Raw genomic sequence first — 54560 nt, 5'->3', positions numbered from 1 at the left:
GAGGTCGCCCAGCTCGTCCTGAAGACCGGCCCAATCGCGCCGGGCGATGGCATCCGCGACTTCGTAGCCTTCTTCGACGGTGTAGGGCGCGATGCTGTCGAAGTCTTGCTCCTGGTCCCAGGGGCAGCCGTCCGGCGCGCGGAGACGCGCCATGATGCCCAATAGCCGGAGGAGGGCCGGGCCGGGGCCGCTATCGTCGCTCAAACGCTCACCCTCCAGTCGCAGAATGAAGATTATGTAAACGGATGCTGGACGAGATCAGGCCCGAACCAGCATGCCGTCATGCGCTGCCTCGACGCCCGCCGGCAAGTTCGCGGCGAGCCATCCCCAGTCCAGGTCGGTTCCCATATGCGTTAGGATCGTCCGCGGTTGCCCCAGGCGTTCCCGCCATGCCAGGACGGCGTCCAGGTGCGCGTGCACCGGATGAGGTGACCGCGCGAAGCAGCCCACAATCCAGGTCCGCACGCCGGCCAGCGCCTTGAAGCCCTCCTCGGGCATCTGCCAGACATCCGTGGAATAGCCGAACCCGCCGATCCGCAGGCCCAGCGTGTCCATCACCCGATGGTCCTGCCGGAAGATCCGGACGGCCATCCCCGCGATCTCCGCCGTCTCGCCGGGCCGGACCTCCAGCGGCACCAGCGCCGGCCGCGGAAAGCCGCGGACCATGGGCCGGAAGGCGTAATCGAAGCGGGCGCGGACCGTCTCGAGCGTCGGCGCATCGGCATAGAGCGGCAGCGTTGCGCCGACGATCCGGTTCACCTGGCGCAGCTCGTCCAGCCCCATGATGTGGTCGGCATGCGCGTGGGTCAGCAGCACCGCGTCCAGCCGGCCGACGCCGGAGGAAATCATCTGCTCCCGCAGGTCGGGCCCTGCATCCACCAGCATCCGCTCGCCGCTGGGCGCCTGGACCAGGATGCTAGAACGCCGGCGCCGGTTCCGCGGCTCGGCCGGGTCGCAGGCACCCCACTCGCCACGCCCATCCGGGCCGCCGAGCAGCGGCACGCCACCCGAGCTTCCACAACCTAGGACCGTAACCGTCAAGTACGACAAAGACTTAGCGCGCTTTCCTGAAGAGACGCTCGAAGTTCTGGCTGGTCACCTCCACGGTCCGCGCCACCTCCCATCCGCGCAGCCCGGCCAGCACCGCCGCCGTATGGGCCACGTAGGCTGGCTCGTTCCGCTTCCCGCGAACAGGGACCGGCGCCAGGTAGGGCGCGTCCGTCTCAACCAAGAGCCGGTCCTCCGGCAGGTCACGGGCGATGAGGCGAATCTCCTCGCTCTTTGGGAAGGTCAGGATGCCGGACAAGGACACGTAGCCGCCCGCCGCCACGACCCGCTCCGCCAGCCGCCGGCCGGAGGAAAAGCAGTGGAGCAGGTGGTCGAAGGGCCCGCCCGCCTCCCGCTCCTGCTCCAGGATCGTTGCGATGTCCTCGTCAGCATCCCGCGCGTGGATGATGAGCGGCAGCCCGGCCTCGCGCGCCGCGCGGATGTGCCGCCGGAAGCTCTCGGCTTGCAGGTCCCGCGGCGCCTTGTCGTAGAAGTAGTCGAGGCCGGACTCCCCGATCCCGATCACCTTCGGATGGTCGGCCAGCGCAACCAGGTCTGCGACCTCCGGCGGCGGGCCCTCACCCGCATTGTGCGGATGGATTCCGACCGTTCCCCAGACCTCCGGAAATCGGTCGGCCAGTGACTTCACCGCTTCCGCCTGCGCCATCCGGACGCCGATCGTCACCATCCGCCCGACCCCCGCCGCCTTCGCGCGGGCGACGACAGCGTCCGCCTCCTCCCCCTCAAAGTAGTCGAGGTGGCAGTGGCTGTCCGTCAGCGTCGCGGTCACGCCGCGGTCTCCTCCACCTTGCGGAAGAGCGGCGCCGGCGCCGGGAGGGCCGTCCCCTCGGGCAACGGGGATGCCAGGGCCGACAGGCTCCGTGCCCCCTCGCCCACCCCCAGCTGGTCCAGCATCGCCGCCATCGTCCCGGGCATCACGGGCTGCAGCACCGTCGCGAGCGTCCGCAGCGCCGTGTGCAGATTCCGTAGCACCGCGGCCATGCGCACCGGGTCGGACTTCCGCAAGGCCCAGGGCTTCTGCGAGTCGATCCAGGAATTGCCCAGGCGCACGACCGCCCAGACCCTCTCCAGCGCCTCGTGGAAGGCTTGGCGGTCCAGCGCCTCGGCGACTTGCCCCGGCAGCGCCTCGACAGGACCGAGCAGTTCGCGGTCTGCTTCCGCGGTCTCTCCCACGGCGGGCAGCCGCCCCTCGCAGTTCTTCGCGATGAGCGACAGGACGCGGTTTGCCAGGTTGCCGAAGTCGTTTGCCAGCTCGCTGTTCAGCCGCCCGATCAGCGCGCGGCGGGAGAAGTCGCCGTCATTCCCAAAGGGCACCTCCCGCAGCAGGAAGTAGCGAAGCGGGTCCAACCCGAACTCCTCGGCCAGCACCACAGGGCTGATGGCGTTGCCGAGCGACTTCGACATCTTCTCGCCCTCAACCGTCCACCAGCCATGCGCGAAGACGCGGCGCGGCGTGGGCAGCCCGGCCGCCATCAGGAAGGCCGGCCAGTAGATCGTATGGAAGCGCAGGATGTCCTTCCCGACGAGGTGCACGTCCGCCGGCCAGAAATGCCAGCGCGGATCATGCGTGTCGGGGTAGCCGAGCGCCGTGATGTAGTTCGTCAGTGCGTCGAGCCAGACATACATGACGTGCGCGTCGTCCCGCGGCACCGGGACGCCCCAGCGGAACGACGTGCGGCTGATCGACAGGTCCTGCAAGCCGGAGCGCACGAAGGACAGCACCTCGTTCCGGCGCGTCGCCGGCGCGATGAAGTCCGGGTTCGCCTCGTAGAAGGCGAGCAGCCGGTCACCCCAGGCGGAGAGGCGGAAGAACCAGGACGGCTCCCTCACCCACTCCACCGGCGCCCCGCTCGGCGCGTACTTCACGCCGCTCCGCTCGACGAGCTCGTCCGGGCCGTAGAAGGCTTCGTCGCGCACCGCATACCAGCCCTCGTAATGGCCGAGGTAGATGTCGCCGGCTTCCGCCAGCCTCTCCCACAAGGCGGCGCAGGCCTGCTTGTGCCGCGGCTCCGTCGTGCGGATGAAGTCGTCGTTCGTGACGGTCATCTGCCGCGTCAGCTCGCGGAAGTGGCGGGAGACGTCGTCTGTGAAGGCCTGCGGGTCCATCCCCGCCGCCTCGGCCGCCTTCTGCACCTTTTGCCCGTGCTCGTCCGTACCGGTGAGAAAGAAGACCTCCCTTCCCTCCAGCCGCTTCCAGCGCGCGAGCACGTCCGCCGCCACCATCGTGTACGCGTGGCCGAGATGCGGCCGGTCGTTCACGTAGTAGATCGGCGTGGTGACATAGTAGCGACCGGAACCGGCCGCGGTCGGCGCGTCGCCGCTCATGCTGCTCTCTCGCGTGGGGCCGGCAGGCCTAGCCCGTTTCGCGCCGGCTGTCGCCGGCACCGGCGGGGTTGGCCCGCAGGATCGAACCCGTTTCCGCGCGCGGCCTACCCGCCGGCGCGACGCTTGGGTCTATCAGGGCGCGACGAGGCGGGACAACCCCGTGAGCACCGCGCCCTTCCGGTCGAGGTTGAGCGCCTCCGTCTCGTCCGCGAGGCGCCCCAGGCTCTCCCAGACGCCAGCCCAGTCGGAAAGGCCCCGGCAGGAGAGCCAGGCAGGCCCCCCTGCCCTCTCCCGGCGGAGCGCAGCGCCCGGGCCAGCGCATCGCGAAGCAGTTCGAAGAAGGTCAGCAGCGCCGCGCCGTCCCGCCGGCCGGCGATCCGGTCGGCGAGGGCGTGCAGGTCCCGCGGCTCGGGACGCGGCAGGGAAGCGAGGAAGGCGCCGACGTCCCGGGCCAGTTCCAGCCCGTCCCCATCGGCGAGCGCCAGCGCCCGGCCCGGCGCTCCGCCCGAGATCGTCGCGAGGGAGGACCGGTCCACCGCGGCCATCTCGGGCAGCCAGCGGGCGAGCAGCGGATCCATGGCAGCGTCGTCCAGCGGGAACAGGTCGAGGCGCCGCACCCGGCTGCGGATCGTCGGCAGCAGCCGGTCGGGCGCCGCGGTCGTCAGCAGCAGGACCGCTCGCGCCGGCGGCTCCTCCAGCGTCTTCAGCAGAGCGTTCTGCGCCGGCTCGTTCATGCCGTCCGCGTCTTCGACGACGACGACGCGCCAGCCACCCTCGGCCGGGGTCATCGAGAGGAAGCGCGGCACTTCCCGGACGTCCTCGACCCGGATGATGACCTTCTTGCCCTTGTCGCCGGCCTCGGGCGAAAGCCCGCGCACGTCGGCATGCGCCCCTGCCGCGACGCGGCGAAACACCGGCGCCTCGGGTGGCACGAACAGCGGCGTCCCCGCTCCCTCCGGCGTCCCGGCCATGACCCAGCGCGCGTAGCGCCAGGCCAGCGTCGCCTTGCCGACGCCAGTCGGCCCCGCGATGAGCCAGCCGTGGTGCAGGCGGCCGCCGCGCGAGGCGTCGCGCAATGCGCGGCCGCCGCGTCGTGCCCGACGAGGTCCGGATTCGCGATGGGCTCCGGCGGCAGGCTCACGGCGCGCTGAGCCGGTCCGAGACCGCCCGACGCGCCGCATCCAGGACCGCCCCCGGCGCCGCGGCTGCGTCCAGCACGGCGCAGCGCCCCGGCTCCGCTGCCGCGATCGCGAGGAACGCGTCCCGCACCCGCGTGTGGAAGTCGGATCCCTGCCGCTCGTAGCGGTTGGCGTCCCCACGGCCCAGGGCGCGCTCCATCCCCCGATCGGGCGGGAGGTCGAGGACCAGCGTGAGGTCGGGCGCGACGCCGTCCAGCGCCAGGCCGGCCAGCCTGTCCCACGCGTCCCGCGGCAGCCCCTGTCCGCCGCCCTGGTAGGCCCAGGTGCTATCGGCGAAGCGGTCGCAGACCACCCAGATGCCGGCCTCCAGCGCCGGTGTGATCGTGCGGACCAGATGCTCCCGTCGCGCCGCGAAGTGCAGCATGGCTTCCGCGATGGGGTCCCAGGGCCCCTGTTCCAGCAGAACCGACCGGATGGCCTCGGCGCCCGGTGCGCCTCCTGGCTCACGCGTCCGCAGGACCGGAACGCCCTGCTGCGCCAGCCACGCCGCGAGGGAGCGGGAGAGCGTCGTCTTCCCTGCCCCCTCCCCGCCCTCCAACGTGATGAAGCGGCCCCTCCCGTCCGTGGCGGTCAGGTGCGCGACACCCAGCGGCCGATCACCGCGGGGATGCGCGACACCAGCCCGAGCCGGGCCACGTCGGCGCCCGCGATCAACGGCAGCGTCATCGCCGGCACGCCCTGGCCGGACACTTCCAGGCGCCCGACCTCCTGCCCCTTCGCGACGGGCGCCGGGATCGGCCCGTCGTAGCGCACCTTGACCTGCAGGTTCCGCCGCCACTGCCGCGGCAGCGTCAGGATCAGGTCGCGCCCGCCCACGAGAGGTACCGTCGGCTTGTCACCGAGGTAGACCGGCGCCTCCTCCACCGTGTCGGAGGCGCGGAAGAGCGAGACGTTCTCGAACTCCCGGAAGCCCCATTCCATCAGGCGCTCCGTCTCCTCCCGCCGCTCGGCCATGGAGCGCAGGCCGTTGACGACGAGGATCAGCCGCCGGTCGCCGCGCTTCGCGCTGCCGGTCAGGCCGTAGCCTGCCTCCTCCGTATGGCCGGTCTTCAGCCCGTCCGCGCCGGGCACGCGGCCCAGCAGCGGATTGCGGTTCTCCTGGTTGATGTCGTTGAAACGGAACGAACGCTCCGAATAGAACCGATAATAGTCGGGGTAGTCGTTGATGATGTGCCGCGCGAGGACCGTGAGGTCGCGGCAGGTCATCCGGTGCTCCGGGTCCGGCCAGCCCGTCGCATTCCGGAAGTTGCTGTTCCGCAGGCCGATTCGGCGGCCATATTCGTTCAACAGTTCCGCGAATTGCTGCTCGCTGCCGGAAATGCCTTCGGCCAGCACGACGCAGGCGTCGTTCCCCGACTGGATGATGACGCCGCGGATCAGGTCCTCGACCTTCACGCTGTTGCCGATCTGGACGAACATCTTGCTGCCGCCCATCCGCCAGGCCCGCTCGCTGACGGGCATGGTCTGGTCCATCGTCAGCCGGCCCTGCCGCAGCAGGTCGAAGACGACGTACATCGTCATCAGCTTGGACATGGAGGATGGCGGCATCCGCTCATCCCCGTTCTTCTCCAACAGCGTCGCACCCGTATCCGCGTCGATGATGATCGCCTGGCGCGCCTGGGTATCCACCGGGCCCAGCGGGCTGTTGGCAGGCGTGGACGGCGGGGCTGCCGGCGCGTTGCGCGACGGGCGCCCGCCCCCTGCGGCCGGCCCTGGGCCGCGGCGTCGCGCACGAGGCCCGGCGCGGAGAGTCCCGCCGCGGCCGTCGCCCCGAGCAGAAGGCGGCGTTCGGTCATGTGTCTGTCCCCCACCTCGCCGCCCACCCCTGGCTATTCGACGAGGATCCGCGCCTCCGATACGCCGGCGCGGAGGGCTTGCTCAAGCGTCCTGTCGGCTTCCGACACCGTATCGAACGGCCCGGCCCGGACGCGCCACTCAGCCCGCCGGCCGGAACCGACCGGTTCCGCGCGCGCCCGCGCCCCGATCCGCACGGCCTGGCGCGACGCGGCGTCGCGACCGGCAAACGTGCTTCCCGCGACGAAGAGGCGGCCTGGCGAGGGCGTGCCCTGCACCGCCCGGTCCGGCAGTTCGACGGGCGTGGCGGGCGCGACCGGGTCCGCCACGGCCGCGGATGCCGTGCCGGCCGGGCGGGAGCCCGCCGCCCGCGCGCCGGGTGGGGGTTCGAGCGACTCGCGCTCGACCGGCGCGGTCGCGATCGCCTCGACCCGAGGTCCCCGCGCGTCGGAGGAGGGCAGCCCGGCCGTCGCGGCACCGGACAGGTTGCCGTCCACGGCCACGCGCACCTGCGCCGGCCGGTCAGGGGAGACGCCCAGCAATACCGCCGCGCGTCGCGACAGTTCGACCACGCGGCCCGGGTTGCCCGGCCCCCGGTCGTTCACCCGGACCAGCACCTCCCGCCCGTTCTCAAGGTTGGTCACGCGCAGGACCGCCGGCAGCTGCAGCGTGCGGTGGGCCGCCACCAGGGCGCCCGGGTCGTGGATGTCGCCATTCGCGGTCCGGCGCCCCGGCCGGGTATCCGCGGCCACGGAGGCCAGCCCCGTTTCGGTCAGCGACAGGTCCTCGCGCGGGTAGAACCAGAGGCCGCCGAGCTGATAGGGCTCGCCGACGACGTAGCGCGCCTGCGGGGTGGGCGGCGGCGGATCGGTGCAGGCGATGAGGGCGAGGAGGGCGCCGAGGACGGCCCGCCTCACGCCACCCGGTCCGACAGCATCCCGACGGCGAGGGCGTAGAAGTTGGGCGAGTTGTAGCGGCGGATCACGTTGAAGTTGTGATACACAACAAAGGCCTGGAGGCTGCCGGTTTCCGACCCAGGCACCAGCACGGCCCCCGGGACGTCGCTCGCCGGCAGCGGGGAGCCGTCCATCTGCACGACGCCCATCCGCGCCCATTCCCGCAGCGGCCGGATGTTGTCGCGGTTGGCGGAGCGAGTGTCGAAGCCCGCGGGGATCAGGACCTCCCTCCCCCAACGTTCCTCCTCCCGCCAGCCGTTGCGGGCGAGGTAGTTGCCGATGGAGCCCAGCGCGTCGGCGCGGCTGTCCCAGATGTCCTTGCGCCCGTCGCCGTCGGCGTCCACCGCCAGACGCTCGAAGGAGGTCGGCATGAATTGCGGCTGGCCCATCGCGCCGGCCCAGGAGCCGCGCATGCGCTCGGGCGCGATATGCCCGGCCTCGAGGATGCGAAGCGCCGAGATCAGTTCGCCCCGGAAGTAACTGGACCGCCGGCCGTCATAGGCCAGCGTCGCGAGCGCTTCGACAACGCCGAAGCCGCCCGTGTTCTGGCCGTAATTCGACTCCATGCCCCAGATGGCGAGCATCACCCGACCCGGGACGCGGAACCGCGCCTCCAGCGACTGCAGCAGGGGACGGTTCTCCATCGCCATGCGACGGCCATTGTCGATGCGGGTCTGGCTGACGATGCGGTCGCGGTAGGTCTCCCAGGCCATCGTGCCTTCCGGCTGGCGCCGGTCGAGCTCGATGATGCGGTCGTTGTGGCGGATGTTGGTCAGCGCGCGTTGCAGCGTCGCGTTGGAGACGCCGGCGCGCCGGGCCTCGCCCCTCACGCCTTCCAGGAACGACGCGAAGCCTGCGTCCTGTGCCCGTGCGGGCAGGGCCGCCAGGAGCGGAAGCGCGAGGAGGGATCGGCGGGCCAGGCGCGACATGGCGGCTACGTCGCACGACGCCCGCCGCGCCGCAACGGAACCTCGACTGGTGAGGCGCATGTCCCGCATCGTACCGCCTTGGGAACGGCCCGACCTCGGCCGCCGCTGCGGTGGTCGCTTGCTCCCTTCGCGCCACCAGCCCGGTTCCCGCGCGCCCACGCACCGCTATAACTCCCGTGCCCGGCCCGACGCAGCCTTGGGGACAGGTGGCCGAGCGGTTTAAGGCACCGGTCTTGAAAACCGGCGTGGGGGCAACCCCACCGTGGGTTCGAATCCCACCCTGTCCGCCAGCCTCGGCAGCCTGGGACTCCGCGCGGCGTTTCCCAGTGATGCCGCACGCCTCCCTGTCCGCACCCCAGCCGCGCCCGAGCCCCGATTCGACCAGCCTGGCCAAGGAACCCTTCGACTTCGACGAGGCCTTCCTGCGCCTGCGCGCCGCCCTGGCCGGCCTGCCCAAGGCTGCGATGTTCGAGCTTCGCGACCGCGGCTACGGCAGCCTCTTCGAGCAGCTGATCTCCAGCCTCATCTCCGCCCGCACCCGGGACGAGACGACCATCCCCGTCTCGCTCCGCCTCTTCGACGCCGCACGGACGCCCGAGGCGATGGCGGCGCTCGACGAAGGTGCCCTCATTCGCCTCCTCCACGGCGCGACCTTCCCGGAGCCGAAGGCGCGCGACATCCTCGCGCTCTCCCGCGCCATCCGGGACGATCACGGGGGCCGGGTGCCCGAAACGCCGGAAGCGCTGATGACCTTCCACGGCGTCGGGCCGAAGATCGCGTCGCTCGCGCTCGGCGTCGCACTGGGACGGCCCGTGATCGCCGTGGACATCCACGTCCACCGCATCACCAACCGCTGGGGTATCGTCGCGACAGCCGCGCCCGAGCGCACCCAGGCCGCGCTCGAGGCCATCCTGCCCGAGCGGTACCGCGTCGAGATCAACGAGCGCCTGGTGCCTTTCGGCAAGTTCGTCTGCACGGGGGAGCGGCCGCATTGCTCCTCCTGCACCCTTCTCTCGATGTGCCGGCAGATCGGGGTGGGCGCGCGGCGTTGAGCGCCTTGCCCGTCACTCCGCCGTCCCCGACACTTCGCGCCATGGACGACGACCTCTCAACAAGCTGGAAGCGCGCGGATTTCAGCCAGCAGATGCCCCAGGCGCTGCAGCGCCTGGAGGAGTTCCGCGCGGGGCAGCGCGTCCCCGTCTTCGACAGCTTCGTCCAGGCAATGCGGACCTACGTGCCGAGCGGCGCGTCGCTCAGTTTCCTCGATTGTGCGTGCACCGCCGGCTACTATCTGGACGTGGCGAAGGCGAGCCTGCCGCACCGGCTGGACTGGATGGGGACGGACATCGCCGAAGCCGCCCTGCGTCAGGCCCTGTCGCGGCATCCAGGCGGCCGGTGGGCCGCGGCCAGCCTCACCGCCCTGCCCTTCGCCGAGGCCTCCTTCGACGTTGTCATGGCATCCGGCGTCCTGGAGCATGTTCCGGCCTGGGAGGCCGGCCTGCTGGAGGTCGGGCGGGTCGCCCGGCGCTTCGTCATCCTTCATCGCCTGCCCGTTTCGCGGGACGGACGATTCCGCCCCGGCACGATGACGATGTACGGCGTCCCGACCACGCGTCACGCCATGCCGTTCCACGCCGTCAACGCCCTTCTCGCGGCGCGCGGCTTCCTGCTGGTCGGCAGCCTCGACACCTATGGCGAGGACGCCCGCGGCCCCGCGCAGCTGCGGCTGCAGGAGCAGACCGCCGTGTACCGGCGCTTCGCGCTGGCCTGACGATGTCGGGGCGGGATAGGGTGGCACGGTGAACGTCCTCGCACCGCCCCGCTTCCGGCTGACCATGGAAGTGGTCTTCGACTTGGTCTGCCCCTGGTGCTTCCTCGGCACGCGGCGCCTTCGGCGGACGCTGCGATCCAGGCCGGACGTGGCCGCCGACCTCATCTGGCGGCCCTTCCTGCTCAACCCTGATGCGCCGGGCGATGCCGGGTTCCGGAAATCCGGGGCGGCCGACCGCACGCGGCGGCTGCAGGCTACGCTGACCGACCTCGGACGCTCGGAGGGCGTACCGTTCCGCTTCGACCTGATCGCGCGAATTCCCTCCTCGGTCGATGCGCACCGGCTCGTCCGCTTCGCGGCGCGGCGCGGCGCGGCGGGCGAAGTCGTGGACCGTCTGTTTCTCGCGCATTTCGCAGAGGGGCTGGACATCGGGGACCACGCAACCCTCGCCAGTATCGGCGCCGAGGCGGGGTTGGAACGACTGACGCTGCGCCGGTTCCTCGCCGCCGACGCCGAGATGGAAGCGGTCCACGCGGAGAACCTCCGCGCCCACCGGCTCGGCATCAACGGCGTACCGTGCTTCGTCGTCGCGGGCCGTCACGCCATCGCCGGCGCGCAGGAGCCGGAGGTGCTTCAGCGTCTCCTCGACGTGGCGATAGCCGAGACGGCCTGAAACAGCGCAACCGGCGCGCATCGCTGGCGTCGCCCAGCGCCCGTGCGACTTTCCGGAGCGGTCTCGCGCCGCGCCGACTCCACCCGCCGCGGCTCAGGCCGCGACGGCCTGCTCCGCTACTCCGGTCAGCGCGACGAGCATGTCCTTCGCCACGCGCACGCGCTGCGGCAGGTCCATCTCCTGCACCCGCGCCAGTTTCCCGTCGGGGCGCAGTTTCACCGCGCCCTTCTGCGCCTGCACCCAGGCGACCAGCCCGCCGGGATTGCGGAAGCGGTTCTTGCGGAAAGTCAGGACGACACCCTTCGGCCCCGCATCCACCTTCTCGACCCCCGCCCGCTTGCAGAGCAGTTTCAGGCCGACGACGTCCAGCAGGTTCGAGACCTCCTGCGGAAGGTCTCCGAAGCGGTCGGTGAGTTCCGCCGCCATCGCCTCGATCTCCGCATCCGCCGTCAGCCCGCCGATGCGGCGGTACAGGCCGAGGCGGACCGGCAGGTCGCGGACGTAGTCCTCCGGGATCAGCACGGGCAGGCCGAGGTTGATGTTCGGCGTCCAGTCGTGGTCCTCCACGACGACGCGTTCGCCGGCCTTGCGGCGTTCCCGGTTGCGGATGGAAGCGACGGCCTCCTCCAGCATCTGCTGGTAGAGTTCGATGCCGACTTCCCGCACCTGCCCCGACTGCTCCTCGCCCAGCAGGTTGCCGGCGCCGCGGATGTCGAGGTCGTGCGAGGCGAGCGTGAAGCCCGCGCCGAGCGTGTCGAGGGTCTGCATCACCTCCAGCCGCTTTTCCGCCGCGGCGGAGAGCCGGTGCATCTGCGGCCAGGTCAGGTAGGCGTAACCCCGCTGCTTCCCGCGCCCGACGCGCCCGCGCAGCTGGTAGAGCTGCGCCAGCCCGAACATGTCGGCGCGATGGATCACCAGCGTGTTCACGGCGGGCATGTCCAGGCCGCTCTCCACGATGTTCGTCGCCAGCAGCACGTCGAACTTCTGGTCGCCGAACTCCGTCATCACCCGTTCCAGCTCCGTCGCGGAAAGCTGGCCGTGTGCCTGCACGACGCGGACGTCGGGCACGATCTCGGCCAGCCGCTCGGCAACCTTCGGCATGTCCTCCAGGCGCGGGACGACGCAGAATACCTGGCCGCCACGGAAGCGTTCGCGCTGGATCGCCTCCCGGATCACCACGCTGTCCCACGGCATGATGAAGGTCCGCACCGCAAGGCGGTCTACCGGGGGCGTCGCGATGACCGACATCTCCCGCACGCCGGACAGAGCCAGCTGCAGCGTGCGGGGAATGGGCGTTGCCGTCAGCGTGAGAACGTGCACGTCGGCCTTCAGCGCCTTCAGCCGTTCCTTGTGCGCGACTCCGAAGTGCTGCTCCTCATCCACGATGACCAGGCCGAGATCCGCGAACTCGACGCTCTTGGCGAGCAGCGCGTGGGTGCCAACGACGATGTTGATCGTGCCGTCCTTCAGCCCCTCCCGGACCTTCGCCGCGTCCTTCGGTGTCGCGAGCCGAGACAGTTGCGCCACCTTGATCGGGAAGCCCGCGAAGCGCGTCGTGAACGTCCGGAAATGCTGGCGGGAGAGCAGCGTCGTCGGCACGACCACCGCGACCTGAACCCCTGTCATGGCGACGATGAAGGCGGCGCGCAGCGCGATCTCGGTCTTGCCGAAGCCCACGTCGCCGCAGATCAGCCGGTCCATCGGCCTGCCGGAAGCCAGGTCCTCCAGCACGTCGGAGATGGCGCGCTGCTGGTCGTCCGTCTCGACGAACGCGAAGCGGGAGCAGAACTCGTCCCAAGCCCCTTCCGGCGGCGTCGCGAGTTGCCCCTGGCGCGTCGCGCGTTCGGCGGCGGTACGGATCAACTGCCCCGCCATGTCCTGGATTCGCTGCTTGGCGCGGGCCTTGCGGTTCTGCCAGGAGACACCGCCCAGCTTGTCCAGCGTCGCGCCCGCGGCGTCGCTGCCGTAGCGCGTCAGGATCTCGATGTTCTCGACAGGGACGTAGAGCTTGTCCCCGCCGTCATAGATCAGACGCAGGCAGTCATGCGGCGCGCCGCCGGCGTCCACCGTCTCCAGCCCGTCGTAGCGGCCGATGCCGTGGTCCAGGTGGACGACGAGGTCGCCCTGGGCGATTTCCGTCGCATTGGCGATGAACTCGTCGGCGCGCTTGCGCCGGCGCGGCGGGCGGGCGATGCGGTCGCCCAGCAGGTCCTGCTCGGCCGTGACCGAGATGCCCGGTTCCCCGGGACCTCCGCCGGCGCCGAGGAAGCCGCGCTCCAGCCCCCAGACCGCCAGCCCGACGACCCCCGGCGGCAGCGCCTTGGCCCCGGACCAGTCGTCCACCGTCTGCGTGGGCACCTTCGCCTCGCGCAGCAGGTTCGCCAGCCGGTCGCGCGACCCGCGCGTCCATCCCGCGAGGATGGCCCGCCTCCCCTGCCCCGCCATCTGCCGGGCATGGTCATGGAAGGCCTGAAAGACGTTGCCGCCGCTCGCCCGGACCTCGGTGAACAGCCGGCCCTGCCGTCCGCCGGCGTCCAGCCCCTCCGCGCCCTCCGCCTTGTCGAAGGGCGTGAAGCGCAGCAGCGGACCGCCGGAGAGCATCACGTCCCAGTCCCTGCGGCTCAGGTAGAGCCGGTCCGGCGGAGCGGGCCGGTAGGGCACCTCCCCCTCGCGGGGCGGCATGCGGCGTGCGGCGTAGTGATCCTCGATCATCTCGAGGCGCGCGGTCAGCGCGTCTTCCGCCTGGTTGTCGAGCGAGACGGAGGCCGCGCCGAGGTAGTCCAGCAGCGTCTCCATCCCGTCATGGAACAGCCCGGCCCAATGCTCCATGCCGGGGTGGCGGTGCCCGGCCGAGACGCTGACGTAGAGCGGGTCCTCCGCCGCCGCGTTGCCGAACAGGTCGCGGTAGGCCGTGCGGAACCGGCTGATCGCATCCTTGTCGAGGAAGACCTCGCCCATCGGCCCAAGGCGCAGTTCCTCGACGGCCTCCCCGCTGCGCTGGGTTCCCGTGTCGAAGCGTCGGATGCTCTCGATCTCGTCGCCGAAGAGGTCGAGGCGAACCGGGTCCGGTTCCCCTGCCGGGTAGAGGTCGAGGATTCCGCCGCGGACTGCGTATTCCCCGGGCTCCATCACCGTGTTCGCGCGGCCGTAGCCGTTGGCCTCCAGGAAGGCGATCAGCCGCTCCGGGTCCACCGACCCGCCGCGCTTCAGGCGCATGGTCGTGCCGCCGAAAACCGCGCGCGGCGGGACGCGCTGGACCAGGGCGTTCACCGTTGCCAGCACGATCCGCGGCGCCTTCGCGGGCTCCAGCAGGCGCGTGAGGGTCGCCACCCGCTCCGCCACGATTTCCGCGTTGGGCGAGACGCGGTCGTAGGGCAGGCAGTCCCAGGCCGGGAAGGTCAGGACCTCGGCCCCCGGTGCGAAGAAGGCCAGGGCCTCGACCATGCGCTGCATCCGCGCGTCGTCGCGGCAGAGGTGGAGGATGCCGCCCCCTCCTCCGCCCGGCGGCGGGCGACGAGGAGGGCATCGTACCCCTCCGGGGACCCGAAGACGGTCAGGCCCCGGATAGCAGTCGTGGTGCTCATGCGCGCGGGCGGACCTTCTCCGGGATGCCGGCACCCGGGCGGCCGCAGGCCTCGACCAGCTCCATCAGCATCGGCGAGCGCAGGGCCTCCGGCACGGGGCGGCGGCCCGAGAGCCAGTCGGCCAGGTCCACGTCGGGCAGTTCCAGGACCTCCTCCAGCGCGTCCAGCTCCGGGTCGGTGAGGGTCGCGATTCGCCCCCGAACGAAGCCGCCGACCAGCAGGTCCGACTCCTTCGTGCCGCGGTGGGTGGCGCGAAACATCAAGCGCCGCCGGCGCGGCGAGAGTTCTTCGGCTTGGTCGGACGAGGGATCGGGCATCGGTTCAGCCATGGGGGGCGTTCGGCATTCGTTCGTGCGGTGCCATATAACCGCCGCGCCCCATCATGCCAGACCACCCCCTCCTCGCCCCGGACCGCCGACCGGACCCGCCGGCCGCCCCCGAGGGCCCGACATATCTCGCCCCGCTGCTCGCGCCGCTGGAGAGCCTGCCGGAGGCGGCGGGCAAGGCGGGGGCCCTGGCGACGCTCGTCGGCCCGCGGGTCCTGGACCTTCTCTTCCACCTTCCCGAGCGTCACCTGGACCGGCGCCGCGTGACCCGGCTCGCCGACGCCGCGGACGGCGATGTCGCGACCGTGCCGGTGCTGGTCGAGGGCGTGACGGCGCCCCGCACGCCATCGCAGCCCTGGGTGGTCAAGTGCAGCAGCGAGCGGTCGCTGATCGACCTTGTCTACTTCCTGCGGGCCCGCTGGGTCGGGCCCTGGCTGCACCGTGCCTTCCCGGAGGGCGCGGCAAGGACCGTCTCCGGTCGGGTCCGTCGCTACGGCCCGCGCTGGCAGATGGACGCGCCGGACTTCGTATCGCCGCCTGAGGAGATCCCGCCCCTCCAGCCCGTGTGGCCGCTTTCGAAGGGCCTGGACTGGAAGACGCTGGCCAGGACGATGCGCGGCGCCCTCGCCCGCCTTCCCGAACTCCCTGAATGGCAGGACGCCGAGCACCTGCGGCGCCGCCACTGGCCCGGCTTCTCCGCCGCGATCCGCGCGGTCCAGGCGCCGGAGGTCGTGCCGGAGCCAGGCATAACCGACCGGCTGGCCTACGATGAATTGCTGGCCGGGCAACTCGCGATCGGGCTAATCCGGCGCGCGGTGCTGGAACGGCCGGGGCGGGCGCTGGCCGGGGACGGGTCGCTGCGGTCGAAGGCCCTGGCCGCTTTCGGCCACGAACCCACCCCCGCCCAGGCCCGGGCGATGGAGGAGATCGGGGCGGACCTCTCCGCCCCACGCCGGATGCTGCGGCTGCTCCAGGGCGACGTGGGCTCCGGCAAGACCCTCGTCGCCCTCACCGCCATGCTCCAGGCTGTCGAGGCCGGGGCGCAGTCCGCGATCATGGCACCGACCGAGATCCTGGCCCGCCAGCACCTCCGCACCTTCCAGCGCCTCGCCGGCGCCGCGGGCATCGAATGCGCGCTGCTCGCCGGCAGCGTGAAGGGGAAGGAGCGGTCGCGCGTCCTCCGCCGGCTGGCCGACGGGTCCCTGCGTCTGATCGTCGGGACCCATGCCCTGTTCCAGGAAGGCGTGGCCTTCCGCGACCTCGCCCTCGTCGTCGTGGACGAACAGCACCGCTTCGGCGTGGCCCAGCGGCTGGCGCTGACCGAGAAGGGTGCGGAATCCGGTGGCGCCGACGTGCTGGTCATGACCGCGACGCCCATCCCCCGCACGCTTCTCCTGACCCAATGGGGCGAGATGGCGGTGTCCCGCCTTGAAGGCCGCCCCGCAGGCCGCAAGCCCATCGTGACGCGCATCATCAACCGCGAGCGCCGCGACGAAGTCCTGGCCGCCCTGCGCCGCGCCTTTGCCGAAGGCCACCGCGCCTACTGGGTCGTCCGCGCCGTCGAGGAAGGCGAGCAGCACGACAACGTCGCGGCCGAGACGACCTACGCCGCCCTGCGGGAGGTCTTCGGCGAGACGGTCCGCCTGGCCCACGGCGCGCAGACCCTGGACGTCCGCGAGGCGTCCCTGGCCGACTTCGCCGCGGGCCGCGCGCAACTGCTGGTCGCCACGACGGTGGTCGAGGTCGGCGTGGACGTGCCGGAGGCCACGATCATGATCATCGAGCAGGCCGAGCGCTTCGGCCTTTCCGCCCTGCATCAGTTGCGGGGCCGCGTGGGGCGCGGGACCGCGCAGTCCTACTGCCTGCTGCTGCCCTCGTCCGAACTGATCGACTCGGAAAAGCGCCGCCTCGCCGTCATCCGCGACACCGAGGACGGCTTCGTCATCGCCGATGCCGACCTGGAATTCCGCGGTGGCGGCGACGCGCTGGGCATGCGGCAGGCCGGGCAGATCGGACGCCGCTTTGCCGACCCGCAGCGCCACGCCGGCCTGGTCCGGGTGGCCCACCAGGACGCGACCCTGCTGTTGCAACGTGACCCCGACCTGTCGGCCACACCCCGGGGCCGCGCGGCGCGCGACCTGCTGGCCCTGTTCGACCACGACCTGACCCTGAAGCCGCTCGCCGCGGGTTGACCCCGGCCCTTGCCTGCCGCCCGGCCCGGGACTACCCACCGCGGCGCGGGGTGGGGACCCCGCGACGGGGGAAGTTTTCGTGTCGGATCAAGCGCCTGCCGCGCATATCGAGATCGACCGCCTGACCAAGCGCTTCGGCGCCTTCACGGCGGTGGACGACATCTCCTTCACCGTCCGCCCCGGCGAGGTCCTGGGCTTCCTGGGCCCGAACGGCGCGGGCAAGTCCACGACGATGAAGATGCTGGCCGGCTTCGTGACTCCGACCGCCGGCACCGCCCGCATCCTCGGCCAGGACGTCATCGAGCACCCCGTCGCCGCCAAGCGCCACCTCGGCTTCCTGCCGGAGGGCGCGCCGACCTATCCGGAGATGACGGTCGAGGACTTCCTCGCCTTCTGCGCCCGCGCCCGCGGCTTCCGGGGCAGCGACCTGAAGGACCGCGTGGGACACGCGATGTGGCTGACCAGCCTCGGCGGCGTGCGCCTCCAGCCCATCGAAACGCTGTCCAAGGGCTTCAAGCGCCGCGTCGGCCTGGCCCAGGCCCTGCTGCACGACCCGCCGGTCCTGGTGCTGGACGAACCGACGGACGGCCTGGACCCGAACCAGAAGCATGAGGTCCGCGACCTCATCACCCGCATGGCGCCGAGCAAGGCGATGGTCATCTCGACCCATATCCTCGAGGAAGTCTCGGCCGTCTGCACCCGCGCGATCATCATCGCCCGCGGGCGGGTCGTCGCCGACGCGACCCCGGCGGAACTCGAGGCCCTCGGCCCGAACATGGATGCCGTCTTCCGCGACCTGACGCTGGGCCAGCCCGTGGTGGAGGTCGCCTGATGCAGGGGATGCTCAACGTCGCCCGGCGGGAACTGGCGGGCTACTTCGCGACGCCCGTCGCCTACGTCTTCATCGTCATCTTCCTCGTCCTGTCCGGCGCCCTGACCTTCACGCTCGGCAATTTCTTCGGCCGCGGCACGGCGGACCTGCAGCCCTTCTTCGCCTTCGTGCCCTGGCTGTTCCTCTTCCTCGTCCCCGCGATCACGATGCGCCTCTGGGCGGAGGAACGGCGGCTTGGGACCATCGAACTCCTGCTGACCCTGCCGATCGCGCAGTGGCAGGCGGTGGTCGGTAAGTTCCTGGCGGCCTGGGCCTTCTGCGCGATCGCGCTGGTGCTGACCTTCCCGCTGATCGTCACGGTCAACATCCTCGGCGATCCGGACAACGGCGTGATCGCGACGGGCTACCTGGGTTGCCTGCTTGTCGCAGGCGCCTACCTAGCGATCGGCGCCGCCCTCTCCGCACTGACGAAGAACCAGGTCATCGCCTTCGTCCTCGCGGTTGCCGTCTGCTTTCTCTTCGCCGCGGCGGGCTCGCCCGTCGTGACGGAGTTCCTGAGCAAGAACATCCCGTCGCTGGCCGACGTTGCCCGCGGCCTCTCTGTCACCGAGCGCCTCGCCGCCTTCTCCCGCGGCGTGATCTCGGCGCGCGACCTTCTCTTCTTCGCATCCTTCATCGCCGTCTGGCTCTTCGCCAACACGCTGGCGGTGGATGCGCGGAAGGCGGATTGAGCCTATGAGCGACACCGTTTCCTCCGCTGGCCTGCCCCGACCCCGCCGGGCGTCGCGCCGCGGCTGGCTGTCGATCGCGGCGCTGTTGGCCGCGGTCGCGCTGGCCGTCGGCATCAACGTCCTGGCCGACCGGTTCCTGTCCCGCGCGCGCCTCGACCTGACGGAACAACGCCTCTACACGCTGTCCTCCGGCACGCGGCAGGTCCTGTCGAACCTACGCGACCCCATCACGCTCCGCCTCTTCTACTCCCGCCGCCTCGGGGCCACCGTGCCGGTCTTCGGCGCCTATGCCGACCGCGTGCGGGAGATGCTGCGCGAATACGCAGCGGTCTCCGGCGGCAAGATCCGGCTGGAGTTCCTGGAACCCGAGCCCTTCTCCGAGGTCGAGGACCGCGCCCTCGCCTACGGCCTTCAGGGCGTGCCGGTGGACCAGACGGGCGAACAGATCTTCTTCGGCCTCGCCGGCGTGAACCTGCTCGACGACGAGCGCACCATCCCCTTCTTCCAGCCGGAGCGCGAGCGCTTCCTGGAATACGACCTGACCCGGCTGGTCTTCGAGCTCTCCAGCCCCCGCCGCCCCGTGCTCGGCGTGCTGTCGTCGCTGCCGCTGAACGGCGACCCACGCGCGATGATGATGCGCGTCCCCGGCGCCGGGCAGCCCTTTGCGGTGATGATCCAGTTGCGGCAGTTCTTCACCGTGCGCGACGTCGCGGCCGATGCGCAGGTCATCCCGGCCGACGTCCAGGTCATGCTCGTCGCCCACGCGCAGAACTTGCCGGATACGGCGCTCTACGCGCTGGACCAGTTCGTCATGCGCGGGGGCCGCCTGATGGCGCTGGTGGACCCGCATTCCGAGAGCCAGGCCAGCCGCCCAGACCCGACGGGCCGCCCGGCGACGGACTCCTCTTCCAACCTCGACCGCCTCTTCCGCGCCTGGGGGATCGAGGCGCCGCGGGACAAGGTCGTCGCGGACCAGCGCGGCGCCTGGCGCGTCCGCTCCTCGCCGCAGGACCGGGTGCAGGGCGTGGACTACGTCGCCTGGTACAACCTCCAGGGCGACAGCCTGAACCGGACCGACGTGGCCTCCGCCGAACTCCAGCAGGTCACCCTCGCCTCCGCCGGAGAGGTCCGGCGGCGGGACGGTGCGGGCGTCGAGATGACGCCCGTCCTCACCTCCTCCGCCCAATCCATGCTGCTGGACGTGGCGCGGGTACGAGAGGCACCGGACCCCGCCCGCATCCTCGCGGATTTCCGCGCGGACGGGCAGCGCCGCGTCCTGCTGGCCCGCTTCCGCGGTGCCCTCACCACCGCCTTCCCGGAAGGGCCGCCCGCCCTGCCCGAGGGCACCGAGCGCGCGGCCGACATGCCGGCCCATGTCGCCGCGACGAACGGGCCGACGAACCTCATCGTCGGCAACGACGCGGACATCCTGGAGGACCGCTTCTGGGTACGCACGCAGGAGTTCTTCGGCCAGAGCGTCGCGACCCCGATCAGCGACAACGGCGCGCTCGTGACCAACCTTGTCGATACGCTCGTCGGCGGCGACGCACTGATTTCCCTCCGTTCCCGCACAGAAAGCCTCCGCCCCTTCACGCTGGTCGAAGACATGCGCCGCGACGCCGAGGCGCAGTACCGGCAGACCGAGCGAAACCTCCAGACCCGCCTGGACCAGACGGAGCGCCGGCTGCGAGACCTGCGCCAGGGCACGGGCGGCGCCAACGCCGGCGAACGGGCCCAGGCCGTCATTACCGCGGAGCAGCGGGCCGAGATCGACCGCGCGCGGGAGGAGATCGTCCGCACCCGACAGCAACTGCGCGCCGTCCAGCGCGACCTGCGCCAGGGGATCGAGGGGCTGGAGACCTGGCTTCGCCTCCTGAACATCGCGCTCGTCCCCGCGCTGCTCACCGTCGCCGCGCTCGTCCTGGCCGTCCTCCGGGCGCGCCGGCGCGCGGCGGCCCGGGTCTGACGGCGATGCCGGTCAACCGACGTCACCTGATCGGCCTTGGCGGGGCGGCCGCCGTCTCGGTCGGGGCCGCCGCATTCCTCGTCCCGCGCGGCGCCGAGACTCCGGGGACGGACGAGGCAGTCCTCGCCTTCCCGAACCTCGCGCCGCGGCTCGCCGGCGCCCGGAAGGTCGAGATCCGGCAAGGTTCGAACACCCTCGTCCTCGACCGTCAGGGCGAGACCTGGGTCCTCCCCGCGAAGGGCGGCTACCCCGCCCGCGGCGAGCGCGTGCGCGAAATGCTGGCCGGCCTGACCGAACTTCGTCTTGCCGAACGTCGCACCTCCGACCCCGAGGCCCTGGACCGCCTCGGCCTCGGCGAGCCCGGCGCCGCGAACTCCACGGCTGCCCTGCTCCGCGTGCTGGACGGCAACGGCGCGCCGATCGCCGAGCTCATCACGGGCCGACGCCGCATGCGCACCCAGGGCGGCGTGCCGGAGAGCATCTACGTCCGGCGCCCCAGCGAGAATCAATCCTACCTCGCCGAGGGCCGCGTGCCCGTGGACGCCGACTCGCAACTCTGGGTGGACCGGGACGTCGTGAACCTGCCGCGCGAACGCGTGCAGCGCGTCATCTCCGTGCGCGACGGTCGCACGATCGAGATGCTGCGCCAGGGCGGCTCCGACACCCCGCTCTCGATCGTCCTGCCCGGCGACGCCCCGCCGGCCGACGACATCGCGCTGGACGAGGTCTCCCGCGCCTTCGAGGGCCTCACCTTCCTCGACGTCCGCCCCGAAGCACAGATCCCCGGCTCGGAAACCGGCCAGGGCCGCTTCGTCCTGACCGACAACCTCACCGTCAACGCCCGGGTGAACATCGAAGGCGGGGACGTCTGGGTACGCCTGGCCGCGATCGGTGATGAGGAGGCATCGCGCCTGAACGCCCGCTGGCGCGGCTGGGCCTACCAGGTCGGCGCCTGGAAGGCGAAGGCCTTCGCCCCGTCGCTCGACGAACTCCGGGCCCGCAGCAACTGAGCGCGCGGGAATACCCGGACCGCCCCTGGGTCGGCGTCGGGGTCGTCCTGTTCCGCGGGGACGACGTGCTCCTGATCCGCCGCGGGAGGCCGCCGAACGCCGGCGTCTGGTCCATCCCCGGCGGCACGCAGGAACTGGACGAAACCGTCGAGGACGCCGCCCGTCGTGAACTGCGCGAGGAAACCGGACTGACGCCCGGCCCCCTGACCTTCGCCGCCGCCGTGGATATCATCACCCGCGACGCCGAAGGCCGGGTCCGCTTCCACTACACCATCCTGGACTACGCCGCCCGTTGGGCGGGCGGCGATCCCGCGGCCGGGGACGACGCGGATGACGCGCGCTTCTTCACGCCCGCCGAACTCGCCGCCCTACCCCTTTGGTCCGAGACACGCCGGGTGATCGCCGAGGCGCGCCGGTGCCTGGATCAGTAGAAGATCCGCTGGTTCATCACGCTGCTGTAGAGCGGCGCGACGAATTCCTCGTAGCCGTTGAACAGGCGGGTCGCCACCCGCTCGTTCGTGCCGAGCAACCGCTCGCTCGCCTGGCTCCAGCGGGGATGGGCGACCTGCGGGTTCACGTTGGCCCAGAAGCCGTATTCGGCGGGCTGGATCTGCTCCCAGGTCCCAACCGGCTGCTCGGTCTGGAAGGTCACGCGGATGATGCTCTTCCCCGACTTGAACCCGTACTTCCAGGGGAAGAGGATCCGGATCGGCGCCCCGTTCTGGTTCGGAAGGGGCTTGCCGTACATGCCTGTCGCGACGAAGGAGAGCTCGTTCCGCGCCTCCTCGACCGTGCAGCATTCCTCGTAGGGCCAGGGGACGGCGGGCGAGCGCAGGCCGGGCATGGTGTCGCGCTGCTCGACCGTCGTGAAGACGACGTAGCGCGCCTCGGGCTTCGGGGCGGCGAGCCGGATCAGTTGCGACATCGGGAAGCCGGTCCAGGGCACGGTCATCGCCCAGGCCTCGACGCAGCGGAATCGGTAGATCCGCTCCTCCAGGCTCACCTGCCGCAGCAGGTCCTCCAGGCCGATCTCCCGTTCCCGCTCGACCAGCCCCGCGAACCGGATGGACCACGGCGACGTCCGCATGCGCTGGGCCTGCCGGACCACGTCCTTGCTCGTGTTGAATTCGTAGAAGTTGTTGTAGGTCGTGGCGTCGCGCTCGGCCGTCACGTCCCGCTCGGGGCGGAAGCGCAGGTTGCGCATCGCCTGACCCTGGGCGGAGGCCTCCCCAGGAAGGGCTGCCGCCGCGAGAAGACCTGCCCCTGCCGTCAGCGCGCCGCGACGCCCCATCACGGCCGCCTCCGGTGTCACGGAGGATTCCGGCAGTTCCCAGCCGCGGCGTGAGCGGATCAGCATCGTACTCTCCTGTCGGGCCTCACCCCGAAGGTTGTTCGCGCTGGCCCAGGATCAAGTTACCCCAGTTGGTCCCGCAAGTCAGTGCATGGCCGTCCCTGCACGCTGGCCCGGTTCAGAGACGGAAGCGCTCCCTGGCCCATCCGGGTGCAACTCGGCGCAGCGCAGCAGCCGGCCCGCCTGCTCGACGAAGCGGAACCGGGTCTCCCGGCCCGGGGCATCCTCCAGCCGCGTTACTAAAAGGGGACGCCCTCCACCCCGCACGACATCGGTCAGGTGATCCGGCGGGATCAGCGGCGCCCAGGCCGGCCGCGTCACAGGCGAAGGTCTGGTCGCCACGCCCGTCGTGAGCGCGAAGAGCATCGCCGGCCAGCAAAGGGTCGGCGTATCGGCATACGCCGGGGGGCAGCCCAGCTCACGCCACCCCTCCGTTCCCAAGCCCTGCCGCCCGGGCTAAGCCCGGGCCGTGCCGAACCACCTCGCCGGAGCGGAGCCGGCCGGGCGCCCGGCCGAACTGACCGTCGTCATCCCTTGCTACCAGGAGGCCCCGAACGTCCGGCCGATGGTCGAGCGGCTGACGGCCGCCCTGGCCGGCATCGCCTGGGAAGCCGTCTTCGTGGACGACGACAGCCCGGACGGCACCGCCGCCGAGGCCCGTGCCGTCGCGGCAACCGACCCGCGCATCCGGGCCATCCGGCGGATCGGCCGACGTGGCTTGGCCTCGGCCGTGATCGAGGGCGCCCTCTCCTCCTCCGCCCCTTACGTCGCGGTGCTGGACGGCGACCTGCAGCACGACGAAACGATCCTACCCGCCATGCTCCAGGCCGTGCGGGCGGGGGCGGAGGTCGCGATCGGCAGCCGCCATGTGGCCGGCGGTGAGGCGGCCGGCGGCTTCTCCGCCGCGCGCGTGGCGGTCAGCGACGCCGGCACCCGCCTCGCCGCACTCCTGCTTCCCACTCCCGTCAGCGACCCGATGAGCGGCTTCTTCCTGATGCCCGGCCCGCTCTTCGAAGCCCTGGCCCCGCGGCTCTCCGGCCGCGGCTTCAAGATCCTGCTGGACCTGCTGCTCTCGGCCCGCCGGCCGCTCCGGGTCGCTGAAATTCCCTACAGCTTCCGTCCCCGGACGGCCGGCGCTTCGAAGCTGGACGCGACCGTCCTGCTGGAATTCCTCGGCTTGCTCCTCGACAAGGCCCTCGGCGGTTGGCTTCCCTGGCGCTTCGTGTCCTTCGCCGCGGTCGGCGCGGTTGGTGTTCTCGTGCACCTCGTCGTGCTCGGGCTCGCGGTCCGGGGGCTGGGCATCGGGTTCACGGCGGCCCAGTGGGCGGCGACCCTCGTCGCCATGACCGCGAACTTCCACCTGAACAACCGGATCACCTACCGGGACATGCGGCTGCGCGGACGACGGCTGTGGCAGGGGCTGCTCCTCTTCTACGCCGTGTGCACCGTGGGGGCGGTCGCGAACGTGGGCATCGCCGGGCTGCTGCTGCGCGACGGGCTGGTCGGGTGGGGGGTCGCGGGGGCCGCCGGGGCCTTGCTGACCGGCGTCTGGAACTACGCCGTGTCCTCCACCCTCGTGTGGCGCACGCGTTGAGGGCGCGCGGATGCGAACCCGCGCCGGGCTCGCGGCGCCGGAGCGGCCGGCCGGAGCGGCCGGTCGGAGCGTTTCCGTGCCGACGTCTTGGCGACAGCGGCGCGCAACCCGTGGCGGCGCGGTGTCGGCAAGGTCCCCCCCGTCAAGCCGGCTCGACCGCCGCGGCCTGCGGACGTGTCGACAATACGGACGCACCGGCCGCCTTCTTCTGACGCGGCGGCCATGTTACCGCTTTAGAACGTTAGGGGTACGCCAAAATGTCTGATGGTCGCCGGGGGCGGGGCGGATGGCTCGCCGGCAAGGGTTTTCGGGAGAGACTTCTGCGGCAGGTCGGCGCCGGCAGCCTCTACGACGAAATGGCCCGTCTTCGGGCTGCCCTTGTCGAACAGCGCCGGGAGATCGAGCGGCAAGCGGCAGCGGCTGCGGAAGCCAGTCGTGACGCCGAGCTCGCCGCGCGGAACAGCGCGCTGGCGGTGCGTCAGGCCCAGGAGGACGCGCGCCGGGCGACCGCGGACGCCGCGGACCGGGTTGCCGCAGCCGAGGAGCACGTCGCGCACGCCGACGAGCGCCTGGCCGCCGCCAAAGCCACGAGCGCCCGGTACCGGGCGGAGCGGGATGCGGAGGCGGCTGGTCTTCGCCACTACCTTGACCTTCGCGACGCGGGCAAGTTGATCGAGATGGACTACGCGGTCCGTCCGCGCAGCCGCCACGGATGGGGCAGGCCCCCGCATGCGCAGCTGCTCGCCGGGCTCCGACGGGGTAACGAACGGTACAAGACCGTTTTGGAAAGCTTCCTCCCCCTCGTGGATCAGGCGGCGGAGATCGCAGCAGGGCCTGGCGAGTCGGGCCAGCCGCATTGGTTGAACGATTGGTTCCCGGCGTTCGACGCGATATCCCTTTACGGCTTCATCGCCACCCGCCGACCGAGACGCTTCGTCGAGATCGGGTCGGGAAACTCCACGCTCTTCGCCCGGCGAGCCATCTCCGACTTCGCGCTACCGACGCGGATTGTCTCGCTCGACCCCAATCCACGCGCGGACATCGATGCGATCTGCGACGAGGTCGTCCGCGAGCCACTCGAGGAGGTCGCGCCCGCGTTCTGGGACGAGGTGACGGCGGAGGACATCGTGTTCTTCGACGGTAGCCACCGCGCGTTCCAGAACAGCGATGTGACGGTGTTCTTCACCGAGGTCCTGCCGGCGCTGGCCGTCGGGACCCTCGTGGGCATCCACGACATCTTCCTGCCGTTAGATTACCCGCCGGTTTGGGTCGAGCGCTACTACAACGAGCAGTATCTTCTGGCTTGCTGGCTGCTCGCCGGCGAGAGGCTGAGGGTAGAACTGCCGGTGAAGCATTGCACCGAAACCCCGGACCTGCATGGGGTCCTGACGCCGCTATGGAGCAAGCCAGCGCTCGCTGGCGCCGCCCATATCGGCGGCTGCTTCTGGTTCACCATCACGGAACGCAGCTGACCTCGCCCAAGAGGGCGTTGGCTGCTTTTCCGTGGATGCGGGGAACGGACGCACGTCTGTCGGCGTTGCTCTTCGACGCCCGTTTCGCTGCGTGGGCATCCCGGACAGTACGGAAGGCCTGCCAGACGATGGCATGGCACTGGCCGGTGAAGCGGCTGCCCACCGGGTCATCGCTCCGCTTCGGCGGGCGAACGCACGCCCCGAGCCGTCGCTGGATCGGCGCGGGCGCTGAGCCGCGCGAACCATCCTTCCGCCGCCTTGCGGTACCCGGCGCATACGATCCGCGCCGCCCCGGCGGGAACGGATCCAGGCCTTACGGCATCCTAGCCTGCGGTGCGGCGGCAATGGCTTCCGCCGCCCTGCGCCCCGCCGCTCGCGTCGGAAGCTCGATCCATCGGTAAGCGCCGCAGCACGCTGTGAGCGCGACGGCAGCCAGGAGAGTGATGCAGGTCACGCCGACCAAGTCCGGCTCGGCCGCCTGCGATCCGAATCTACGCCATGCGAGCTGTGCGGCGGTGAAGGCCAGCAGGTGCCAGAGGTAGAGCGTATAGGACCTCTCCCCGATCGCGTTGAGACAACGCGAGAGCCAGCCGAAATGCTGGAACGCTCCCCCGTCCAGGCTGGCAACGAGAACGGGCAAGACCGCCAACAGAAGCGTCGTGCTGGTGGTGATGCCGGAAGCCGGCGCAACGGCAGGCGACAACACGAGGCCGATGATCGAAAGACCGAGGACCAGACCCCCGACGATGCGGCCAAACTGCCGGCGGCTGACCCACGGTCTTTCCGAGACCCAGGACACCAGCACGCCCCAGAACAGCCCATCCACGCGGAACCACCAAGGCAGATGGCGAAAATCGGAGCGATCGATCCATGCGAAAGCCAGGATAACGCCGAGGGAAGATGCGGGCAGGACTCGCGAGCGGTGGAAGCCGAGCATCAGCAACGGAAGAACCACGTAGAACTGCTCTTCGAGCGACAAGCTCCAGAAATGTGCGAGGAGGGTAATGGGACGCCCCTCCGTCACCTGCCGATAGGCCCACAGATTCATGTAGTTCAGGAGCCCAGCCAGAGCGGCCTGGACATAGCTTCGCGTATCGCCAGTGGCCGGTAGGGGCGGCTCGTGGCCGATAGCGGCGACGAAGGCGAGGGTTGCGGCGACGGCGAGCGCGGCGGCGGGCCAAAGCCGGAAGGCGCGCCGGACCCAGAAGCGCAGGACAACCGAGGCTGGGTGTCTTCCCGCTTCGCTGCGCAGCTCGGTCGCAAGCGAACGGGTGATGACGAAGCCGCTGATGACGAAGAACAGGTCCACGCCGTAGCCGAAGCCGTACGGCCCCACGACCCTGAAGGCGGCATCGGCCCAGGGGTACAGGAAAGGCAGGTGAGCCACGAGGACTAACAGGATCGAAACCCCCCGGAGGGTTTGGATGTCGGCGATAACGGCGTTCGCTGCGCGGGGAACGGGCGGGGGCAGAATCTCGCTCAATCCAGAAGCCCCCGGGTCGGCCCGATCAGCGACCCCGTTCCGGCGAGGCGCCATACCTCCGCGCCCCGGCGTCCTACCCGCAAGGACGGCAGCGCGGCAAGGCGGCGTGCCCCATATGCAGCAGTCCACCTCCAACGATGACCCTACGGCACCCGAAGCTGCGGGATGGCGCGTTCAACCTGCCTCTGACCCGGCTGCGGCTCGGGACGCAGTGCGAGCGGCAGGCGGCCTCATGCCACCACCGATGCATTCCCCTGGGCGGCCCTCCTTTGGCGCAACCACTGGCTAAGCCACGCGAATGGCTACTCCGGGACGCCGACTCATTCCCGGCCCGTGCCGCCGCACGCGGCCCGCATGCGTCAGGTCGGGGACCGGTCAGCATCGTCGGGGTAGCCAGGCGCCCGCACCGGCACTTTCGCGGCTGTCTCCGCGGCGATGCCGAGGAGGGCTGGCGCGGTCCGGACGGAGGCTGGCCCAGACACCCAGTCAGTCTTCGGCCAAACTTGGTGCGCCCGCTGGGGCTCGAACCCAGGACCCCAAGATTAAAAGGCACCGAAGCAGCTTCCGTGGGGTCCCGCACGCCTCCCGCCCCGTCCTGCTTCTCTCTGTGCTCTCTCCGCACGGTCCCGAAAACTTCCGCTTGCATCCGCACTGAGTGTCCGGGCAATGTCCGGGCTAGCCCGAAGACTGCGGCCGGGCAGGATCGGGAGGCGCGGGGCGGATGGAACGGTCTTCCGAAACGGCACGGATCACGCGGGCGACGATCGCCGCCGCTGACCGCCGCCGCCGCCCCGACTTCCGGTTGGTGATCCGCGACGCGGAGTGCCGCGGCCTGGCGCTGGTGGTGAACCCCACCGGCATGACGTGGAACGTCTCCTACCGGCCCCGCGGAACGAAGCCGGATGGCACACGCCCCGCCATGCGGGAACTGGTGATCGGCAGCCCTGCCGCCATGTCGCCCGACGAGGCGCGCGCTGCGGCGGCGAAGGTGAAGGACGGAGCAAAGGGGGCAGCGACCCTACGGGCGAACGCCGGGCGGCCATCGCGAGGGCGGCCCGGGAGCGCGCTTCAACGGTCGCGGCGCTGGTGGACGAATACGTGACCGCCTTGCCCGGACGGCCGAAGATGCGCGGGACGGGCCTCCTCTCTCCCGCGGTCGTGGCGGCCGAGACGCAGAACCTCCGCGCCGCGGTCGCGACGATGAAGGCAGGCAACCTCCCGGTCACCGCAGTGGGCGCGACCGAACTCCGGGCGCTGCTGAAGGCGGAGGCGGCCCGGCCTGCGGTGGCCCGGCATCGCTTCGGCGCCGTCTCGCGCTTCCTCGACTGGTGCCATGACGAGGGGGCAATCACGATCAACCCGTGCCTCGCGATCGGCAAGGCGCGCCGGCCGCGCCCGCCGAAGGCTCGGACGCATCACCTTGGCATCGCGGACCTTGCCCGGCTCTGGCACGCGGCCGGCTCCGCTGCGGAGGATGCCCGTGTGTCGGCCTTTGGTCCTCTACATCGCGACCTCGCGCGGTTCCTGATGGCCGTTCCCGCACGCCGGAATGAGGCCGCGACCTTGGATTGGTCGCACCTCGATTTGCAGGCGGGTGCCTGGACCATGCCGGGCAAGCTGACGAAAAACGGCGATCCGCACCGGCTCCCCCTCCCAGGGATCGCGCTCGAGATCCTGCGCACGCGACATGCTGCGGCCGACAATCCGGCAACCGGGCTGGTGTTCCCTTCCCCCAAAGCGGCGAAAGCTGTGGCGTCGTGGTCGGACATGAAGGCTGCGCTGGATCAGGCGGCGGACCTGACCGGCTGGCGCTGGCACGACTTCCGCCGTTCCTTCGTCACCGCGCTGGCGGAGGCCGGCGTCGCGGAGGCGGTGGCCGACGCGATGCTGAACCATCGTCAGGCGGCGACCCGCGGCGGCGTGCTGGGCGTCTATCAGCAAGCCCGGCGCCGGCCGGAACAGGAAGCGGCAATGCGGCGGTGGGACGAACTGCTGACCGCGGCCATCACGGGCCGGCCGCCGCGCGAGGCGGTGGTGATCCCGATGGGCACCCGCGCTTGAGGGACACACCCCGGATTCCGCGCGACATGCGGACGAATGACCCCGAAGGCATCGGGGGGCATCGGGGGGCATCGGGGGGTGCCCTGCCTCCTAAGCCACGCCACGCCCCGCTGCGCCCCGTTCTCGAACGCACCGCCGAAGCGCCGCCGCGGAGGGGCATCGGGGGGGCATCGGGGGTGGCATCGGGGGTCCCGGTCAGCGCCGTGCGGACCCTCACCTGATCGGCCGGGGCGTCCCGCCCCTGCCCTTCCGCGCCGGGGCGGCCCTTGGTGGCCGGCCGGAAGGCCCGCGAGCCGCTGCTGACGCGCTGGCACAATGTGAAGGTCATGGGCGCCGGCACGATCGGGTGGGAGCGCGACGGCCGGCGGGCGTGGAAGGGTGCCGAGGAGATGCAGCGGCCGTGGCGCCTGGCGCTGGTGAGGGCGGAGCTGCCGGGCGACCTGGCCCCGTACGCGCTACGGCACTCCTTGATCGTCTGCGGGCTGAAGGCCGGGCTGCCGGTGCGGCTGGTCGCGGCCGCGCACGACACGTCGGTCGCGATGATCGAGAAGCACTACGGGGCCTTCATCGTGGACGCGGCGGAGGAGCTGCTGAGACGGGCGGCGGTGCCGTTGGTGCAGGGTACTTGAGATCAGCTCATCTGCTCCAGGCGCACCGACTTCATCGGTAGCTCGAACATGGCACCGCCGCCGACCGTTTCGGCCACCCTCTCCATGCTGGGCCAGAGCACGATGAGCCGCTCGGCCTGCTTCGTCACAGGGGCTTTCGCGAGACCGGCCGAGAGGAACATTCCGATCAGGCGAGATGATCGGAAGGCGAGGTACTCCGCACGGTTCTTGCGAATCCGCCGATCGGCTGACACGACAACCCAGCGCCCCTCCCGATTGAGGGCGTCAATCCAATCCACATCGGAAATGTTCGGCGCAAACTTTTCGCGAAGCGCTACGACTTCGTGCTCGGGTCTGAATAACTCTCGAAGGGCTCTTGCCAATGCAGGAGATAGGTTGTGGTCGAAGAAGACCCTCACGCCGCAAGCAAAGATCGTTCGAAGGCCATTGCGTCACGCACGGCGCCAGGGCTGACATTGTAGAGGTAGGCTACCCGCTGCTCGGATTTCTCGGCCTTCACCGCGTCGGCCAGTGCGATCGTCGGGACGCCGTACCTGCTGGTCACCGGCTGTCCAAAAGACCTTTTGGGATCCACGACGATGGAGCTCTTACCATTGAAGGGACGCCATCTCGCGACGGCATCGTCCTCAATGTCGAGGTCCTTGAACGTGCGTTCGATGACTTGCTTGATGACGAACTGGTGCCGTCGTAGATCGAGCAACGCGCCATCGTTCGCGCCGGTAAGGCTTTCTAGGAAGATGGTCTTTCCATCGGTCTTGAACCGGCGCGTCGAGAATGGACGATCGTCGTCTGTCGCAGCGCGGGCGAGCTGGATGCAGTGCCGGACGGTCCGTAGACTGACGCCAGCCTTAAGGAAAGCCTGCACGAAGCGGAGTTCGATCAGGTCACGGAAGCTGAGCTCGAGGTGCTTCTCACCGCGAGGAAGATGAGGCTCCCAAAGCGGGGCCATCTCGACGTCTCGCTCGCCGGTACTGAACTGGTAACCGCCAAGCCACCGGTTGATGTTCTTCGCCGGAATGCGAAGCAAGCGCGCGACCTCGGGCGCGGTGTAGAAACCGACGCCGAGGGGGCTGGGGCGCACCGGGTCTGCAACGAAATCGAGCATCGGCCTAAGCAACGCTACCGCGTGGGCGAAGGTAACACCATTGGGGGGTCTGCCCGTAGCTCTCCACCCTTCCTCAGCCTCACCCCCGGCGCATCCCCGCCCGTGAACTCCACGCCGGCGCCTTCCAGCGCGGCACACATCGCGGAAACGACGTCGGCCCGCTGCTCCTGTCCTCGCTCCTCGAAGCGAGCCACGGATCGCTCAGACGTCTCGACCCGGGAGGCAAGGCGGCCCCTCGTCCACCCCAGCAACTCGCGCGCGGCCCGGCACTGTTCGGGCGTCACGGCGTTAGTCCTCGCTCTCCCGGTAGGCGAGCGCCCTCGCAGTCGCCGCCTGCATTGCCTCCTCGGCCGACATGCTGCCGGCGACGTCGATCTCCTCTTCCGCGTCGCTGTCTTCGGGGTCCTTCTGCACGACCTCCCAAAACCACGGCTCGGTCGGGTTGCCTGGATCGGGGCGCACGCGCAGCAGCAATGGCACCTCGCCGGGTCTGCCGAGCAGGGATCGCGTCCAGGTCTCGCCGTCCGCTGAGGTCCAACCCGGGGCGTGCGTCATGCCCCGTCGCCTTCCAGCCGTTTCCGCAGCCGGACGCCGGGTGCATCGCCGTCGGTGAATTCGACGCCGGCGGCTTCGAGGGCGGTGCAGATGGCGGCGAGGGTCGCGCGACGCGGAGCGACCTCCTCGTTCTCGAAGCGATCGAGTGTGCGGATCGGGACACCACTCTCCGCGGCCAGCCTTTCCCGCGACCATGCAAGCAAGCCACGCCCCGCCCGGACCTGAGCCGCGATAGCGGCGGGATTCCCGTCAGATGATGTTGCACTCACCCAGCAACAGTGGCAGGTTTCCCGCCGCTACGGAAGTAGCGGCCGAACGTCGGGGGTAGGAGCCCGGCGCCCGGCCTGACCACCACCGCTCGTCAGGAGAGCAGGCTATGGCTGAGCATGTGTACGCGGTGCCGCTGGGCGTCGCTAGAAGAGTGCGCGCGTCCTCGGAGAGGCGCCGCGCGAGAAGATGCATCCCCATTACGGGAGCCCCCATCGCTCGCATCGTCCTCCCGCCTGCCGTCCGCGCGCAGCTGGAGGACTACGTCGAGCGCGCCCTCGCCATCCTCGACGCCGCGGACGGCGACCCGGACTTCGAACCCGACGACCACGACTGCTGCGCGGCGGCCGACGACGACCTCTCCTCGCATCCGTGGCGCCAGCGCGCTAACGACTGGGCGCCTGGCACCCCGGAAGACGCGGAGCCCGACACCGACGACGAAGCCTCGTGCTGCGCCACCACCCTCGTGCCTGATTGGTTCGCCCCGCGGGAGTCCCGCGCGTGACCGCCCCGACCCGTCGCGGCGCGCTCGCCACCCTGTCCGCGCTCCTCGCGTTGGCGGCACCCGCGGAGGCCTTCGTCTGGCCCGCGCCGCTGCCACCGCCGCCACCGCCAGGCGCCCACCCCGACGCCGAACTGATCCGGCTCTGCGCCGCCTACGTCGAGGCCGTGGATGCCTACAACCGGGACGGCGGCCACCTCGAATGCGAGGACGATCCGCTCTGGCACGCCGTCGCGGCGGTGGAGGAACCGCTTGGCGAGTTGGAGCCGCGCACCCTCGCGGGCCTCGCCGCCATGGCACGTGTCGCGCACTTCCTCGCGCAGCAGCCGTGCGGGGAGAACTTCTCCGACAGCTTCACGGGCGATTGGCCGGAACGGGTCGTGCGGGGCGTGCTGACGCTGGCCGCCGTGGCCGACGGCGCGGCCAGCGGCTAATCCGAACGCGGTGGGGCAGGGCCGGCCAGCCCGCGCGGTTTCTGCATCGCGCAGCCTCGCCGCTCCCCATGCGGACGCGCCAGCGTCGCCGCCTTCACCTTCCGCGCATCCCCGCACGCCCTGCCAGGCCCCCAACCGGAGATGCAGATGGACGATCCAACGCTTACGCGGCCTGTGATATCGCAGATTCTCGCCACTTCCCTTGCGCCCACGCGGGCCGGCGCATATGTTCCGATGGAAGCCGTCGCCGGGCTCAACGGGCGCTTCGTGGGCTCCCCCAACGTCATCGGGGGTGAAGGTGCCGCCGACCTCAACGGGCGTTCCGCTGCCGCCGGGCGTTACCGGGCGTTCGCTTCCGCAAGCGTTGTTGCGGGCACCGCGAACCCGTGAGCGCTATCATGCACGCGAACCACCGTGCGGCCGAGCCGCACATCCTTCCTGACCTTTCCGCCCTGCTCCCGACGCTCCCGCCTGCCGTCACCCGACGCCACGGCGCGGAACTACTGCGTCGGCATCTCGGCTTCCCCGTCTCGCCAAGGTCGTTGGAGAGATGGCCGGTGCCGGTGCGGCTGGTGAACGGCAAGGCGACGCTTCCGACGTACCCGCTGTTTGCGGAGGCAGTGAAGCGCATAAACGCCGCCCCTGTCCTGATGGGCGGCAGCGCAAAGGCCGCCGCGTGATCCGCGCGGCCACCCCCCTGAACGAAGCAACCCGCCGCGGCTGATGGGCCGGGCGGGCTGCGGGAACTACACGACTTCCGATCGGGACTACTCGACAACCCGTAGGTAGCGCGCCCCGCGGTGCTTCGCCAGACCTGATTCCGCGGTCCCACAACGAAGGGACCTCATATGGCTGACAAGCTGAATACCACCGGCAAGAGCGGAGGCGGCGCGCTGCTGCCTGCCTGCCGGCTCTACCGAAAAACCAACGCCGCGGGTGCGCCCTACCTCATGGGCCGCCTCGGCGGGCTGCGCGTGCTGATCCTGCCGAAGCGCGACGGCGACGAAGGCGAGCATACGCACAACCTCCTGGTCGCGGAGGCCGGGCAGCGCGACGGCCGGGAGGGTGGCCGATGAAGCGCCGCGCCCTCGCCCACGCGGTCCAGGCCAAACCGACTGCCTCCCCGCGCATCGTCCTATTGGACCTCGCGCGCGATCCGGACGGACTGCCCCGCCCCGCCGTCCTGTTCCCGCACCTCCGCCTGCCGGTGGTGTTCCCGTCCATCCCCGCGGCGCTGGCCGCGATCAACGCCACGGAGGCGCGCGCATGACGGCGCAGCCCGACATGGGGGTGCCGGCTGACGGAACGCCCCTCGCCCATATCGCCGAAGCCCTTGCGCGGCGCGATCTGTCGCCCGGCGCACGTGCGTTCGTCGTGGACCTCCGCCGCAAGGCGTCGCGCTGGCCGCTGACACCGAAGCAGGCGGAGGCGGTGCGCCGGATCGCGGAGGCGCCGCCCCGGCCGGACTACGCCGCGATCAACGCCGCAGCCCTCGCGCGCTTGCCAGACGTTCTGGCGCGGCTGCTGCCGGGCGGCGTCGTGCGCGGGAAGGAATGGGAGTGCGCCGACCTCCGCGGCGGTGCCGGTTCGTCCCTCCGCGTGCGGCTGACGGGCGATCGCGCCGGGTGCTGGTGCGACTTCGCCACGGGGCAGAAAGGCGGTGATCCCGTCTCGCTCGCTGCGGCCGTGACGGGCCTGCCGCCGGACGAAGCGGCGCGCGGCCTGGCCCGCATGCTCGGGACGGAGGGCAGCCGATGATCCGGGCCGTCCATACCCTCACCCACCTGCTGCCGGCGGGCGAGGACGAGAAGCCGCACGCGGTGGCGATCGCGGCCGCCATGGGCCGCACGCCCCACGCGGAGGATCTGAACCGCCTCGCCCCGCCGCGCGGCGTCATGCTGCCGTTCCCGCCGGCTGACGGCACGCACGACGCCGACATGCGGGAAGCCGCAGCGGTCGCGCTTGCGTCCGGCGGAACAGCGGTGGCCTTCACTCGCCCCCACCTCGCGGCAGAAGCCGAACGATGGCTGCGCGAAGCCGCGGAGGGCGCCCGCCATGGCTGACGGCGCCGACGTGTTCGCACCCCTCCCCGACGACGCCGCGGCGTCATGGGACCGCCCGCGTGAGGCCGCCCCGCGGTCCTCCGCCAAGGCCAGCGCCGCCGTCGCCATGCCGGCGCCCATACCCCTGCCCGACGTGATCCGGCACCGCCATCACGGCACCGCCTCCGCCGTTTGGCGCTACCTCGACGCGTCCGGCGCGCTGCTGTTCGCGGTGGCCCGCTTCGACACGCCGGGCGGGAAAGAGGTGCTGCCCTACGTCGTGGCCGCTGGCGGGTGGAGGTGGAAGGCGCCGCCCTCCCCTCGCCCGCTCTACGGTCTCGACGCCCTTGCCGCGCGCCCTGACGCGCCCGTGCTGATCGCGGAGGGGGAGAAGGCGGCCGACGCCGCGGTGGGTCTGTTCCCCGATCACGTGGCGATGACGTGGCCCGGCGGCAGCAACGCGCCGCAGCTCGCGGACTGGTCGCCCCTGGCAGGCCGGGACGTGACCGTGTGGCCCGACAACGACGCAGCGGGCCGGAAGGCCGCGGACGCCGTCGCGAAGGCGCTGGCGGGCGCGGGCGCGGCGTCCGTCGCGGTGGTGGACGTGCCGGAGGACTGGCCGGACGGATGGGACGTGGCAGACCCGCTGCCCGAAGGCGTCACGCCGGACAGGCTGCGGACGTTGCTGGCGGAGGCCGGCGCGGCGGCAGAGGAGTCCGGGCCCGATGCGGAGGACGCCGACGCGGCCACCGACCCCGCCGCCGCCCTTCGCCTCGACGTGGCGCGCGCGGCCGGCATGGACGCGGCGGAATACGCGACCTCGCGCCGTGCCCTCGCCCGCCGACACGGCGTGAGCCTATCCGACCTCGACGCCATGCGGACGGCCCGCCAGCGCGACGACGCAGCTGCCGAACGGGTCCGGCAGGCGGAGGATGCAGCACCGCCCCCCGACGTGGACGGCCGGGGCCGGGCGCGGCTCTACCTCGATCCCGCTGACCTTCCCGACGTGGCCCGCGACCTCGCCGGGCACCTGGCGCGCATCCCGCACCTGTTCGACCGCGGCGGCCCCGTCCGGCTGCGGGAGGACGCCGGAACCGGTGCGATGACGGCGGACCCGCTGACCGCGGACGGCGTGATCGCGGAGGCGCACCGCGTGACCCGGCCCTGGCGCTATGTCCGGGCCGGCGACGCGATGAAGGTCCTCGACGTGACGCTCCCCGATCGCGTCGCGCGGCTCTACCTCGCGGACCCGACCGCATGGGGGCTGCGACCGCTGGCCGGCATCGCCGCGGCGCCGCTGCTGCACGACGACGGCACGATCCACGGCGCGGAGGGATATGACCCGCGTTCCCGCATGTGGTGCCGGGCCGTGCCTGCCCTCGACGTGCCCGCGGAGCCTTCGGAGGACGACGCGCGGGCCGCGCTGCTGACGCTGCGCCGGCACCTCCGCACTTTCGCCTTCGCGGATGCGCCCCGGGCACGCGCTGAGGGGATCGCGGTGGAGGTCGTGGACACGTCCCGGCCGCCTGCCGCCGACGAGTCCGCGGCGCTGGTGGCGCTGCTGACGGCCGTGTGCCGCCCGTCCCTGCCGCTCGCCCCGGGCGCGGTGGTGCGTGCACCGCCCTACTCCGGGTCGGGCACCGGGAAGGGGCTGCTTGTCCGGGTCCTCTGCGGCATCGCGTTCGGTGCCCCGCCCTCCGCCATGACGGCCGGGCAGGACGCGGCCGAACTCGACAAGCGGCTCACTGCGGCCCTGATCGGCGCGGCGCCCGTGCTGTTCCTCGACAACCTGAACGCCACCGCCCTCAAGTCCGACGTGCTGGCCTCCGCCATCACGGAAAGCCCGGCGGAGGTGCGGCGTCTCGGGCGATCGGAGGTGGTGAGGCTGAACCCCTCCGCCTTCGTCGCGATCACCGGGAACGGCCTGCGGCTGTCGGAGGACATGGCCCGGCGCTTCCTCGCGGTGGAACTCGACGCCGGGTTGGAGGACCCCGAAGCCCGCGCCTTCCCGGGCGACATTGTGGCCGACACGCTGGCCGACCGCGCGCGGCTGCTGTCGGCGGCCCTGACCGTGTGGCGGTGGGGGCGCCAGCGCGGGGCAGCCCTCAAGCCCGGCAAGCCTATGGGGTCCTTCGGGACGTGGGCGCGTTGGTGCCGCGATCCGCTGCTTGCCTTGGGCTGCCAGGACCCGGCGGTGCGGATTGCGGAGGCGAAGGCGGCCGACCCGCGGCGGCAGGCGATCGGGGAACTGTTCGCCGCGTGGTGGGCGACGCACGGGACCGCGGAGGTGACGATCGCTGCGCTGGCCGATGCGGTGAAGGTGATCGCGGACCCGGCGGGGCGGGGGCGGCAATACCTCGCGACCCGGATTGCGGGCCTCGCCGGCACGCGCGCGGGCGGCTTCGTCCTGATGGTGCACCGCCCCGAAGGCCGGCACTCGCCGGACCGCTACAGCCTCCGCGAGACGGCACCCGCGTCGCCGGCCAGCATGGGGGGTGACGCATCGCCGCGTGAGGAACCGACTGCCGGGCCGTGGGGTGCTGAACTGTGAGCGCCGCGGCAGCCCTGGCGCGTGCGGAGGCGGCGGGCATCGCCTTCCGCCTCGACGGTGGCCGCGTGCGGATGGAGGCCGCCAGGCCACCGCCCGACGACGTGCTGGCCGACCTCCGCCGCTATCGGGAGGACGTGGCGCACCTGCTGACGATGCGGGAGGCATTGCGGAAGCCCGCAGGCTTTTCTGCGCGGTACGCGTGCGCGCGTGAGGCAAGGCCGGACGACCCCGAAGCCGCCGCGATGGCCGCGCACTACGCCGCGCCGCCCTCGCCTGCCCCCTACACGCCGGCCAGCGCAGATCCGCTGCGGGACGGGCTGCGGCGCGCGGCGATGCTGCGCCCGCCCGCATGGGCCGACGCTGCCGCCATCCCCTCCCCCGGGGCGCGCTGCTCTTGCTGCGTCGGGCATCGGTGGTGGCGCGAGACGCACGCCCCGACCGGCTGGCGCTGTACCACCTGCCATCCCGCGCCGCCGGGCATGAACACGGTGGAGGTTTCGACGTGAGGGCGCGCGACACGTCACCTCAGAATAGAGCCGAAAACAGCGGAGAGGGCGCACACCATGACGGATGAGGGGACGGCAGAGACGCGGCGCGAAGCTGCGCGGCGCCGGTCGGAAGAATGGCGAGAACGTCGCCGCCGCGGCGAGATGGTGGTGTCCGTGACGGTCGGGCGGGAGGCCGTGTGGGGGCTGCGGCGTCTCGGCCTGATCGCATCTGGCGCGGAGCGCGACCACGCGGCGGTAGCAGACGCGGCGGCGCACTTCGTCACCCTCGCGCCCTCCATCGCGGCAATGGGCGAGGCGCTGTTCCCACGCGGAGTGACCCTGCCAGGGGATGCCGATGGCGCGTGACCATTCGCGACCGATCGGGCGGCCAGCGCTGCCAACGCCGGGCAGCAATGCCCCGCACGGCTGGCGCGGCTACCGCCTCGCCCGCGACCTCGAGGTGCCGAAGTCAGGACCGCGCCGGCATGGGAACTGGCGCCATGGGGAGCGGAGCAAGGAAGCCATCGCGTCAGGCCGGCGGGCGCGCGCACTTATCCAATGGATTCTTGGCCGCGCGAACGTAGCAGCGCCGCCGCACCCGACGGAGCCGCAAGGGTGGCGCGTCTTCGCTGCGGCGCGGTTGCGGCACGGCGATATTCCGCGCGATGCGGAAGCGTGCGGGATCGAAGATTGTAGGTGTGGACAGGGCTGCGCGGTAGAATTGCGCGGCGGATGAAGGAGTGCGGAAGATGAGCGGGTTGAACATTGGGGGCTTCGGCGTGCTGCCGTCGCCGGTCGGGGAAGCACAGCGGGCGATGGTAGTCCGGCTGTTCACCGTGTTGGAGAACTCGGCGCGAGCGATGCGGGCCACCGTGGAAGCCGGCGGCTCGATCTACGACGCCGCGACCGCCATGAACGTCGCGCTTGGCCATCCCGAGATGGTCGCGCGGCAGCTCGCATCACAATGGATGGTCGCCCACGGCATCACCGATCACGTGCTAGCGCCGGCCAGCGGCGGGCGGGTGCAATGACGCCCGGCGGGCTTTTGGCCCAGCCCAGTCTGTGGGGTCAGCGATCGCAGCAGCCGGGGCGGAGCATCCTGAACACGGACCCCGGCGGCCTGCTCACGACCGACATTGGAGCCGGCGGCCGGGGCGCGCACGGCACGGACCTCGGGCCGAACCCGATGAATACGGGGCTGGACCTGGGGATTACGCCATCCGGTGTCGCGGGATTTGCGTCCAGCCTCGGCGGGCGCGTCGGCGGCCAGCTCAGCGGGGTAGCAGGCATTCCCGGGCTTGGCACCGTTGGCGGCCTCGCAATGAGTGGTCTGGCCGCGCAGGGCTACAACAACGCGCTGTCGTCCATGGGGCTGCCCGGCATCGGACTACCCGGGGTTGCCATGGCGGGCTTCGGCATCCCGAGTATGGACCTTCAGACGCAGGCGCTGAATCAGATGGCGTCGCTCAACCCGACGATCGGGCCAGCGATGCCGCAGGATATCGCACTCGCGCAGCTGAACACCCTTATGTCGATGAACACGGACTTTTCTGGGCTCGGTGTCAGCAGCAAGGGCGTTGACCTGAGCGGCTTCGGCATTGACGGCGGGGGCAAAGACAACAGCGGCATGGGCTCCGGCGGCAGCGTGTCGGGCGGCGGCCTCGCAGACGGCGGCGGGAAGTCGCCTGGCGACGGTGGCGGGAAGGGCAACGCCGGCACGGGCGCCGGCAGCGAGAGTTACCAGCGGGGCGGCTACACCGGTGCCGGCGCTGACGGGCGGGTGCAGCCCGCGCGGCGCGCGGGCACCGTCCATGAGGGCGAGGTCGTCATCCCCGCCGACATGGTGCGGAAGTACGGTCGGAAGGGGCTGCTGGCGCTCGTGGACGGGACCGCGCCGCGGGGGCTTCTCGGCTAGAAGCAGTTCGTGATGGTGCCAGTCCTTTGGCACGTCACGGTACCCCGGGGCGTTACGTAGGTCTGAGGCGGCGCAAAGGTGGGGGTGACAGGAACCCCGCCCTGCCCCTGCTGCATCAGGAACTGACCTTGACGGATGAGAACTTCGGACTGCGCTGCGCTCGCGCGATCCGCATCAAGCGCGATAGCTGCGGCGCGGGCTTGTCGAACCTGAATGGCCTCATCCCGAGCCGCCGTCGCTTCGGCTAACATTCGTGCTGCAGTTGCAGCGCTGATGCGGCCCGCAGCCAATGCCTCGCCGATCTCGACGGCGCGGGCGCCTTGTAGACGCAGAAGATCGGCGTTCCTGACAAAATCAGGGGTCCGCATCAGCACAGCGCCCCGACAGCGATAGAAGCTCACCTGATCCTGCTGGCAGGCGTTGCTCTCCGCGATCAAAGCATCCCGCACACGTTGCTGCTCCGCCGCTTCCTGCGCCCGTCGCTCCTGTGCGGCGCACCCCGCGATCCCCGCCGCCGCCACCGCCAACACCAGGAACCGCATGTCCGACCCCCTCCAAGGGGCCGCGAGACTACCCGCGGCCGCGGTCCGTCACATCGTCCAGCGATAACGGCCACCCGATCTGCTGGCCTAGGGCGCGCCCATCCTCACGACGTGGTAGGGCGCAACACGCGCAATCCCGCCGACGTCCTCCGCTCCGGTGGAGCCGAGATCAACGCCGGTCCGTTCGTCAATCAAGACTGTGTAGGACTGACGACTGTTGACAGGCAGATTGTGCATGCTGACTTCGACGGCGTAGGCGCGTCGCGTCTCGGACCCGATGTTGACGTTCCGCATCTCAACCACGCGCGCCCGGTAGTTTGTCGGGATGCCTCTCTCGGCCGACCAGGTTCCGGGAGTTTGGGGTCGCAATGCGCCGCGCCAGGTTGCCTCCTTCCCGACAGCGAGCGGAAACAGCGGGGCGAGCCCCACGCGGGTCTGACGCTCCTCCAGGCGCGGGACTTGGAACAGCACCCCAAGGTAGCGTTGCCGCTCGCCGCGCGGGCTGGTGTAGAGGCACACCCCGGGATCGGCAGGGTCCTCGCCCTGGTACCACCCCGTCGAGCCGCTCGAGTAGGTAACGGCCGTTCCTGCCGCGGGACACCTGACCCCGGCCAGAGGCGGCATCGGGGTGGTGTCCGATGCGGCGCAGCCAGCCAGCATCAACACGGCAAAGATCCCGAAAGCCCGCACGTCGCATTCTCCGTTGCGAAGACGATCCTAACGGTGTGATGCCCGCGTGTCACCGCCCATCCCCGCTATACACCCCCGCCCGGCCTCCGTTGTTCCCCTCTTGTTCCCGCATGCCTACGCTCCGCCCCATGCCCGACGATTCGCGCCCCCTCTCCTCCTGGCCCGCCGCCATCACCCGCGCGGTCCTGAATACCTGGCATGGGGCTGCCGAGCGGGGAGACGCGCTGACCGATCGCCTGCGCCTCGCGGAGCGGGCCTATGTCGAGGCCGGCGGGGACGCAGATAGCGCGGAGGACGCCGTGCGAGACCTGCTGGCCGCGGGAGCGCGGGAGCGGGGCGATTGGCTGCTAGGCCCCGACATGCGCCGTATCGAGGCGCACCGGCCCTATCCTGGCGATGAAGACTACCCCGGCCCGGGTTGGCCGGAACCGCGGCCGGGTGAGCCCCGGTGAGCGACATGCGACCGACCGACCCGCCCCGTCCGGCGACGGTGGAGGAGCTGGCCGAGACGGTGCGCTTCGCCCTCACCTTCGGGCTGACGGGGAAGCCACACGGGAAGCGAACCCGCGAGGATGCCACCCTCCTCGCCCGCGAGATCGCGAGGCACGTCCTGCGATCTAGGTTCCGCGTGCTGAAGCTGCCGCCAGCACCGGGCCCCGACACGGGCCGGCTATGGCCGAAGGCGGAGGGCGATCCGCCGTGCTGACGCTGCGCCCCTCCCCACCGCAGCCGATCCGGGCCGACGCCGGGCGGGCGGAATTGGTCGCGCTATGGGACGGGCTGGACCGCGACGGGCGGCGCCTGGTGCTGTCTCATGCCCGCGCAGTCGCGGAGGTGCGGGGGCGGGTGCCTCTCGGTAAAGAACCGCCGGAAACCACCCCGGGCAGCCCCACCGCCCCCTGACCCGTGGGGCACAACCGGAACCTCGACGCCTCGACGCGGAGCGGGCGCACGTCCTACCGGCCCCGCTGGCGGAGCGCGCGCGGGATTGCGTGCTGATCGTGACCTGCGGCTGCAATCGTTGGACGGTGGTGCCGATCGCGCCGCTGGTGGCGCGCTGGCCGGGGATCACGGCCGGCGAGGCGTGTCGGCGGCTGCGCTGCCTCATGTGCCGCAGCCGGCCAGCGACGGTGACGCTGCGGCACCCGCGGGGGCTCAACGGCGAGTTCAGTCACGCCGACCTCACCTTGCCGCTGATCGGGCCTGGGGCGCGGCGGAAGCGTTAGGACGTTGGAGGATCGACTCCTGACTTGATGAGACGATAGGCGCAGGAGCGCCTCGCGCCAGACTAATTCGATCGCGCGGCCCGTGCCGCGAAGCGCGGCGCCCGTGGCGGAGAACGAGGCCGGGCAGCGGACGCCGGACAGGTCCCGCTTACTCTTGCTCGGGAAGCTCGCCGGCAAGGAGATAGTGCCCCGGCCTCAGTCTGGTGAGGATCGCGGTCAGCACGGTGTCGGCCGCGGCTTCCCGGCCGTCCCGGACATAGCGGATGACAATCGCGAGGGCCGAGACGAGCACCTCATCGTCGAGCGAGCGAGACACCATCACCTCCGTCCACCGGCCGTTCGGAACCGGGGCCGGGCTGCGACTATATCGCGAAGTCGTGATGGTCAAAGACAAGCGTCTCCAGAAGATAACACACCACCCGCTGAACGTGACGACGTGACATCTCGAGCCCCAGCCGTGCCCGACAGAGCGCACCTGGGGCTTTGTCGTCGTGCCGGGCGTTGTGACCTTGGGGGACCGGTGTGATCCTGCCACCGTGCCTGATCGCCCCATCACCTGGACGCTGCCAGCGTCCCCCGACAGCGACGGCCCTGCCGATCCGGCGGCGGAAGGCGAGGCGTTGGCGGCAGCAATGGAACGCGCGCCCTCGCCCGGCACGGCGGGCCGGATGGAACTCCTGCACCACTGGCGCCGGCTATCCGCGGAGAAGCGTGTCCTGTTGCTCATGCTCGCGCGCGAGATGGCGAAGGGAGAGGCGGGCGAGTAGCCGTGTAGCCGGGGGGATGCCCACCATGCTCACCCCCGATGCCCCCCCCCGATGCCCTGGCAGCGCACGGCGTCGCGCGCCGACCCGGGCGGAATCGTGCGGGGCCGTGCGAGACACCCCCCCCCCCGATGCCCCCGATGACCCCCGATGCTTTTCTAACCCTTACGCGGGGAAGTGGTTGGGAGAGGTATAGGGCTGATGAAGGGACAGGGTGGACAGGCCGGCGGCGGGGCTGTCCGGGCACTTTCCTGGCCCTCCGTCCGGGCAATGTCCGGGCTGATGCCAGCGGTGAGGCTTAGGACGACGCAGAAATGGGCGTTAAGTGCCTGATGTTGCTTGGTGCGCCCGCTGGGGCTCGAACCCAGGACCCCAAGATTAAAAGTCTCGTGCTCTACCGACTGAGCTACAGGCGCGCGCCCTTCCTATGGGAAGCGCGCGCCCCGCTCGTCAAGCCGCGGCCGGCGGCGTCGCGTCGGCGGCGATGCGCGCGCGAACGATTTTGTCCGGGCCGTTGACGATGCCGTTGCCGCCACCGCCGCGCTTGATCTTGTCCACGACCTCCATGCCCGAGGTGACGCGGCCCCAGATCGTATACTGGCCGTCCAGGTGCGACGATGGCGCGAACATGATGAAGAACTGGGAATTGGCCGAGTTCGGACTGCCGGAACGCGCCATCCCGCAGGTGCCGCGCAGGAACTTCGCCTTCGCCGGCGGCGAGAACTCGGCCGGCAGGTCGGGCTGCTCGCTGCCACCGGTGCCCGTGCCCGTCGGGTCGCCGCCCTGGGCCATGAAGCCCTCGATGACCCGGTGGAAAACCGTCCCGTCGTAGAAGCCGGCGCGGGTCAGGGCCTTGATCCGCTCGACGTGCCGCGGCGCGAGGTCCGGCCGCAGCTCGATCGTCACGGGGCCGTCCTTCAGCTCCAGGATCAGCGTGTTCTCCGCGTCATCGCCGGCCGGGGCCGCCGCGGGCTGCTGCGCGGTCGCGCCGCTCTCTTCGGACATGTCGTCTCTCTCCGTCATGGTGGCGTCAGTCGCGCACGTCGGCGGCGACGCGCAGGCGCTGGATCCGGTCCGGGCCCTGGACGAGGCCGCTGCCCGGCGCGCCGCGCTTGATCTTGTCCACGGCCTCCATGCCGGACACCACCCGTCCCCAGATCGTGTACTGGCCATCGAGGCTCGGCGCCGGCGCGAACATGATGAAGAACTGGGAATTCGCGGTATTCGGGTCGCTCGTCCGTGCCATCCCGCAAGTGCCGCGGATGAAGCGCGCGCGGGACGGAGGCGTGAACTCGGCCTGCAGGTCCGGCAGGTTGCTGCCGCCCGTGCCGCGGCCCGTCGGATCGCCGCCCTGGGCCATGAAGCCTTCAATGACCCGGTGGAACGGCGTGTTGTCGTAGAAGCCCTGGCGGGCCAGCGCCTTGACCCGCTCGACGTGGCGCGGCGCGAGGTCCGGCCGCAGCTCGATCGTCACGCGCCCGTCCTTCAGGTCGAGGAGGAGCGTGTTCTCCCGGTCCGCCTGCGCGGACGCCTGCCGCGTGACGAACGGCACGGCCAGGCTGGCGGAGAGGACGGCGCGACGGAGCATGGCGATCTCCCTGATCCCTGTTGAGTTCGGTTGGGGTCGGGCCGGGACTACTGCCCGTCCTCGCGCACCCGGGCAAGGGTCCGCTCCAGCGTCAGCGGCGGCACGAAGGAGGAGATGTCACCGCCGAGCCGCGCGATCTCCTTCACGAAGCGGGAGGAGATGAACTGGTTCGTCTCGCTCGCGGTCAGGAAGACCGTTTCGACCCCCGGGTCCAGCCGGTGGTTCATCCCGGCCATCTGGTATTCGTAGTCGAAGTCGGACACCGCGCGCAGGCCGCGGATGATCACGCGCGCGCCCTGCGACCGCGCGAAGGTGACGAGGAGCCCCTCGAAGGCCGAGACCTCGATCCGGCACCCCGCGGCCTCGCCGATCGGCCCGACCTCGGCCCGGACGAGTGCGACGCGCTCCTCAAGCGGGAAGATCGGGCCCTTACCCGCATTGATCGCGACGCCGACGACGAGGCGGTCCAGCAGGCGCGCTGCCCGCTGGATCACGTCGAGATGCCCGTTGGTGACGGGATCAAAGGTCCCCGGATAGACCCCGACCCGCCGCTCAGGCATCGACATCCTCGGACCCGTCGTCGAGCACGGGGAAGCAGGAGGTCACCCGCTCGCCAGAGTTCAGCCGCAGCAGCGTCACGCCCTGCGCGCCGCGGCCCGTGACGCGGACCTGCTCGATCGGCATCCGGATCAGCCGTCCGCCGTCGGTGACGAGCATCACGTCATCGCCTTCATGAACCGGGAAGGTCGCGACGACCTCCCGCCCCGTGCGTGGGCTCAGGGTGATGTTCGTGATCCCCTGCCCGCCCCGGCCCGTCACACGGTACTCGTAGGCGCTGCTGCGCTTGCCGAAGCCGCCATTGGTGACGACCAGGAGGATCTCCTCGGAATCCTCCATCGCCCGCACGCGGTCCGGCGCGAGCGTCACCTCGGCCGCGATCTCCGTCTCCTCCTCCGCCACCGGGGCCTCCGGCGCGTCGTCAGCGGTGCCGGCGGCGCGGCGCTTCGCGTTGGCGATCCGGAGGTAGGCCGCGCGCTCTTCCGGCGTCGCGTCGAGGTGCTTCAGGACGGAGAGCCCGATCACCGCGTCGTCCTTGCCCAGGAGGCGAATGCCCCGCACGCCCGACGAATCGCGTCCCGCGAAGACCCGCAGCACCCCATCCTCCGCCACGAAGCGGATCGCCCGACCGTTCCGGGTGGCAAGCAGCACGTCGTCCCCTTCCCGGCAGGTCTGCACGCCGACGAGGTGGTCGCCCTGATCCAGCTTCATCGCGATGAGGCCGGAGGCCCGGACGTTCTTGAAGTCCGACAGCCGGTTTCGCCGTACGTTGCCCAGCGCCGTCGCGAAGACGAGGTGCAGGTTCTCCCACAGGCTCTCGTCCTGCGGCAGCGGCAGCACCGCCGTCACCTGCTCGTCCTGCTGCAGTTGCAGCAGTTGCCGCAGCGATCGCCCCCGCGCCGTCGGCCCGGCCTCCGGCAGCCGCCAGACCTTCTCCCGGAACGCGATGCCGCGGGAGGTAAAGAACAGCACGTGCTGGTGGGTATGCGCATTGAACGAGCGGACGACCACGTCGTCCTCCCGCGTCGCCGCCGCCGACCGCCCGCGCCCGCCCCGGTTCTGCGCCCGGAAGACCTCCAGCGGCGTGCGCTTCACGTAGCCGTCCCGGGTGAGCGTGACGACCATCAGCCCCGGCTCGATCAGGCTCTCGTCGTCCTGGTCGGCGACGCCGTCCACGATCTCGGTCTGGCGCGGGGAGGCGATCTGGCCGCGGACCGCGCGCAACTCCTCCGTCATGACCTCCATGCGGCGAACGCGGCTGCCGAGGATCTCCAGAAACTCGCGGATCCGGCCGCCCACCTCGTCGAGTTCGGCGGCGATCTTCTCGCGCTCCAGCCCCGTCAGGCGCTGGAGGCGCAGTTCCAGGATGCCCTTCGCCTGCTCTTCCGTCAGGCGGACATAGCCGTCGGCCACGAGGTTGCGTGCGTCGTCCACCAGCGCCAGCAGCACGCCGATGTCGCCGGCGGGCCAGTCCTTCGCCATCAACGCCTCGCGCGCCGTGTTCGCGTCCGGCGAAGCGCGGATGATTCGGATGACCTCGTCGATGTTCGCGACGGCGATCGCGAGACCCAGGAGGATGTGCCCACGATCCCGCGCCTTCGACAGGCGGAAACGGGAGCGCCGGGTGATGACCTCCTCGCGGAAGCGGATGAAGCAGGACAATGCGTCCTTCAGCCCCATCTGGCGGGGCTTGCCCTCGTCGAGCGCGAGGAAGTTCACGGCAAAGGAGGTCTGGAGGTTGGTGAACCGGTAGAGCTGGTTCAGCACCACCTCCGGGGTCGCGTCCTTCCGCAGCTCCACGACGATGCGCAGCCCGTCGCGGTCGGATTCGTCGCGGAGATCGGAGATACCCTCGACCTGCTTCGCCCGTACCAGCTCGGCGATCCGCTCGATCAGCGTCGCCTTGTTGACCTGATACGGAATTTCGCTGATCGCGATGGCGGACCGACCGCCTCGCATCTCCTCGATCTCCGCCCGCGCGCGGATGATGACGGAGCCGCGCCCCGTCTCGAAGGCACTGCGGATGCCCGCGCGGCCCAGGATCAGCCCGCCCGTCGGGAAGTCCGGCCCCGGCATGATCTTCAGCAGGTCGTCCAGCGACACCTCGGGATCGGCGATCATCGCGAGCGTCGCGTCGATCACCTCACCCGGGTTGTGGGTCGGGATGTTCGTCGCCATGCCCACCGCGATGCCGTTCGCGCCGTTGACCAACAGGTTCGGGTACGCGGCGGGAAGGACGCGCGGTTCCTCCGCGCTCTCGTCGTAGTTCGGCTGGAAGTCGACCGTGTCCTCGTCGATGCCTTCCAGCAACGCCATCGCGGCCTTGGCCAGCCGCGCCTCCGTGTAGCGCATGGCCGCCGGCGGATCGCCGTCCATCGAGCCGAAATTGCCCTGCCCGTCGATCAGCGGCACGCGCATGGAGAAGGGCTGGGCCATCCGCACCATCGCGTCGTAGATCGCGCTGTCGCCATGCGGGTGATACTTGCCCATGACGTCGCCGGTGACGCGCGCCGACTTGCGATGCGGCTTGTCCGGCGTGAAGCCCGATTCATGCATCGAGAACAGGATGCGTCGGTGCACGGGCTTCAGACCGTCCCGCGCGTCGGGCAGGGCGCGCGCCACGATCACGCTCATGGCGTAGTCGAGGTAGGAGCGGCGCATCTCCCCCTCGATCGTCACGGGCATGGTCTCGTCCGAACGGTTGCCGTCCGGGTTCACGGTGTCATCACTCACGGATCAGGCTTTCGGCTGTGTCGGGCGCGGCGTCGCTCTCGCGCGGTGCTCAGAAGGGGATATCGTCGTCCAGGTCGGACTTCGGCGCGTCCCAGCCCCCGCCGCCGCGACGCGCCCCGCCGGACGGCGCACCACCCGCGGGCGCGCCGCCGCGGGAACCACCCCGTTCGCCGCCACCGGCGTAGGAGCTACGCTCGCCGCCCGAGGGCGCACCCGCGGACTCCATGTCACCCCCGCCACCCTGGCCGCGGCCGCCCAGCAGAGTCATCTCGCCGCGGAACTGGCGCAGCACGATTTCCGTCGTGTAGCGCTCCTGTCCCTCCTGGGTCGTCCACTTCCGGGTTTCCAGCTGGCCCTCCAGGTAAACCTGGCTGCCCTTCTTCAGGTAGCGCTCGGCGATCTCGCCAAGCTTCTCGTTGAAGATGGCGACCGAGTGCCACTCGGTCCGCTCCTGCTGGTTCCCCTCGCGGTCCTTGTAGCGCTCGGAGGTCGCGAGGCGCAGGTTCACCACGCGGCCGCCGTTCTGGAAGTTCCGGACCTCCGGGTCACGCCCGAGCGTGCCGACGAGGATCACCTTGTTGACGCTTCCGGCCATGGCACCCACCTTCTTCAGGCCGCAGGCAAGGCGCCGGGCCGGATCGTTGCGCGACCGGTCGTCACGCGAATCGCCCCGGCGGCACGGCGCCAGGGCATGGAAAACTACCCCTCGGGTGGCGGCCACGCCACCCCCCGAGGGGAGGGTCGGGGCCACCCCCCGGCAGCCCCTTCCCGTTGTCGTCATATGGTGTCACAAGCCCATGAACACAATGCGAACAAGGCCGGAAACCCGTGCCCGATAGCCTCCCCGAGACGCCCTTGAACCGCCTCGCGAACCAGGGTCACCTGGAGGCCGGAGCCGGCGGCCAGATCCGCATCCGCGGCGCCCGAACGCACAACCTGAAGAACATCGACCTCGACATCCCCAAGGGGACGCTGACGGTCATCACCGGTCTGTCCGGCTCGGGCAAGTCGTCGCTGGCCTTCGATACGATCTATGCGGAGGGGCAGCGCCGCTACGTCGAATCGCTTTCGGCCTACGCGCGCCAGTTCCTTGAACTGCAGCAGAAGCCCGACGTCGACAGCATCGAGGGCCTCTCGCCCGCGATCTCCATCGAGCAGAAGACGACTTCCCACAACCCGCGCTCCACCGTCGGCACGGTGACGGAGATCGCGGACTACATGCGCCTCCTCTGGGCCCGCGTCGGCGTGCCTTACTCGCCCACGACCGGCCTGCCGATCGAGGCGCAGACCGTCTCCCAGATGGTGGACCGCGTCATGGCGATGCCGGAGGGGACGCGACTCCTGCTGCTCGCGCCCTTCGCGCGGGGCCGCAAGGGCGAGTGGAAGAAGGAACTCGCCGAATTCCAGCGCCGCGGCTTCGAACGCGTAAAGGTCAACGGGACACTTCACCGCATCGAGGACGTCCCGACCCTCGACAAGAAGCGCAAGCACGACATCGAGGTCGTGGTGGACCGCATCGTCGTCCGCGACGGCGCCGAGCAGCGCCTGGCCGACTCCCTCGAGACGGCGCTCGGCCTGGCCGAAGGCATTGCCTACGTCGAGAACGCGGATGGCGGCGAGCGCACCGTGTTCTCCTCGAAGTTCGCCTGCCCGGAATCCGGCTTCACGATCGAGGAGATCGAGCCGCGGCTCTTCTCCTTCAACTCGCCCCAGGGCGCCTGCCCCGCCTGCGACGGCCTCGGTGTCGAATCCTTCTTCGACCCCGCCCTCGTCGTCCCGGACGAGGAGAAGCCGCTGGGTGGCGGCGCGATCGCGCCCTGGACCGGTGCTTCCTCGCCCTACTACGACCAGACACTCGAAAGCCTCGCGCGACACTTCAAGGTGACGGCGACGACGCCCTGGGCCGACCTGAAGCCCGCTATCCGCGATGCCATCCTCAACGGTACCGCGGACGTCGTGACGCTTCGCTACAAGGACGGCCTGCGCGCCTACGAAGTGAAGAAGCCCTTCGAGGGCGTCCTCCCCAACCTCCAGCGCCGCCTGCGCGAGACCGACAACCCCTGGGTCCGCGAGGACCTCTCGCGCTACCAGTCCGAACGCCCCTGCGGCACCTGCAAGGGCTTCCGCCTGAAACCCGAAGCGCTGGCCGTCCGCATCGCCAACCTCAACATCGGCCAGGCCTCCGACCTGTCCATCCGCCGCGCGATGGAGTGGTTCGCGACGGTGTTCGACACGCTGACGCCGCAGCGGCAGGAGATCGCGCGCCGGATCCTTCGCGAAATCAACGATCGTCTCCGCTTCCTCGTGGATGTGGGCCTCGACTACCTCACCCTGGCCCGCGGCAGCGCCTCCCTTTCGGGGGGCGAGTCGCAGCGCATCCGCCTCGCCTCGCAGATCGGCTCCGGCCTGACGGGCGTCCTCTACGTTCTCGACGAGCCCTCGATCGGCCTGCACCAGCGGGACAACGAACGTCTCCTGGCGACGCTCCGGCGCCTGCGGGACCTCGGCAACACCGTCCTCGTCGTCGAGCACGATGAGGATGCGATCCGCGCCGCGGACTGGCTCGTGGACATCGGCCCCGCCGCCGGCGCGCGCGGCGGCCGCATCATCGCCCAGGGCACGCCGGCCGAGGTCGCCGCGAACCCGGACAGCGTGACCGGTGACTATCTTTCGGGCCGCCGCCGGATCGAAGTCCCGGCCGAGCGCCGCGCGCCCGACCGCAAGCGCATCCTGAAGGTCGTCGGCGCGCGCGGGAACAACCTAAAGGACGTGTCGGCAAGCATCCCGCTGGGTACCTTCACCTGCGTCACCGGCGTTTCCGGCGGCGGCAAGTCCACTCTCGTCATCGAGACGCTCTACAAGGCCGCCGCGCGCCGCCTGATGGGCGCGGGCACCGTCCCCTCCCCGCACGACCGGATCGAGGGCCTCGAACAGCTCGACAAGATCATCGACATCGACCAGTCGCCGATCGGCCGCACGCCGCGTTCCAATCCCGCCACCTATACCGGCCTCTTCGGCCCCATCCGCGACTGGTTCTCGGAACTGCCGGACAGCCGCGCGCGGGGCTACGCTGCGGGTCGCTTCTCCTTCAACGTGAAGGGCGGGCGCTGCGAGGCCTGCTGCGGCGATGGCCTCATCAAGATCGAGATGCACTTTCTCCCCGACGTTTACGTGACCTGCGACACCTGCAAGGGCCGCCGTTACAATCGCGAGACGTTGGAAGTGAAGTTCCGCGGCAAGTCGATCTCCGACGTGCTGGACATGACGGTGGACGAGGGCCTGGAGTTCTTCTCCGCCGTTCCCGCCATCCGGGAAAAACTGAAGGTCCTGTCGGAGGTCGGCCTCGGCTACATCCACCTGGGCCAGCAGGCGACGACACTCTCGGGCGGCGAGGCGCAGCGCATCAAGCTGGCGAAGGAACTCTCCCGCCGCGCGACGGGCCGCACCCTCTACATCCTCGACGAGCCGACGACCGGCCTGCACTTCGAGGATGTACGGAAGCTCCTCGAAGTCCTCCACGCCCTGGTCAAGCAAGGCAACACCGTCGTGGTGATCGAGCACAACCTGGAGGTCATCAAGACCGCCGATTGGCTCCTCGATCTCGGCCCCGGAGGCGGCGAAGGCGGTGGCCGCATCGTCGCCGAGGGCACGCCGGAGGACGTCGCGGCCAACCCGGAAAGTCACACCGGCCGCTTCCTGAAGCCGCTGCTGCCGGACCGCGACGCCCCGCCGCCGGCGGCGGCGAAGAAGCGAAAGCGCGTCACCGCGTAGCAACGTCGCAGGTTCCCCTCGCGATCTCGTGAGAGGAACCTGCCACCCGGCGCAGGGATCGTCCCCTCTCCTCGAAGCGGAGAGAATGGGTGGCGATCACCACCGGCACGTCGGGCGACGACAGGCTCGCGGGCATAGCCGTCGCCGATACCATCAGTGGCCTCGCGGGGAACGACACCCTGGGCGGCGGCGTGGGTGCCGACACCGTCTATGGCGGCCCTGGCGCCGATACGCTGTTCGATGACGCGGCGAACGGCGCGGGCGATGCGCTGTTCGGGGAAGACGGCGATGACCGGATCGACGTCAGCTACAACGTCCGCCAGCCCACGACGACCCGTCTCGACGGCGGCGACGGCGACGACCGCATCTCCCTCTACGCCGGCCTTGCCGATCTGCGCGGCCTGACCGTTGCGGGAAGCGCGGGCCGGGAAACGCTCGGCCTGTCCTTCATCTCAACGGCCATCCTGGCTGGCCTGGCGCGCTTCACCGGGATCGAGGTCCTCGACGTAAACCCGACGACCTTCGTCGGGACGGAGGGCGCGAACCTCTTCGACTTCGGTCGCTTCGAAATCGCCTTCGGCGCCGACACGGTCCTCGCCTCCGTTTCGTTCCGGCTGCCGGCCGGCGTCGAAGCCGTCGTCCTGACCGGCACCGGCATCGTCAACGGAACGGGCAATCTCCTCGGCAACGCCATCCTCGGCAACGCGCAGCGCAACGTGCTGGCTGGCGGCCTTGGCGGGGATACGCTGACGGAGGCCGGGGGCCGCGACGTCCTGTTGTGGTCTAGCGCCGAGGAGGGCGGTGACGTCGTGACCGACTTCACGCGTGGCGAGGACCGGCTGATGTTCTCCGCGGCCGGCTTCGGCGGCGGCCTCACGCCGGGCCTGGACCTCGCGGCGGAAGGCCGGCTCCTCGTCGGACCGGGCGTGGCGGCGACGGGCCGCTCCGGCCAGTTCCTCTACGATGCCGCGACAGGCCGACTCCTCTGGGACGCGGACGGGGGCGGCGCCGGCACGGCGGAGCTGATCGCCACGCAGACCGCGGCGACCCTGCGTGCCGCCGACTTCATCATCTCTGCCTGATATATCTGCCTGGGTCAGCGCCTGACCGGCTGCGGCCCGTCGGCGGGGATGAAGCCGCTGTGCGCGAAGGCATCCCGCGCCGCTTCGCCCGTCAGCAGCGCGAAAAGCGCCCGCGCCTCCGGTCCGTCCTGCACGATTGCGACCCGGTAGGCGGTCCAGAGGTTCAGCTCCTCCGGCAGCAGCCCGACCAGTTGCACGCCCGGCCGCCGCAGGATCTCCGTCGCCTGGCTGACGGCCAGCGCGACCTCGCCCCGCGCCGCCATGTCCACCCCCTCCCCGCCGAAGGGCACGAGGCGCAGCCTCGGCCGCAGCGCCTCCGAGAGGCCAAGGCGGTCCAGGACCGCGAAGAAGTGCCGCCCGGCCGTCGCGCCGCGCTCCGGATCGGCGACCGCGATGCTGTCGGCCGACAGGAGGGTCGCCCGGAACGCCTCGGCCGTGCCGATCTCCGGCGCGGGCCGCCCGGCCGGCGCAGCGAGGCCTACGCCCGTCCGCCCAACCTCCGCGACCGCGCCGGCCACGAGCAGCCCGCGCCCCTCGAGCGCCCGGATCGCTTCGGCCGAAAGCAGCGTCACCGCCGGACGCTCGCCCGCGAGGATGCGGTCACGGATGGCCCCGACCGTGTCGAACAGCGCGCCGGGCATCGGCCGCCCCGTCGCGCGCAGCCCGCGCTGCAGCTCCGTCACTGCGTCCTGCGTTGCGCCGGCGGCGAAGATCGGTGCGCCGCCGCCTTCCGCCCGCGCGACCAGCGGCAGGCCCAGCCCTGCCGCCAGCAAGCTCCGTCGCATCATGCCGTTCATCCTCCGGGACGAAGCCTACAGGCGGCGTCGCTGCGCACGAAACCCGATCGCGAGCCGCCCCACCTGCGGATCAGGCCGGCTCCGCCACCGCCCTGATCCGCGCCCGCTCGTCGTCGGTGAAGTCGGCCCAGCGCAGATCCCGGTCGAGCGGCACCAGCGCCCCGCCCGGCCGAGTCACGGCCAGCGCCACCCCGTCGCGTGGGCTCAGCCAGAACGGTTCCGCCTTCTTCGGCAACTGCCAGGCGCTCTGCCCCCCGCCCTCCAGCGGGACGACCGTCCAGCCCTCCTTCGCGCGCCCGATACGCACGGGTACCGGCGTCAGGCTCTGGCCCGACAACGCCCGGATCAGCCGCTTCTGCTGCCCCCCGCGCCGGAACAGCGCGAAGGATCCGTAAACGCCTAGCAGCGCGAGCAGCCCCATGACCGCCAGCGTGACGCTGCGGTTCGTCAGGTGCTCCTGCCCCATGTCGGTTGTCAGCATCTCCGGCCGCTGCGGATCGGCCATGACCTGGACGGTGTAGCTGCCCATGTGCGGCTCGACGAAGAGGTAAGACGCGCTGCTGCTGAAGGACCGTCCGTCCTTCCCCTGGCCCGCCGTGATCGTGACCTCGCAGTCCTGGAACAGGCCATACTTGCTGCGGCATCGCCCGTCGATGCGGCCGTTGACGGGGACCGCCGATCCCCGCACCGCGTAGTCGTTCAGCAGGCTCGGCACGAGCGCCGCGGACGCCCACCAGCCGAAGCCCCCGACGAGCAGCAACACCACCAGCCCCCCGGCCCAGTTCCCCCAGGTCGAGATCGGCGGTGAGAGCGAAAGAGGCCGCGTGGGAAAGGCGGCGCGGAGGTCTGCAAGACCCATGGGCTGCTCCGGGGCGGTTGCGTTTCCCGACCATGGCGCAAGCGAACCTCCGGCGGCACCGGCATTTCCGTCACATTCGTCGCAGCGCCCAGGCGCGGACGACGGCGAGCCGATCACCCAGCCCGCGTGCGGCAGCGGGCGTTGG

The 54560-nt window shown here is 70.9% G+C and carries 61 protein-coding genes, 2 tRNA genes and 1 pseudogene (2 of these 64 cut by a window edge); 34 read left to right on the top strand and 30 right to left on the bottom strand.

All coding sequences use genetic code 11. The features are described from left to right. The 9 genes from mazG to ACE7GA_RS21505 all read right to left on the bottom strand — a co-directional run. Positions 1-204 carry the start of a nucleoside triphosphate pyrophosphohydrolase gene (gene mazG, locus ACE7GA_RS21545; protein ID WP_376091337.1) on the bottom strand. It extends 606 nt beyond the left edge of the window, so 204 of the gene's 810 nt are visible here — the first part of the coding sequence; its start codon is at positions 202-204; its stop codon lies off the left edge, out of view. Positions 205-258: 54 nt separating this feature from the next. Next, positions 259-1041 carry an MBL fold metallo-hydrolase gene (locus tag ACE7GA_RS21540; RefSeq protein WP_376091334.1) on the bottom strand — a complete coding sequence of 261 codons (783 nt, stop codon included), beginning with the start codon at positions 1039-1041 and terminating at the stop codon, positions 259-261. Positions 1042-1054: 13 nt separating this feature from the next. Next, a complete protein-coding gene (locus tag ACE7GA_RS21535; protein WP_376091331.1) occupies positions 1055-1837 on the bottom strand; it encodes a TatD family hydrolase in 783 nt (260 codons plus the stop codon). After that, positions 1834-3393 carry a methionine--tRNA ligase gene (gene metG, locus ACE7GA_RS21530; RefSeq protein ID WP_376091328.1) on the bottom strand — a complete coding sequence of 520 codons (1560 nt, stop codon included), beginning with the start codon at positions 3391-3393 and terminating at the stop codon, positions 1834-1836. The genes ACE7GA_RS21535 and metG overlap by 4 nt, the downstream gene beginning before the upstream one ends. Positions 3394-3497: 104 nt before the next feature. Beyond that, positions 3498-4469 carry a DNA polymerase III subunit delta' gene (locus ACE7GA_RS21525; protein WP_376091325.1) on the bottom strand — a complete coding sequence of 324 codons (972 nt, stop codon included), beginning with the start codon at positions 4467-4469 and terminating at the stop codon, positions 3498-3500. 61 nt (positions 4470-4530) lie between these two features. Beyond that, on the bottom strand, positions 4531-5166 hold the full coding sequence (gene tmk, locus ACE7GA_RS21520) for a dTMP kinase (protein ID WP_376100455.1): 636 nt from the start codon (positions 5164-5166) through the stop codon (positions 4531-4533). After that, positions 5163-6221: a D-alanyl-D-alanine carboxypeptidase family protein gene (locus tag ACE7GA_RS21515; RefSeq protein WP_376091322.1), complete on the bottom strand. Its 1059-nt coding sequence runs from the start codon at positions 6219-6221 to the stop codon at positions 5163-5165. The genes tmk and ACE7GA_RS21515 overlap by 4 nt, the downstream gene beginning before the upstream one ends. Before the next feature lie 200 nt (positions 6222-6421). After that, a complete protein-coding gene (locus ACE7GA_RS21510) occupies positions 6422-7303 on the bottom strand; it encodes an RlpA-like double-psi beta-barrel domain-containing protein (RefSeq protein WP_376091319.1) in 882 nt (293 codons plus the stop codon). Then, positions 7300-8271 carry a lytic transglycosylase domain-containing protein gene (locus ACE7GA_RS21505; RefSeq protein ID WP_376091316.1) on the bottom strand — a complete coding sequence of 324 codons (972 nt, stop codon included), beginning with the start codon at positions 8269-8271 and terminating at the stop codon, positions 7300-7302. The genes ACE7GA_RS21510 and ACE7GA_RS21505 overlap by 4 nt, the downstream gene beginning before the upstream one ends. Positions 8272-8471: 200 nt before the next feature. On the opposite strand from ACE7GA_RS21505, the gene ACE7GA_RS21500 reads away from it, so the two are divergent. The 4 genes from ACE7GA_RS21500 to ACE7GA_RS21485 all read left to right on the top strand — a co-directional run bounded on the left by ACE7GA_RS21500 (position 8472) and on the right by ACE7GA_RS21485 (position 10715). After that, a tRNA-Ser gene (locus ACE7GA_RS21500) sits at positions 8472-8561 on the top strand. A 39-nt stretch (positions 8562-8600) separates the two neighbouring features. Beyond that, the gene (gene nth, locus ACE7GA_RS21495; protein WP_376091313.1) at positions 8601-9323 is read left to right on the top strand and encodes an endonuclease III domain-containing protein; all 723 of its coding nucleotides are present in this window, start codon (positions 8601-8603) and stop codon (positions 9321-9323) included. A gap of 41 nt (positions 9324-9364) precedes the next feature. Further along, positions 9365-10042 carry a class I SAM-dependent methyltransferase gene (locus ACE7GA_RS21490; protein WP_376091310.1) on the top strand — a complete coding sequence of 226 codons (678 nt, stop codon included), beginning with the start codon at positions 9365-9367 and terminating at the stop codon, positions 10040-10042. Positions 10043-10070: 28 nt separating this feature from the next. After that, positions 10071-10715, top strand: a complete 645-nt coding sequence (locus ACE7GA_RS21485; protein ID WP_376091307.1) for a DsbA family oxidoreductase — start codon at positions 10071-10073, stop codon at positions 10713-10715. Positions 10716-10808: 93 nt separating this feature from the next. Here ACE7GA_RS21485 and mfd read toward each other — a convergent pair. Together mfd and ACE7GA_RS21475 are read right to left on the bottom strand one after the other, a co-directional pair. Then, positions 10809-14299: pseudogene (gene mfd, locus ACE7GA_RS21480) on the bottom strand (transcription-repair coupling factor). Continuing rightward, a complete protein-coding gene (locus ACE7GA_RS21475) occupies positions 14296-14616 on the bottom strand; it encodes a succinate dehydrogenase assembly factor 2 (protein ID WP_376091304.1) in 321 nt (106 codons plus the stop codon). The pseudogene mfd and the gene ACE7GA_RS21475 overlap by 4 nt, the downstream one beginning before the upstream one ends. Before the next feature lie 65 nt (positions 14617-14681). On the opposite strand from ACE7GA_RS21475, the gene recG reads away from it, so the two are divergent. The 6 genes from recG to ACE7GA_RS21445 all read left to right on the top strand — a co-directional run bounded on the left by recG (position 14682) and on the right by ACE7GA_RS21445 (position 21787). Beyond that, positions 14682-16817, top strand: a complete 2136-nt coding sequence (gene recG / locus ACE7GA_RS21470; protein ID WP_376091301.1) for an ATP-dependent DNA helicase RecG — start codon at positions 14682-14684, stop codon at positions 16815-16817. 79 nt (positions 16818-16896) lie between these two features. After that, positions 16897-17649 carry an ABC transporter ATP-binding protein gene (locus ACE7GA_RS21465; RefSeq protein WP_376091298.1) on the top strand — a complete coding sequence of 251 codons (753 nt, stop codon included), beginning with the start codon at positions 16897-16899 and terminating at the stop codon, positions 17647-17649. After that, positions 17649-18380: an ABC transporter permease gene (locus tag ACE7GA_RS21460; protein WP_376091295.1), complete on the top strand. Its 732-nt coding sequence runs from the start codon at positions 17649-17651 to the stop codon at positions 18378-18380. The genes ACE7GA_RS21465 and ACE7GA_RS21460 overlap by 1 nt, the downstream gene beginning before the upstream one ends. Before the next feature lie 4 nt (positions 18381-18384). After that, positions 18385-20346, top strand: a complete 1962-nt coding sequence (locus tag ACE7GA_RS21455) for a Gldg family protein (RefSeq protein WP_376091292.1) — start codon at positions 18385-18387, stop codon at positions 20344-20346. A 5-nt stretch (positions 20347-20351) separates the two neighbouring features. Then, the gene (locus ACE7GA_RS21450; RefSeq protein WP_376091289.1) at positions 20352-21356 is read left to right on the top strand and encodes a DUF4340 domain-containing protein; all 1005 of its coding nucleotides are present in this window, start codon (positions 20352-20354) and stop codon (positions 21354-21356) included. After that, positions 21353-21787: an NUDIX hydrolase gene (locus tag ACE7GA_RS21445; protein ID WP_376100452.1), complete on the top strand. Its 435-nt coding sequence runs from the start codon at positions 21353-21355 to the stop codon at positions 21785-21787. Before ACE7GA_RS21450 ends, ACE7GA_RS21445 begins: the two co-directional genes overlap by 4 nt. Here ACE7GA_RS21445 and msrP read toward each other — a convergent pair. Together msrP and ACE7GA_RS21435 are read right to left on the bottom strand one after the other, a co-directional pair. After that, positions 21781-22713 carry a protein-methionine-sulfoxide reductase catalytic subunit MsrP gene (gene msrP, locus ACE7GA_RS21440; RefSeq protein ID WP_376091286.1) on the bottom strand — a complete coding sequence of 311 codons (933 nt, stop codon included), beginning with the start codon at positions 22711-22713 and terminating at the stop codon, positions 21781-21783. The genes ACE7GA_RS21445 and msrP overlap by 7 nt on opposite strands. Before the next feature lie 78 nt (positions 22714-22791). Further along, positions 22792-23073, bottom strand: coding sequence for a hypothetical protein (locus ACE7GA_RS21435; protein ID WP_376091283.1), 282 nt, complete (start codon positions 23071-23073; stop codon positions 22792-22794). Between the two features lie 103 nt (positions 23074-23176). Here ACE7GA_RS21435 and ACE7GA_RS21430 point away from each other — a divergent pair, with 103 nt between their 5' ends. Further along, positions 23177-24301 (top strand): glycosyltransferase, encoded by a 1125-nt coding sequence (locus ACE7GA_RS21430; protein WP_376091280.1) that lies wholly within the window; start codon positions 23177-23179, stop codon positions 24299-24301. Positions 24302-24558: 257 nt separating this feature from the next. Further along, a complete protein-coding gene (locus ACE7GA_RS21425; RefSeq protein WP_376091277.1) occupies positions 24559-25773 on the top strand; it encodes a class I SAM-dependent methyltransferase in 1215 nt (404 codons plus the stop codon). Between the two features lie 313 nt (positions 25774-26086). On the opposite strand, the gene ACE7GA_RS21420 is transcribed toward ACE7GA_RS21425, so the two are convergent. Continuing rightward, complete coding sequence (locus tag ACE7GA_RS21420; RefSeq protein ID WP_376091274.1) at positions 26087-27256, bottom strand: acyltransferase family protein; 1170 nt, start codon at positions 27254-27256, stop codon at positions 26087-26089. Positions 27257-27977: 721 nt separating this feature from the next. Here ACE7GA_RS21420 and ACE7GA_RS21415 point away from each other — a divergent pair. The 3 genes from ACE7GA_RS21415 (at position 27978) to ACE7GA_RS21405 (ending at position 29946) form a co-directional block, all read left to right on the top strand. Continuing rightward, positions 27978-28358 (top strand): hypothetical protein, encoded by a 381-nt coding sequence (locus tag ACE7GA_RS21415; protein ID WP_376091271.1) that lies wholly within the window; start codon positions 27978-27980, stop codon positions 28356-28358. Next, a complete protein-coding gene (locus tag ACE7GA_RS21410; RefSeq protein WP_376091268.1) occupies positions 28355-29317 on the top strand; it encodes a tyrosine-type recombinase/integrase in 963 nt (320 codons plus the stop codon). The genes ACE7GA_RS21415 and ACE7GA_RS21410 overlap by 4 nt, the downstream gene beginning before the upstream one ends. 269 nt (positions 29318-29586) lie before the next feature. After that, positions 29587-29946 carry a hypothetical protein gene (locus ACE7GA_RS21405; protein WP_376091265.1) on the top strand — a complete coding sequence of 120 codons (360 nt, stop codon included), beginning with the start codon at positions 29587-29589 and terminating at the stop codon, positions 29944-29946. Positions 29947-29948: 2 nt separating this feature from the next. Here the strand turns inward: ACE7GA_RS21405 and ACE7GA_RS21400 are convergent, their stop codons facing one another. From ACE7GA_RS21400 to ACE7GA_RS21385, 4 genes are all read right to left on the bottom strand, one after another. Beyond that, a complete protein-coding gene (locus ACE7GA_RS21400; protein WP_376091262.1) occupies positions 29949-30344 on the bottom strand; it encodes a hypothetical protein in 396 nt (131 codons plus the stop codon). Further along, positions 30341-31051 carry a hypothetical protein gene (locus ACE7GA_RS21395; RefSeq protein WP_376091259.1) on the bottom strand — a complete coding sequence of 237 codons (711 nt, stop codon included), beginning with the start codon at positions 31049-31051 and terminating at the stop codon, positions 30341-30343. Before ACE7GA_RS21395 ends, ACE7GA_RS21400 begins: the two co-directional genes overlap by 4 nt. A 288-nt stretch (positions 31052-31339) precedes the next feature. Beyond that, entirely contained in the window at positions 31340-31606 is a 267-nt protein-coding gene (locus ACE7GA_RS21390) for a hypothetical protein (protein WP_376091256.1), read from the bottom strand. Beyond that, positions 31603-31875: a multiprotein-bridging factor 1 family protein gene (locus ACE7GA_RS21385; RefSeq protein ID WP_376091253.1), complete on the bottom strand. Its 273-nt coding sequence runs from the start codon at positions 31873-31875 to the stop codon at positions 31603-31605. The genes ACE7GA_RS21390 and ACE7GA_RS21385 overlap by 4 nt, the downstream gene beginning before the upstream one ends. 107 nt (positions 31876-31982) lie before the next feature. Here ACE7GA_RS21385 and ACE7GA_RS21380 point away from each other — a divergent pair, with 107 nt between their 5' ends. From ACE7GA_RS21380 to ACE7GA_RS21325, 12 genes are all read left to right on the top strand, one after another. After that, positions 31983-32378 (top strand): hypothetical protein, encoded by a 396-nt coding sequence (locus tag ACE7GA_RS21380; protein WP_376091250.1) that lies wholly within the window; start codon positions 31983-31985, stop codon positions 32376-32378. After that, positions 32375-32809: a hypothetical protein gene (locus ACE7GA_RS21375; RefSeq protein WP_376091247.1), complete on the top strand. Its 435-nt coding sequence runs from the start codon at positions 32375-32377 to the stop codon at positions 32807-32809. Before ACE7GA_RS21380 ends, ACE7GA_RS21375 begins: the two co-directional genes overlap by 4 nt. Before the next feature lie 386 nt (positions 32810-33195). Next, positions 33196-33489, top strand: coding sequence for a hypothetical protein (locus ACE7GA_RS21370; RefSeq protein ID WP_376091244.1), 294 nt, complete (start codon positions 33196-33198; stop codon positions 33487-33489). A 168-nt stretch (positions 33490-33657) separates the two neighbouring features. Then, positions 33658-33885, top strand: a complete 228-nt coding sequence (locus tag ACE7GA_RS21365) for a hypothetical protein (RefSeq protein ID WP_376091241.1) — start codon at positions 33658-33660, stop codon at positions 33883-33885. Beyond that, positions 33882-34079 carry a hypothetical protein gene (locus ACE7GA_RS21360; RefSeq protein ID WP_376091238.1) on the top strand — a complete coding sequence of 66 codons (198 nt, stop codon included), beginning with the start codon at positions 33882-33884 and terminating at the stop codon, positions 34077-34079. Before ACE7GA_RS21365 ends, ACE7GA_RS21360 begins: the two co-directional genes overlap by 4 nt. Continuing rightward, the gene (locus tag ACE7GA_RS21355) at positions 34076-34567 is read left to right on the top strand and encodes a hypothetical protein (protein ID WP_376091235.1); all 492 of its coding nucleotides are present in this window, start codon (positions 34076-34078) and stop codon (positions 34565-34567) included. Before ACE7GA_RS21360 ends, ACE7GA_RS21355 begins: the two co-directional genes overlap by 4 nt. Next, the gene (locus tag ACE7GA_RS21350) at positions 34564-34872 is read left to right on the top strand and encodes a hypothetical protein (protein ID WP_376091232.1); all 309 of its coding nucleotides are present in this window, start codon (positions 34564-34566) and stop codon (positions 34870-34872) included. Before ACE7GA_RS21355 ends, ACE7GA_RS21350 begins: the two co-directional genes overlap by 4 nt. After that, the gene (locus tag ACE7GA_RS21345) at positions 34865-37402 is read left to right on the top strand and encodes a hypothetical protein (RefSeq protein ID WP_376091229.1); all 2538 of its coding nucleotides are present in this window, start codon (positions 34865-34867) and stop codon (positions 37400-37402) included. The genes ACE7GA_RS21350 and ACE7GA_RS21345 overlap by 8 nt, the downstream gene beginning before the upstream one ends. Further along, positions 37399-37908, top strand: a complete 510-nt coding sequence (locus ACE7GA_RS21340; RefSeq protein WP_376091226.1) for a hypothetical protein — start codon at positions 37399-37401, stop codon at positions 37906-37908. Before ACE7GA_RS21345 ends, ACE7GA_RS21340 begins: the two co-directional genes overlap by 4 nt. Before the next feature lie 57 nt (positions 37909-37965). Further along, positions 37966-38256 carry a hypothetical protein gene (locus ACE7GA_RS21335; protein WP_376091223.1) on the top strand — a complete coding sequence of 97 codons (291 nt, stop codon included), beginning with the start codon at positions 37966-37968 and terminating at the stop codon, positions 38254-38256. Between the two features lie 383 nt (positions 38257-38639). Next, the gene (locus ACE7GA_RS21330; RefSeq protein WP_376091220.1) at positions 38640-38921 is read left to right on the top strand and encodes a hypothetical protein; all 282 of its coding nucleotides are present in this window, start codon (positions 38640-38642) and stop codon (positions 38919-38921) included. Further along, on the top strand, positions 38918-39805 hold the full coding sequence (locus ACE7GA_RS21325; RefSeq protein WP_376091217.1) for a hypothetical protein: 888 nt from the start codon (positions 38918-38920) through the stop codon (positions 39803-39805). Before ACE7GA_RS21330 ends, ACE7GA_RS21325 begins: the two co-directional genes overlap by 4 nt. Here ACE7GA_RS21325 and ACE7GA_RS21320 read toward each other — a convergent pair. Together ACE7GA_RS21320 and ACE7GA_RS21315 are read right to left on the bottom strand one after the other, a co-directional pair. Beyond that, positions 39802-40347 carry a hypothetical protein gene (locus tag ACE7GA_RS21320; RefSeq protein WP_376091214.1) on the bottom strand — a complete coding sequence of 182 codons (546 nt, stop codon included), beginning with the start codon at positions 40345-40347 and terminating at the stop codon, positions 39802-39804. The two genes, ACE7GA_RS21325 and ACE7GA_RS21320, sit on opposite strands and share 4 nt — an antisense overlap. 87 nt (positions 40348-40434) lie before the next feature. Continuing rightward, complete coding sequence (locus tag ACE7GA_RS21315) at positions 40435-41037, bottom strand: hypothetical protein (protein ID WP_376091211.1); 603 nt, start codon at positions 41035-41037, stop codon at positions 40435-40437. A 128-nt stretch (positions 41038-41165) separates the two neighbouring features. Between ACE7GA_RS21315 and ACE7GA_RS21310 the strand changes: the two genes are divergently transcribed. From ACE7GA_RS21310 to ACE7GA_RS21295, 4 genes are all read left to right on the top strand, one after another. Further along, a complete protein-coding gene (locus ACE7GA_RS21310) occupies positions 41166-41489 on the top strand; it encodes a hypothetical protein (RefSeq protein WP_376091208.1) in 324 nt (107 codons plus the stop codon). Then, positions 41486-41743, top strand: coding sequence for a hypothetical protein (locus ACE7GA_RS21305; protein ID WP_376091205.1), 258 nt, complete (start codon positions 41486-41488; stop codon positions 41741-41743). The genes ACE7GA_RS21310 and ACE7GA_RS21305 overlap by 4 nt, the downstream gene beginning before the upstream one ends. Continuing rightward, entirely contained in the window at positions 41737-41940 is a 204-nt protein-coding gene (locus ACE7GA_RS21300; protein ID WP_376091203.1) for a hypothetical protein, read from the top strand. Before ACE7GA_RS21305 ends, ACE7GA_RS21300 begins: the two co-directional genes overlap by 7 nt. Before the next feature lie 89 nt (positions 41941-42029). Further along, positions 42030-42263, top strand: a complete 234-nt coding sequence (locus ACE7GA_RS21295; protein WP_376091200.1) for a hypothetical protein — start codon at positions 42030-42032, stop codon at positions 42261-42263. A 148-nt stretch (positions 42264-42411) separates the two neighbouring features. Here ACE7GA_RS21295 and ACE7GA_RS21290 read toward each other — a convergent pair whose 3' ends face one another. Beyond that, positions 42412-42657: a hypothetical protein gene (locus tag ACE7GA_RS21290; RefSeq protein WP_376091197.1), complete on the bottom strand. Its 246-nt coding sequence runs from the start codon at positions 42655-42657 to the stop codon at positions 42412-42414. Positions 42658-42799: 142 nt separating this feature from the next. On the opposite strand from ACE7GA_RS21290, the gene ACE7GA_RS21285 reads away from it, so the two are divergent. Next, positions 42800-43030, top strand: coding sequence for a hypothetical protein (locus ACE7GA_RS21285; protein WP_376091194.1), 231 nt, complete (start codon positions 42800-42802; stop codon positions 43028-43030). Positions 43031-43367: 337 nt separating this feature from the next. Here the strand turns inward: ACE7GA_RS21285 and ACE7GA_RS21280 are convergent. The 6 genes from ACE7GA_RS21280 to ssb form a co-directional block, all read right to left on the bottom strand. Next, positions 43368-43443 (bottom strand) — tRNA-Lys (locus tag ACE7GA_RS21280). A 34-nt stretch (positions 43444-43477) separates the two neighbouring features. Then, the gene (locus tag ACE7GA_RS21275) at positions 43478-44032 is read right to left on the bottom strand and encodes a peptidylprolyl isomerase (RefSeq protein WP_376091191.1); all 555 of its coding nucleotides are present in this window, start codon (positions 44030-44032) and stop codon (positions 43478-43480) included. 25 nt (positions 44033-44057) lie between these two features. Next, positions 44058-44615 carry a peptidylprolyl isomerase gene (locus ACE7GA_RS21270; protein ID WP_376091188.1) on the bottom strand — a complete coding sequence of 186 codons (558 nt, stop codon included), beginning with the start codon at positions 44613-44615 and terminating at the stop codon, positions 44058-44060. 47 nt (positions 44616-44662) lie between these two features. Next, on the bottom strand, positions 44663-45175 hold the full coding sequence (gene coaD / locus ACE7GA_RS21265; protein WP_376091185.1) for a pantetheine-phosphate adenylyltransferase: 513 nt from the start codon (positions 45173-45175) through the stop codon (positions 44663-44665). Further along, on the bottom strand, positions 45168-47858 hold the full coding sequence (gene gyrA, locus ACE7GA_RS21260) for a DNA gyrase subunit A (protein ID WP_376100449.1): 2691 nt from the start codon (positions 47856-47858) through the stop codon (positions 45168-45170). The genes coaD and gyrA overlap by 8 nt, the downstream gene beginning before the upstream one ends. 97 nt (positions 47859-47955) lie before the next feature. After that, the gene (ssb, locus tag ACE7GA_RS21255; protein WP_376091182.1) at positions 47956-48501 is read right to left on the bottom strand and encodes a single-stranded DNA-binding protein; all 546 of its coding nucleotides are present in this window, start codon (positions 48499-48501) and stop codon (positions 47956-47958) included. Positions 48502-48788: 287 nt separating this feature from the next. Between ssb and uvrA the strand changes: the two genes are divergently transcribed. Next, entirely contained in the window at positions 48789-51677 is a 2889-nt protein-coding gene (gene uvrA, locus ACE7GA_RS21250) for an excinuclease ABC subunit UvrA (protein WP_376100445.1), read from the top strand. An 89-nt stretch (positions 51678-51766) separates the two neighbouring features. Next, positions 51767-52759 (top strand): calcium-binding protein, encoded by a 993-nt coding sequence (locus ACE7GA_RS21245; RefSeq protein WP_376091179.1) that lies wholly within the window; start codon positions 51767-51769, stop codon positions 52757-52759. Positions 52760-52773: 14 nt separating this feature from the next. Here ACE7GA_RS21245 and ACE7GA_RS21240 read toward each other — a convergent pair whose 3' ends face one another. The 3 genes from ACE7GA_RS21240 to ACE7GA_RS21230 form a co-directional block, all read right to left on the bottom strand. Beyond that, entirely contained in the window at positions 52774-53547 is a 774-nt protein-coding gene (locus ACE7GA_RS21240) for a molybdate ABC transporter substrate-binding protein (RefSeq protein ID WP_376091176.1), read from the bottom strand. A gap of 79 nt (positions 53548-53626) precedes the next feature. Next, on the bottom strand, positions 53627-54415 hold the full coding sequence (locus ACE7GA_RS21235) for a hypothetical protein (protein WP_376091173.1): 789 nt from the start codon (positions 54413-54415) through the stop codon (positions 53627-53629). 70 nt (positions 54416-54485) lie between these two features. Continuing rightward, a protein-coding gene (locus ACE7GA_RS21230; protein ID WP_376091170.1) for a phytoene/squalene synthase family protein crosses the window boundary here: on the bottom strand, positions 54486-54560 show its 3' portion. Its footprint extends 762 nt past the window's final position; the window shows 75 of its 837 coding nt (coding positions 763-837); the start codon falls outside the window, past its right edge; it ends in the stop codon at positions 54486-54488.

This window comes from Roseomonas sp. CCTCC AB2023176 (assembly GCF_042259275.1).
In the GTDB taxonomy this organism is placed as follows: Bacteria; Pseudomonadota; Alphaproteobacteria; order Acetobacterales; family Acetobacteraceae; genus Roseomonas.
The sequence above is the reverse complement of the archived record's forward strand: the minus strand, read 5'-3'. Positions and strand labels throughout refer to the sequence as shown.

Coding starts and splice junctions, on each gene's coding strand:
- metG (WP_376091328.1), bottom strand. CDS start 3,393: ATGAGCGGCGACGCGCCGACCGCGGCCGGTTCCGGTCGCTACTATGTC.
- ACE7GA_RS21505 (WP_376091316.1), bottom strand. CDS start 8,271: ATGTCGCGCCTGGCCCGCCGATCCCTCCTCGCGCTTCCGCTCCTGGCG.
- nth (WP_376091313.1), top strand. CDS start 8,601: ATGCCGCACGCCTCCCTGTCCGCACCCCAGCCGCGCCCGAGCCCCGAT.
- ACE7GA_RS21490 (WP_376091310.1), top strand. CDS start 9,365: ATGGACGACGACCTCTCAACAAGCTGGAAGCGCGCGGATTTCAGCCAG.
- ACE7GA_RS21475 (WP_376091304.1), bottom strand. CDS start 14,616: ATGCCCGATCCCTCGTCCGACCAAGCCGAAGAACTCTCGCCGCGCCGG.
- recG (WP_376091301.1), top strand. CDS start 14,682: ATGCCAGACCACCCCCTCCTCGCCCCGGACCGCCGACCGGACCCGCCG.
- ACE7GA_RS21460 (WP_376091295.1), top strand. CDS start 17,649: ATGCAGGGGATGCTCAACGTCGCCCGGCGGGAACTGGCGGGCTACTTC.
- ACE7GA_RS21455 (WP_376091292.1), top strand. CDS start 18,385: ATGAGCGACACCGTTTCCTCCGCTGGCCTGCCCCGACCCCGCCGGGCG.
- ACE7GA_RS21450 (WP_376091289.1), top strand. CDS start 20,352: ATGCCGGTCAACCGACGTCACCTGATCGGCCTTGGCGGGGCGGCCGCC.
- msrP (WP_376091286.1), bottom strand. CDS start 22,713: ATGCTGATCCGCTCACGCCGCGGCTGGGAACTGCCGGAATCCTCCGTG.
- ACE7GA_RS21435 (WP_376091283.1), bottom strand. CDS start 23,073: ATGCTCTTCGCGCTCACGACGGGCGTGGCGACCAGACCTTCGCCTGTG.
- ACE7GA_RS21425 (WP_376091277.1), top strand. CDS start 24,559: ATGTCTGATGGTCGCCGGGGGCGGGGCGGATGGCTCGCCGGCAAGGGT.
- ACE7GA_RS21415 (WP_376091271.1), top strand. CDS start 27,978: ATGGAACGGTCTTCCGAAACGGCACGGATCACGCGGGCGACGATCGCC.
- ACE7GA_RS21395 (WP_376091259.1), bottom strand. CDS start 31,051: ATGCTCGATTTCGTTGCAGACCCGGTGCGCCCCAGCCCCCTCGGCGTC.
- ACE7GA_RS21390 (WP_376091256.1), bottom strand. CDS start 31,606: ATGACGCACGCCCCGGGTTGGACCTCAGCGGACGGCGAGACCTGGACG.
- ACE7GA_RS21380 (WP_376091250.1), top strand. CDS start 31,983: ATGGCTGAGCATGTGTACGCGGTGCCGCTGGGCGTCGCTAGAAGAGTG.
- ACE7GA_RS21365 (WP_376091241.1), top strand. CDS start 33,658: ATGGCTGACAAGCTGAATACCACCGGCAAGAGCGGAGGCGGCGCGCTG.
- ACE7GA_RS21360 (WP_376091238.1), top strand. CDS start 33,882: ATGAAGCGCCGCGCCCTCGCCCACGCGGTCCAGGCCAAACCGACTGCC.
- ACE7GA_RS21355 (WP_376091235.1), top strand. CDS start 34,076: ATGACGGCGCAGCCCGACATGGGGGTGCCGGCTGACGGAACGCCCCTC.
- ACE7GA_RS21350 (WP_376091232.1), top strand. CDS start 34,564: ATGATCCGGGCCGTCCATACCCTCACCCACCTGCTGCCGGCGGGCGAG.
- ACE7GA_RS21345 (WP_376091229.1), top strand. CDS start 34,865: ATGGCTGACGGCGCCGACGTGTTCGCACCCCTCCCCGACGACGCCGCG.
- ACE7GA_RS21335 (WP_376091223.1), top strand. CDS start 37,966: ATGACGGATGAGGGGACGGCAGAGACGCGGCGCGAAGCTGCGCGGCGC.
- ACE7GA_RS21330 (WP_376091220.1), top strand. CDS start 38,640: ATGAGCGGGTTGAACATTGGGGGCTTCGGCGTGCTGCCGTCGCCGGTC.
- ACE7GA_RS21325 (WP_376091217.1), top strand. CDS start 38,918: ATGACGCCCGGCGGGCTTTTGGCCCAGCCCAGTCTGTGGGGTCAGCGA.
- ACE7GA_RS21320 (WP_376091214.1), bottom strand. CDS start 40,347: ATGCGGTTCCTGGTGTTGGCGGTGGCGGCGGCGGGGATCGCGGGGTGC.
- ACE7GA_RS21310 (WP_376091208.1), top strand. CDS start 41,166: ATGCCCGACGATTCGCGCCCCCTCTCCTCCTGGCCCGCCGCCATCACC.
- ACE7GA_RS21275 (WP_376091191.1), bottom strand. CDS start 44,032: ATGTCCGAAGAGAGCGGCGCGACCGCGCAGCAGCCCGCGGCGGCCCCG.
- ACE7GA_RS21270 (WP_376091188.1), bottom strand. CDS start 44,615: ATGCTCCGTCGCGCCGTCCTCTCCGCCAGCCTGGCCGTGCCGTTCGTC.
- coaD (WP_376091185.1), bottom strand. CDS start 45,175: ATGCCTGAGCGGCGGGTCGGGGTCTATCCGGGGACCTTTGATCCCGTC.
- gyrA (WP_376100449.1), bottom strand. CDS start 47,858: ATGCCCGTGACGATCGAGGGGGAGATGCGCCGCTCCTACCTCGACTAC.
- ssb (WP_376091182.1), bottom strand. CDS start 48,501: ATGGCCGGAAGCGTCAACAAGGTGATCCTCGTCGGCACGCTCGGGCGT.
- ACE7GA_RS21240 (WP_376091176.1), bottom strand. CDS start 53,547: ATGATGCGACGGAGCTTGCTGGCGGCAGGGCTGGGCCTGCCGCTGGTC.
- ACE7GA_RS21235 (WP_376091173.1), bottom strand. CDS start 54,415: ATGGGTCTTGCAGACCTCCGCGCCGCCTTTCCCACGCGGCCTCTTTCG.